47 protein-coding genes and 2 pseudogenes (2 of these 49 only partly in view) are annotated in these 57,671 nt (G+C 50.5%); 12 read left to right on the plus strand and 37 right to left on the minus strand.

Annotated elements, in window-relative coordinates:
* Together iprA and ACLJZ5_RS06805 are read right to left on the minus strand one after the other, a co-directional pair.
* On the minus strand, window positions 1-233 hold the beginning of the coding sequence (gene iprA, locus ACLJZ5_RS06800) for a hydrogen peroxide resistance inhibitor IprA (RefSeq protein WP_000950242.1). 391 nt of this gene lie to the left of the window's left edge; the window shows 233 of its 624 coding nt (coding positions 1-233); the start codon lies at window positions 231-233; its stop codon lies off the left edge, out of view.
* 85 nt (window positions 234-318) lie between these two features.
* Window positions 319-3,291 (minus strand): autotransporter outer membrane beta-barrel domain-containing protein, encoded by a 2,973-nt coding sequence (locus ACLJZ5_RS06805; protein WP_024797708.1) that lies wholly within the window; start codon window positions 3,289-3,291, stop codon window positions 319-321.
* 512 nt (window positions 3,292-3,803) lie between these two features.
* On the opposite strand from ACLJZ5_RS06805, the gene hemB reads away from it, so the two are divergent.
* Complete coding sequence (gene hemB, locus ACLJZ5_RS06810; RefSeq protein WP_000130724.1) at window positions 3,804-4,778, plus strand: porphobilinogen synthase; 975 nt, start codon at window positions 3,804-3,806, stop codon at window positions 4,776-4,778.
* 103 nt (window positions 4,779-4,881) lie between these two features.
* Here hemB and prpE read toward each other — a convergent pair whose 3' ends face one another.
* The 4 genes from prpE to prpB form a co-directional block, all read right to left on the minus strand.
* Complete coding sequence (gene prpE, locus ACLJZ5_RS06815; RefSeq protein ID WP_001632564.1) at window positions 4,882-6,768, minus strand: propionate--CoA ligase; 1,887 nt, start codon at window positions 6,766-6,768, stop codon at window positions 4,882-4,884.
* Between the two features lie 40 nt (window positions 6,769-6,808).
* The gene (locus tag ACLJZ5_RS06820) at window positions 6,809-8,260 is read right to left on the minus strand and encodes a bifunctional 2-methylcitrate dehydratase/aconitate hydratase (RefSeq protein WP_024798450.1); all 1,452 of its coding nucleotides are present in this window, start codon (window positions 8,258-8,260) and stop codon (window positions 6,809-6,811) included.
* 39 nt (window positions 8,261-8,299) lie between these two features.
* Window positions 8,300-9,469: a 2-methylcitrate synthase gene (gene prpC, locus ACLJZ5_RS06825; RefSeq protein WP_001285878.1), complete on the minus strand. Its 1,170-nt coding sequence runs from the start codon at window positions 9,467-9,469 to the stop codon at window positions 8,300-8,302.
* A gap of 110 nt (window positions 9,470-9,579) precedes the next feature.
* Window positions 9,580-10,467 carry a methylisocitrate lyase gene (gene prpB / locus ACLJZ5_RS06830; protein WP_000052223.1) on the minus strand — a complete coding sequence of 296 codons (888 nt, stop codon included), beginning with the start codon at window positions 10,465-10,467 and terminating at the stop codon, window positions 9,580-9,582.
* A gap of 265 nt (window positions 10,468-10,732) precedes the next feature.
* Between prpB and prpR the strand changes: the two genes are divergently transcribed.
* Window positions 10,733-12,358 carry a propionate catabolism operon regulatory protein PrpR gene (gene prpR / locus ACLJZ5_RS06835; protein WP_024798451.1) on the plus strand — a complete coding sequence of 542 codons (1,626 nt, stop codon included), beginning with the start codon at window positions 10,733-10,735 and terminating at the stop codon, window positions 12,356-12,358.
* Window positions 12,359-12,493: 135 nt separating this feature from the next.
* Here the strand turns inward: prpR and yahO are convergent, their stop codons facing one another.
* Entirely contained in the window at window positions 12,494-12,769 is a 276-nt protein-coding gene (yahO, locus tag ACLJZ5_RS06840) for a DUF1471 family periplasmic protein YahO (protein ID WP_024798169.1), read from the minus strand.
* Window positions 12,770-13,000: 231 nt separating this feature from the next.
* Here yahO and ACLJZ5_RS06845 point away from each other — a divergent pair, with 231 nt between their 5' ends.
* On the plus strand, window positions 13,001-13,633 hold the full coding sequence (locus tag ACLJZ5_RS06845) for a LysE family transporter (protein ID WP_024798170.1): 633 nt from the start codon (window positions 13,001-13,003) through the stop codon (window positions 13,631-13,633).
* A 40-nt stretch (window positions 13,634-13,673) separates the two neighbouring features.
* On the opposite strand, the gene foxA is transcribed toward ACLJZ5_RS06845, so the two are convergent.
* From foxA to golT, 13 genes and pseudogenes are all read right to left on the minus strand, one after another.
* Window positions 13,674-15,782 carry a ferrioxamine B receptor FoxA gene (gene foxA, locus ACLJZ5_RS06850; RefSeq protein ID WP_116526378.1) on the minus strand — a complete coding sequence of 703 codons (2,109 nt, stop codon included), beginning with the start codon at window positions 15,780-15,782 and terminating at the stop codon, window positions 13,674-13,676.
* 145 nt (window positions 15,783-15,927) lie between these two features.
* The gene (gene foxR / locus ACLJZ5_RS06855) at window positions 15,928-16,932 is read right to left on the minus strand and encodes a ferrioxamine uptake transcriptional regulator FoxR (RefSeq protein WP_000074601.1); all 1,005 of its coding nucleotides are present in this window, start codon (window positions 16,930-16,932) and stop codon (window positions 15,928-15,930) included.
* Between the two features lie 95 nt (window positions 16,933-17,027).
* Window positions 17,028-17,220 (minus strand): annotated as a pseudogene (locus ACLJZ5_RS06860) (hypothetical protein).
* On the minus strand, window positions 17,139-17,324 hold the full coding sequence (locus ACLJZ5_RS06865; RefSeq protein WP_305954967.1) for a DUF2474 domain-containing protein: 186 nt from the start codon (window positions 17,322-17,324) through the stop codon (window positions 17,139-17,141). The pseudogene ACLJZ5_RS06860 and the gene ACLJZ5_RS06865 overlap by 82 nt, the downstream one beginning before the upstream one ends.
* Window positions 17,270-18,280 carry a cytochrome d ubiquinol oxidase subunit II gene (gene cydB, locus ACLJZ5_RS06870; protein ID WP_024798172.1) on the minus strand — a complete coding sequence of 337 codons (1,011 nt, stop codon included), beginning with the start codon at window positions 18,278-18,280 and terminating at the stop codon, window positions 17,270-17,272. The genes ACLJZ5_RS06865 and cydB overlap by 55 nt, the downstream gene beginning before the upstream one ends.
* Window positions 18,277-19,680, minus strand: a complete 1,404-nt coding sequence (locus ACLJZ5_RS06875; protein ID WP_001749091.1) for a cytochrome ubiquinol oxidase subunit I — start codon at window positions 19,678-19,680, stop codon at window positions 18,277-18,279. The genes cydB and ACLJZ5_RS06875 overlap by 4 nt, the downstream gene beginning before the upstream one ends.
* Before the next feature lie 115 nt (window positions 19,681-19,795).
* Complete coding sequence (gene ssaA / locus ACLJZ5_RS06880; RefSeq protein WP_000934834.1) at window positions 19,796-19,897, minus strand: small effector SsaA; 102 nt, start codon at window positions 19,895-19,897, stop codon at window positions 19,796-19,798.
* Window positions 19,898-20,173: 276 nt separating this feature from the next.
* Window positions 20,174-23,146, minus strand: coding sequence for a type III restriction-modification system endonuclease (locus tag ACLJZ5_RS06885; protein ID WP_077914072.1), 2,973 nt, complete (start codon window positions 23,144-23,146; stop codon window positions 20,174-20,176).
* A 9-nt stretch (window positions 23,147-23,155) separates the two neighbouring features.
* Window positions 23,156-25,114: a site-specific DNA-methyltransferase gene (locus tag ACLJZ5_RS06890; RefSeq protein WP_023202224.1), complete on the minus strand. Its 1,959-nt coding sequence runs from the start codon at window positions 25,112-25,114 to the stop codon at window positions 23,156-23,158.
* Between the two features lie 188 nt (window positions 25,115-25,302).
* Window positions 25,303-26,556, minus strand: coding sequence for an MFS transporter (locus ACLJZ5_RS06895; protein ID WP_000288502.1), 1,254 nt, complete (start codon window positions 26,554-26,556; stop codon window positions 25,303-25,305).
* Between the two features lie 291 nt (window positions 26,557-26,847).
* Window positions 26,848-27,042: a gold resistance metallochaperone GolB gene (gene golB, locus ACLJZ5_RS06900; RefSeq protein ID WP_001159470.1), complete on the minus strand. Its 195-nt coding sequence runs from the start codon at window positions 27,040-27,042 to the stop codon at window positions 26,848-26,850.
* A 77-nt stretch (window positions 27,043-27,119) separates the two neighbouring features.
* Window positions 27,120-27,584 carry an Au(I) sensor transcriptional regulator GolS gene (gene golS / locus ACLJZ5_RS06905; protein WP_001020583.1) on the minus strand — a complete coding sequence of 155 codons (465 nt, stop codon included), beginning with the start codon at window positions 27,582-27,584 and terminating at the stop codon, window positions 27,120-27,122.
* Between the two features lie 11 nt (window positions 27,585-27,595).
* Window positions 27,596-29,884 (minus strand): gold/copper-translocating P-type ATPase GolT, encoded by a 2,289-nt coding sequence (golT, locus tag ACLJZ5_RS06910; protein ID WP_000083309.1) that lies wholly within the window; start codon window positions 29,882-29,884, stop codon window positions 27,596-27,598.
* Between the two features lie 276 nt (window positions 29,885-30,160).
* Here golT and mdsA point away from each other — a divergent pair, with 276 nt between their 5' ends.
* The 3 genes from mdsA to mdsC are packed head-to-tail and all read left to right on the plus strand — an operon-like array spanning window position 30,161 to window position 36,025.
* Complete coding sequence (gene mdsA / locus ACLJZ5_RS06915; protein WP_001254848.1) at window positions 30,161-31,387, plus strand: multidrug efflux RND transporter periplasmic adaptor subunit MdsA; 1,227 nt, start codon at window positions 30,161-30,163, stop codon at window positions 31,385-31,387.
* The gene (gene mdsB / locus ACLJZ5_RS06920) at window positions 31,384-34,551 is read left to right on the plus strand and encodes a multidrug efflux RND transporter permease subunit MdsB (RefSeq protein WP_024798174.1); all 3,168 of its coding nucleotides are present in this window, start codon (window positions 31,384-31,386) and stop codon (window positions 34,549-34,551) included. The genes mdsA and mdsB overlap by 4 nt, the downstream gene beginning before the upstream one ends.
* Window positions 34,552-34,567: 16 nt before the next feature.
* Window positions 34,568-36,025, plus strand: coding sequence for a multidrug efflux transporter outer membrane subunit MdsC (gene mdsC, locus ACLJZ5_RS06925; RefSeq protein WP_024798559.1), 1,458 nt, complete (start codon window positions 34,568-34,570; stop codon window positions 36,023-36,025).
* Between the two features lie 69 nt (window positions 36,026-36,094).
* On the opposite strand, the gene ACLJZ5_RS06930 is transcribed toward mdsC, so the two are convergent.
* The 9 genes and pseudogenes from ACLJZ5_RS06930 to ACLJZ5_RS06970 form a co-directional block, all read right to left on the minus strand.
* A complete protein-coding gene (locus ACLJZ5_RS06930; protein ID WP_000722978.1) occupies window positions 36,095-36,454 on the minus strand; it encodes a DUF4156 domain-containing protein in 360 nt (119 codons plus the stop codon).
* A 57-nt stretch (window positions 36,455-36,511) separates the two neighbouring features.
* Window positions 36,512-36,736 (minus strand): membrane protein, encoded by a 225-nt coding sequence (locus ACLJZ5_RS06935; RefSeq protein ID WP_000737127.1) that lies wholly within the window; start codon window positions 36,734-36,736, stop codon window positions 36,512-36,514.
* A gap of 10 nt (window positions 36,737-36,746) precedes the next feature.
* The gene (locus ACLJZ5_RS06940) at window positions 36,747-37,388 is read right to left on the minus strand and encodes a helix-turn-helix transcriptional regulator (protein ID WP_000610824.1); all 642 of its coding nucleotides are present in this window, start codon (window positions 37,386-37,388) and stop codon (window positions 36,747-36,749) included.
* A 143-nt stretch (window positions 37,389-37,531) separates the two neighbouring features.
* Window positions 37,532-38,056 (minus strand): Ail/Lom family outer membrane beta-barrel protein, encoded by a 525-nt coding sequence (locus ACLJZ5_RS06945; RefSeq protein WP_024798016.1) that lies wholly within the window; start codon window positions 38,054-38,056, stop codon window positions 37,532-37,534.
* A 401-nt stretch (window positions 38,057-38,457) separates the two neighbouring features.
* Complete coding sequence (locus tag ACLJZ5_RS06950; RefSeq protein ID WP_000545419.1) at window positions 38,458-38,946, minus strand: hypothetical protein; 489 nt, start codon at window positions 38,944-38,946, stop codon at window positions 38,458-38,460.
* Window positions 38,919-39,662 carry a transcriptional regulator gene (locus ACLJZ5_RS06955; protein ID WP_024798017.1) on the minus strand — a complete coding sequence of 248 codons (744 nt, stop codon included), beginning with the start codon at window positions 39,660-39,662 and terminating at the stop codon, window positions 38,919-38,921. The genes ACLJZ5_RS06950 and ACLJZ5_RS06955 overlap by 28 nt, the downstream gene beginning before the upstream one ends.
* 99 nt (window positions 39,663-39,761) lie before the next feature.
* Window positions 39,762-41,336, minus strand: a complete 1,575-nt coding sequence (locus tag ACLJZ5_RS06960) for an EAL domain-containing protein (protein ID WP_077914070.1) — start codon at window positions 41,334-41,336, stop codon at window positions 39,762-39,764.
* 501 nt (window positions 41,337-41,837) lie between these two features.
* Window positions 41,838-42,138: pseudogene (locus tag ACLJZ5_RS06965) on the minus strand (hypothetical protein).
* Window positions 42,111-42,845, minus strand: coding sequence for a transcriptional regulator (locus ACLJZ5_RS06970; protein WP_001005866.1), 735 nt, complete (start codon window positions 42,843-42,845; stop codon window positions 42,111-42,113). Before ACLJZ5_RS06970 ends, ACLJZ5_RS06965 begins: the two are co-directional and overlap by 28 nt.
* A 663-nt stretch (window positions 42,846-43,508) precedes the next feature.
* Between ACLJZ5_RS06970 and ACLJZ5_RS06975 the strand changes: the two genes are divergently transcribed.
* From ACLJZ5_RS06975 to stbE, 5 genes are all read left to right on the plus strand, one after another.
* Window positions 43,509-44,045 carry a fimbrial protein gene (locus tag ACLJZ5_RS06975; protein ID WP_000062033.1) on the plus strand — a complete coding sequence of 179 codons (537 nt, stop codon included), beginning with the start codon at window positions 43,509-43,511 and terminating at the stop codon, window positions 44,043-44,045.
* 61 nt (window positions 44,046-44,106) lie between these two features.
* On the plus strand, window positions 44,107-44,868 hold the full coding sequence (stbB, locus tag ACLJZ5_RS06980; protein ID WP_000781492.1) for a fimbrial biogenesis chaperone StbB: 762 nt from the start codon (window positions 44,107-44,109) through the stop codon (window positions 44,866-44,868).
* The gene (locus ACLJZ5_RS06985) at window positions 44,852-47,413 is read left to right on the plus strand and encodes a fimbrial outer membrane usher protein (RefSeq protein WP_024798020.1); all 2,562 of its coding nucleotides are present in this window, start codon (window positions 44,852-44,854) and stop codon (window positions 47,411-47,413) included. Before stbB ends, ACLJZ5_RS06985 begins: the two co-directional genes overlap by 17 nt.
* Before the next feature lie 4 nt (window positions 47,414-47,417).
* Window positions 47,418-48,743: a fimbrial usher protein StbD gene (gene stbD, locus ACLJZ5_RS06990; RefSeq protein WP_000899100.1), complete on the plus strand. Its 1,326-nt coding sequence runs from the start codon at window positions 47,418-47,420 to the stop codon at window positions 48,741-48,743.
* Window positions 48,709-49,467: a fimbrial biogenesis chaperone StbE gene (gene stbE / locus ACLJZ5_RS06995; protein WP_024798021.1), complete on the plus strand. Its 759-nt coding sequence runs from the start codon at window positions 48,709-48,711 to the stop codon at window positions 49,465-49,467. Before stbD ends, stbE begins: the two co-directional genes overlap by 35 nt.
* A 47-nt stretch (window positions 49,468-49,514) precedes the next feature.
* Here stbE and ACLJZ5_RS07000 read toward each other — a convergent pair whose 3' ends face one another.
* Window positions 49,515-49,913: a hypothetical protein gene (locus ACLJZ5_RS07000; protein WP_024798022.1), complete on the minus strand. Its 399-nt coding sequence runs from the start codon at window positions 49,911-49,913 to the stop codon at window positions 49,515-49,517.
* A gap of 723 nt (window positions 49,914-50,636) precedes the next feature.
* Between ACLJZ5_RS07000 and ACLJZ5_RS07005 the strand changes: the two genes are divergently transcribed.
* Window positions 50,637-50,909: a hypothetical protein gene (locus tag ACLJZ5_RS07005; RefSeq protein WP_001675688.1), complete on the plus strand. Its 273-nt coding sequence runs from the start codon at window positions 50,637-50,639 to the stop codon at window positions 50,907-50,909.
* Here ACLJZ5_RS07005 and ACLJZ5_RS07010 read toward each other — a convergent pair.
* The 7 genes from ACLJZ5_RS07010 to ACLJZ5_RS07040 form a co-directional block, all read right to left on the minus strand.
* The gene (locus ACLJZ5_RS07010; protein WP_000859020.1) at window positions 50,854-51,819 is read right to left on the minus strand and encodes a LysR family transcriptional regulator; all 966 of its coding nucleotides are present in this window, start codon (window positions 51,817-51,819) and stop codon (window positions 50,854-50,856) included. The two genes, ACLJZ5_RS07005 and ACLJZ5_RS07010, sit on opposite strands and share 56 nt — an antisense overlap.
* Before the next feature lie 33 nt (window positions 51,820-51,852).
* Window positions 51,853-52,767 (minus strand): alpha/beta fold hydrolase, encoded by a 915-nt coding sequence (locus ACLJZ5_RS07015; protein WP_000105592.1) that lies wholly within the window; start codon window positions 52,765-52,767, stop codon window positions 51,853-51,855.
* The gene (locus tag ACLJZ5_RS07020) at window positions 52,767-53,645 is read right to left on the minus strand and encodes a fumarylacetoacetate hydrolase family protein (RefSeq protein ID WP_000780210.1); all 879 of its coding nucleotides are present in this window, start codon (window positions 53,643-53,645) and stop codon (window positions 52,767-52,769) included. Before ACLJZ5_RS07020 ends, ACLJZ5_RS07015 begins: the two co-directional genes overlap by 1 nt.
* 14 nt (window positions 53,646-53,659) lie before the next feature.
* Window positions 53,660-54,286: a 3-isopropylmalate dehydratase small subunit gene (leuD, locus tag ACLJZ5_RS07025; RefSeq protein WP_000379343.1), complete on the minus strand. Its 627-nt coding sequence runs from the start codon at window positions 54,284-54,286 to the stop codon at window positions 53,660-53,662.
* Window position 54,287: 1 nt separating this feature from the next.
* On the minus strand, window positions 54,288-55,709 hold the full coding sequence (gene leuC / locus ACLJZ5_RS07030; RefSeq protein WP_024798023.1) for a 3-isopropylmalate dehydratase large subunit: 1,422 nt from the start codon (window positions 55,707-55,709) through the stop codon (window positions 54,288-54,290).
* A gap of 131 nt (window positions 55,710-55,840) precedes the next feature.
* Complete coding sequence (locus tag ACLJZ5_RS07035) at window positions 55,841-57,079, minus strand: MFS transporter (RefSeq protein ID WP_077914073.1); 1,239 nt, start codon at window positions 57,077-57,079, stop codon at window positions 55,841-55,843.
* 340 nt (window positions 57,080-57,419) lie between these two features.
* On the minus strand, window positions 57,420-57,671 hold the 3' portion of the coding sequence (locus tag ACLJZ5_RS07040) for a DUF1889 family protein (RefSeq protein ID WP_001573898.1). The gene runs 72 nt beyond the window's last position; 252 of the gene's 324 nt are visible here — the last part of the coding sequence; its start codon lies off the right edge, out of view; it ends in the stop codon at window positions 57,420-57,422.

The raw sequence follows: 57,671 nt of genomic DNA on the forward strand, positions 1-57,671 counted from the left end.
GCCACACCATCGGCTAAGCCGAAAATAAAGGGGGCCTGCACAATACCAATAAGAACTTTATCACCGCGAACTAACGAAACAACCCCCTCTAAAATAACAAAGGTATGGGTATTACTTTCATCAGGTGAACAGATAATCTCTTTATCATTAACAAACTCGAAACGCGTACCATGCTTAGAAAGGCATTTATCGAGTCTGTAGAATTCCTGTAGTGGCTTGCTTAAAGATAACATATGCATTCCTTGCAATAATGCCCGTCAAGTCCTTGACGGGCATTTTTCAGTTTAAATTACCTTTATTTCTCCTGAGAGAAAATGATTACCAGGTATATTTAACACCAACGTTTGCAGACCAGTCTTGATCAACATCACCGCCGCCGAGGTAGTTAGCATCGGTGTAGGCGCTGAAGTTCTTCGTGAAGCTGAACTGAGTACCCAGACCAACACGTACCGCAGAACCTTCTACGCCGTTGTCGATAGAGTCGCCGTTTACGTCAGCATCGTTGTTGGAGTCGTCGTAAACGTAAGCCAGTTTGAAGTACGGGGTCAGCGCCTGATCTTCGCTGTAAGTGAAGGTATAACCCGCATCTACACCGAGTTCATAACGCATGCTGTCGTAAGACTGACCGTCAACTTTCATGTCGTTGCTCAGCTGGTAGTCGTCGCCAGACTGGAACAGACCGGATACGCTGCCGTAAGGCGTTACGTAGCCTGCATCACCCAGCTTCAGATCATAACCCAGTTTCAAGCCGAAGCCCCAGGCATCAGAAGAGGTGTTGCCGTCAACGTAAGTACCGTCGCTCATGTTAGCAGACAAATCGTTGTTGAAGTGAGAGTAGCTCAAGTTACCGTCAACAAAGATGTTGTTTGCGAAACGAGCGGAAGAGTAGATGTAGGCAGACTGGCTGTCCTGATCCACCTGACCGGTACGATCGCTCAGATCGCCTTTCGCGAAGCCTGCTGCCGCACCAACGATCCACTTAGCGTTGTTACCATCAACTTTGGTATCAACACCGACCATGATGCCATTAACATCCTGATCGTAGTTAATGGTGCCGTTGTCGCCGTTGAAGTTACCGCCGAAGTAGCTTACCCATGCGCCGCCGTTATCCGCCAGGCCATGACGAGCGTTGGTCAGACGAGTACCAACGGTGTCTTGTTCCAGGTTCCAGATATTGGTGTTCGCAGAAGGAATGCTCAGCGCCATGTTAGCGTAGTCGGTCAGTTCCATCTGTTCCAGCACGACAGTGTTGCCTTCCTGCTTAGCCTGATAGGTGTAAGCACCCAGGTCAGCTTTGTTTGCTGCAGAGAAGGTTGCGTCGGTGTTTACGTCATTGACATAAATCAGCTCGTTGCCTTTGTAATCTGCAACAGAACCGGCACCAGTAGCGTTGTCGATGCGAACTTTATAGTTACCGGTAGCCGCTACAACATTGTCAACAGAGCTGTTATCCAGTTCGTCGCCGTTGTTGATATCGCCATTACCGTTGATGGTCAGGTGACCGTCAGAGTTCATCGCGATAGTACCGTAACCATAGTTAGCCTGAGTGGTATCCCAGGTACGGTCGTTCACCAGGTCAGCGTTCAGAACATAATCGCTGCTATGGATATTGAACACACCAGAAACAACATTACCGTTGTGATCAGCAGTATTGCCGCTGGTCAGTTCCAGTTTATCAGTGCTGAATACACCATTATCAAACTGATCAACGTTAACATCCAACATACCACCATTAGTTACAGTGATAGTATTGGCATACAGTGAATAATCACCATAATGAGTCACATCATCATTCAGCGCAACAGTACTGTAGCTATCGATAGTCAGATGATCAGTTGCTACCTGACCATCTTCACCGATATTCATACTAGAACCGTTGGTCAATCCAATGGTGTCTGATACCAGGGTAGAGTCTGTAACATTTACCTGAGAGCCATTATTTACAGCTAAGGTATCAATAACGGAAGTGTTGACAGTATCCCACTCAGAACCATTGTTTAATGCAACGTTAAATACTCCACTTTGGAATACTTTGTTGTCAATAACACGATCCCAATCGTTATCTTCAATAACCGCACCAGGGGTAAGGCTATTATATGCAACATCGTACATATTAACCGGAGCAATAGCATCGGCAGTAATATTAGCCGAACCAATCCATTTACTACCATTATCCAGAGTAATATTTAGCTCATCAACATTCTGACTGTCATCAATCCAGCCGCCGTTGGTATCCTTAACACCATCGCCGTTGCTGTCATAGCCTGTTGAATAGAAGAATTCACCATCATTATTCCAGTGGCTAGAAAACTCTACATCGCCCAATAAGGTAGAATGGTCGAAGTAAACATTGTTCTTCATGGAGTAATTAGAATCAGCGTTGTCAGAGAAAGACAGTGCTACATCATTTACACTACCATCACCATTATAGTCACTAGGTTCAGCAGAGTTACCAAAGAAGTATTTTGCTCCGTCATAGTCATCTTCCAACGGAATTTCTGAACCAGAAGTCACAGTAGAGTTGGAGACGCTAATATTATTGTCCCACTGATGGTACTCGGATGTATACGCAGTATTGGTTGTATCCCCCTGAGACAAAGCAATACCCGCAACACGAGAATTATTAGCAATATTGATATTGCTCTCTACGTTCAGATCTACTGCAACCCCTAAAGCCGTATAGAACGACTCATTAGTCGTTTTAGTTGTAGTACCATCATCACCGCTCAAATAAGTGTCAGTGAAATAAAGCGCTTCATAATCATCATCAATAGTAGAGTTTGAAATATTCAGCGTAAATACATCACCGTCGTACCAATTTGTATCAGTAATGGTAGTACCATTGTCGTAGGTATAACCGTTATACCTACGAGGGGTAACAGCTTCAGTTACAGGGTCAATAGAAGCTGGTGTAATACTCCAGTAGCCGAAAGGCAGCTTTGAAGTAATTGAACCATGTATATTCGAATTCGTAATGTTCAGAGTGTTATCTGAATCAGTGGCATAGTCATGGTTCAGATAATAGGTAGAAATCGTACCATTAACAGTGTCACCGTTGAACGTCTGATCGAAATCACCATTGGCGTTGTTGTAGTAGACAAAGCCGCTATAGTTTACATAGTTACCATCGACTGTACCTGGATTATCCATATTGGCCCAGTCAAGAGCCGTAGTAGGGTTATTAATGTAAGTCCAGGTATCGTAAGTAGTAGCATTCGCCTGAGAAGTGATTGCCAGAGTGCAAGCCAATGCTAATTGTGAGACTACAAGTTTCTTTTTCCAGGAGTGCATTTGTCATCCCTCCTCAGGGACGTAATATAGTTGATCCATCAATTATCAATGCATAAAAACATATAGATGTTTAGCAAGGAGGATTATGCGGCGTCATTGCTAAAAGGTTCAATTATTCTTTATCCTCAGTCCGGATTCGGACATGAATTAAAAAGACGTAATAAAAGGAAAATAGATAATTAAAAATCATTCTTTTTCATGAGGTTACAAGAAAATAAAAAAATAAAATACATATGAGATAAATATGGATTAAAGAAAAATAAAATAAATATGAATAATGTTAAAACCCACATTTACTTAAATGACGATGAAATAAAACTAAAAACAACGTAAAACTAATTCTTATTTAAAATGATATAGTGCCTGAGGTATTAATCTCCGGTATATAAAAGAAGCGCCATGTTCTGCCGCCGCCGGGGCTGCGCCTGCTACGTTAAGGACCGTTTTCGTAAAACATCTGCCTACAGATTCAGGTATACTGGGCCTTCGATTCCACAAACATCAGGCAGACCATGACAGACCTTATCCATCGCCCTCGCCGCCTGCGCAAATCCGCTGCGCTGCGCGCTATGTTTGAAGAGACAACACTTAGCCTGAACGACCTGGTGTTGCCGATCTTTGTTGAAGAAGAACTCGACGATTACAAAGCTATTGATGCCATGCCCGGCGTAATGCGTATCCCGGAAAAGCAGCTGGCGCGAGAGATTGAACGTATCGCAAATGCTGGTATTCGTTCCGTTATGACCTTCGGCATTTCTCACCATACTGATGACACCGGCAGCGATACCTGGAAAGAAGACGGCCTGGTGGCAAGAATGTCCCGCATCTGTAAGCAAACCGTGCCGGAGATGATCGTCATGTCCGACACCTGCTTCTGCGAATACACCTCGCACGGCCACTGCGGCGTGTTGTGCGAACACGGTGTGGATAACGATGCGACGCTGGCCAACCTCGGCAAGCAGGCCGTTATCGCGGCGGCGGCTGGAGCAGATTTTATTGCGCCCTCCGCGGCCATGGATGGACAAGTCCAGGCTATCCGCCAGGCGCTGGATGCCGCCGGTTTTACCGATACGGCAATAATGTCCTACTCCACCAAGTTCGCCTCTTCTTTCTACGGCCCCTTCCGTGAAGCTGCGGGTACCGCGTTAAAAGGCGACCGCAAGACGTATCAAATGAATCCGATGAACCGCCGTGAAGCGATTCGCGAATCACTGCTCGACGAAGCCCAGGGCGCGGATTGCTTAATGGTGAAACCGGCCGGCGCGTATCTGGACGTGCTGCGTGAAATCCGCGAACGCACAGAGTTGCCGCTTGGCGCTTACCAGGTGAGCGGTGAATACGCCATGATTAAATTTGCTGCTATGGCTGGCGCCATTGATGAAGAAAAGGTCGTGCTGGAAAGTCTGGGCTCGATTAAACGCGCCGGCGCCGATTTGATTTTCAGTTACTTCGCGCTGGATCTGGCTGAGAAAAATATTCTGCGTTAATTCTGTTACAGGGCGGCGCGCTGCCGCCCTTTCCCAACTTTACACCCCACTATTCAGTCGCTGACGCTAACCCGTTGCCGGACGCGGCTTATCCGGCTTACGGCTATTCCTCGATCGCCTGGCGAATTTGCTGCAACGACGCGGGATCGTCAATAGTTGTCAGATCGCCCGGATCGCGGCCTTCACAGATCGCCTGGATCGTGCGGCGAAGCATCTTTCCGGAACGCGTTTTGGGGAGCTGCGAGACAAACCAGACATGCGCCGGACGACCAAAGTGACCGATCTGGTTGTCCACCAGCGCCATAATCGCTTTTTCCTCGTCGCGCGCCGCCTCGCGATCCGCCAGCGTATCGCTCTGCTTCGGAATGACAAACGCCACCGCCACCTGCCCTTTCAGAGCGTCCTTTATCCCCACCACCGCCACTTCCGCTACGTTCGGGTAACCGGAGATACTTTCTTCTATTTCTCGCGTCCCCAGCCGATGGCCCGCAATATTAATCACATCATCGGTACGGCCCAGAATAAAGTAATACCCCTCGGCGTCGCGGATTCCCCAGTCGAAGGTGGCATAAACCTGACGGCTAAACAGCGACCAGTAAGTCTTCACAAAACGCGCATCGTCGCCCCAAATAGTCTGAATACAGCCCGGCGGCAGCGGCCCTTCAATCACCAGCATGCCTTTTTCATTTATGCCGCAGGGGTCGCCGGTGACTTCATTGAGTAGCTGGACGTTATAACCGTACATCGGCACGCCGGGACTTCCCAGACGCGACGGCCTGTCGTCCAGCGCGCGGGCCAGCGCCATGATCGGCCAGCCGGACTCCGTCTGCCAATAATTGTCGATAACCGGTACGCCCAGCGTCTCCGTTACCCAACTGGCCGTCGGCTCGTCCAGCGGCTCACCGGCCAGATAAAGCGCCTCCAGCGAGGAGAGATCGTGATTACGGATTTGCGCCGTCGGGAATTTTTTCAGCACGCGAATCGCGGTCGGGGCGGAAAACATCCGGTTAACCTGGTATTTCTCGACAATTTTCCACCAGACCCCGCAGTCCGGGTACGTCGGCAGTCCTTCGTAAACAATAGTCGCCATGCCTGCCAGCAACGGCGCGTAAACGATATAGGAGTGGCCGACGACCCAGCCGATATCCGATGCGCAAAAGAATACGCCGCCCGCCTTGCCGCCAAAAATGGTGTCCATCGAGGTTGCCAGCGCCACCGCATAACCGCCGACGTCGCGCTGGACGCCTTTCGGTTTGCCGGTAGTGCCGGAGGTGTAAAGAATGCATGAGGTTTCATTGGATTCCAGCCACGCCACCGGCACGCTCGCACCGAGATGCTGCTGGCGCAACGTGGCAAAATCCAGATCGCGCCCATCCACCCACGCCATTTTCGCCAGCCCTCTGTCCACCAGCAGAACGTGTTTCGGCTGATGCTGCGCCTGCGCAATAGCGTCATCGAGCAGCTTTTTATATGGCAGGATTTTACCGCCCCGCGCTCCGGCATCCGCCGACACAATCAGCGCCGGTCTGGCATCGTCAATGCGCGCCGCCACGCTGTGCGAGGCAAAACCGCCAAAGACCACCGAATGGATCGCACCAATGCGCGCGCAGGCCAGCAGGGTTATCTGCGCTTCGGCAATCATCGGCATATAGACCAATACGCGATCGCCACGCTGCACGCCCAGCGACAGCAACATGGCGGCCACAGCGTTGACTTCATCATGCAACTGGCTGAAGGTAAATGTGCGCTCTTCATCGGTCTCTGATGAGACGGCAATCAGCGCCAGCGCCTCCGGCTGTTTATCCAGCCAGCGGTCAACGGCGTTATGACATAAGTTAGTGGTGCCGCCGCAAAACCAGCGGGCAAACGGTGGACGGCTATGATCCAGCGTCTGCGTAAACGGCTGTCGCCAGTCGATACGCCGGGCCTGCTCGGCCCAGAACGCCTCCGGTTCGTTAATGGAACGCTGATAAAATTCGCTAAAAGACATCACGCTCTCCTGTTGAACTTACGCCTTACTGCTGGCTGGCTCAGATGACATATAAATCGAGGTATTCGTTAACCGGCATCTGCTCCAGGCGGGCTCTGTCCAGGGAGACATCCAGAATGCGTTGCTGCTGGCGAGTCGGGAACTGACGCGCCAGGTTTATTTTAAATTTTTCGATAAGCTTCGGAATACCGTCGGCGCGGCGACGCGCATGACCAATCGGATACTCCACGACAACCTCGCCAAAGCGTGAGCCATCAGTAAACTCCACGGTGATCGCATTGCCGATAGCACGTTTTTCCGGGTCGTGATAGTCGGCGGTAAAAGCCGGGTCCTCATAACACACGATTTTCTCGCGCAGGGCGTCAACACGCTTGTCCTGCGCCACCTCGTCTTCATAATCCGCCGCGGTTAACCGTCCGAACAGCAACGGCACGGCGACCATATACTGGATACAGTGATCGCGGTCCGCCGGGTTATTGAGCGGGCCTTTTTTATCGATAATGCGGAGACAGGCTTCGTGGGTGCGGATGGTCACTTTCTCGATATCCGCTGCCGTTTTACCCGCGGCCTGCATCTGCTCATACAGCGTCATCGCCGCTTCGACGGCGGTTTGCGAGTGGAACTCTGCCGGGAAAGAAATTTTGAATAGCACGTTTTCCATCACGTAGGAGCCGTAAGGGCGCTGGAAACGGAACGTTTCACCTTTGAATGAAACGTCGTAGAAGCCCCAGGTTTTGGCGGTGAGCGCCGAGGGATAGCCCATCTCGCCGGTTTTCGCCATCAGCGCCAGACGTACCGCGCGCGAAGTCGCATCGCCCGCCGCCCAGGATTTGCGCGTACCGGTATTCGGCGCATGACGATAAGTGCGCAACGACTGCCCATCCACCCACGCCAGCGATACCGCGTTGAGGATCTCATCGCGCGTCAGCCCCAGCATTTCAGCGACCACCGCAGTCGAGGCCACTTTGACCAGCAACACATGGTCAAGTCCGACACGGTTGAAGGCGTTTTCCAGCGCGATGCAGCCCTGAATTTCGTGGGCTTTGATCATCCCGTTCAATACCTGTTTCATGGTCAGCGGCGCTTTGCCGGCGGCGACGGCGTTGCGTGACAGCCAGTCAGCCGTCGCCAGAATACCGCCGAGGTTATCAGAAGGATGGCCCCACTCGGCGGCAAGCCAGGTATCGTTAAAATCGAGCCAGCGGATCATCGCGCCAATGTTAAAAGCTGCCTGTACCGGATCGAGCTGGAACTGGGTGCCCGGCACGCGTGCGCCGTTGGGCACCACCGTGCCTGGCACGATCGGCCCAAGCAATTTTTTACAGGCCGGGTATTCCAGCGCTTCCAGACCACAACCGAGCGTGTCGAGCAGGCAATAATGCGCGGTGTCGTACGCCACCTTTGAGGTGATGTCGTAGTTCATCACGTAATCCACGATATCGACGATTTCGCGGTCAAATTCCGGGCGGATGTTCAGTTCTTGGGTAGACATAGGGTACGTTTCCTGCGTTTTATTTTTAATAAGAGTGAGTTAGCAACGATCGTCTATCGAGACAAACGGACGATCTTCCGGCCCGGTATAGTTGGCAGAGGGGCGAATAATTTTGTTGTCCTGACGCTGTTCAATAATGTGCGCCGCCCAGCCGGTAACGCGGGCGATGACAAACAGCGGGGTGAACATTTCGGTAGGGACGCCCATCATGTTGTAAGAGACCGCCGAAAACCAGTCGAGATTCGGGAACATCTTTTTGGTCTCCCACATCACCGTTTCCAGACGGTCGGCGATGTGGTACATCTTCAGCGAGCCGCCTTCTTCTGAAAGCTGTTTCGCCACCCGTTTAATCACCTGATGGCGCGGGTCGGCGATGGTGTAAACCGGATGTCCAAAGCCAATCACCACCTCTTTGTTTTCCACGCGTTTACGGATATCCGCCTCTGCCTCGTCCGGCGTTTCATAACGCTGTTGAATTTCCAGCGACACCTCATTCGCCCCGCCGTGTTTCGGGCCGCGCAGCGCGCCAATCGCGCCGATAATCGCGGAGTAGACATCCGAGCCGGTCCCGGCAATCACCCGGCTGGTAAACGTCGAGGCGTTGAACTCATGCTCGGCATACAGCACCAGCGAAATATGCATCGCCTTTTCCCAGCTTTGGGTTGGCTTTTCACCATGCAGCAGATGCAGAAAATGGCCGCCGATGGAATCATCGTCGGTTTCCGGCTGAATACGTTCGCCGTTGTGGCTGTAGTGATACCAGTAAAGAAGGATAGAGCTGAGCGAGGCCAACAGCTTATCGGCAATATCGCGCGCGCCGGAGACGGTATGTCCCTCTTTTTCCGGCAGGGTGCAGCCCAGCGCGGAAACGCCGGTACGCATCACGTCCATCGGGTGCGAGGCCGCCGGTAACGCTTCCAGAACGGTACGGACATTGGCGGGTAATCCGCGCAGCGCTTTTAACTTGCTTTTATACGCGTTCAGCTCGTCGCGGGTCGGTAATTTTCCGTGGATCAGTAAATGCGCGACTTCTTCAAATTCGCAATGCTCCGCCAGATCGAGAATGTCGTAACCGCGATAGTGCAGATCGTTACCGCTTTTTCCCACGGTACACAGAGCGGTATTTCCGGCAGGTACGCCGGAAAGCGCGACGGATTTTTTGGGCTTAATGACATGGTTATTATTTTGCAGGATCGTGGTGTCGCTCATAGTGTCCTCGTCATTTTTTTAATGTGTAGGATATTGAGGCGTGTAGGCCGGATAAACGTAGTGCCATCCGGCATTGCCTGATGGCGGCTTCGCCTTATCAGGCCTACAGGCTACGATTTTTTATTCCTGTACAGCGCGTCCAGCTTCTCTTCGAACTGGTAGTAATTGATGCTTTCGTACAGCTCGTTGCGGGTCTGCATGATGTCGATCACGTTCTTTTGCGTCCCTTCCTGGCGCAGCACGGTATAGACTTTTTCTGCGGCGCGGTTCATGGCGCGAAACGCCGACAGCGGATAGAGCGCCATCGCCACGTTTGCGCTGCGCAACTCGTCGGTCGTAAACAGCGGCGTCGCGCCAAACTCAGTGATGTTGGCGAGGATCGGCACCTGCGCCACGTCGGCGAACTGGCGGTACATCGACAGTTCGGTGATCGCCTCCGGGAACAGCATGTCAGCCCCCGCGTCCACGTAAGCCTGCGCGCGATCGAGAGCCGCCTCCAGCCCTTCCACCGCCAGCGCATCGGTACGCGCCATGATCACAAAGTTCGGATCGGTGCGCGCATCCACTGCCGCCCGAATTCTGTCTACCATCTCCTCTTTCGAGACGATCGCTTTGTTTGGACGGTGTCCACAGCGCTTAGCGCCAACCTGGTCTTCAATATGCAGCGCGGCGGCGCCCGCTTTGGCTATGGACTTTACCGTCCGCGCGACATTAAACGCGGAGGAACCAAAGCCAATATCCGCATCCACCAACAGCGGCAGCGGGCAAACATCCGTGATGCGCCGGATATCGGTTAACACATCATCCAGCGTAGAAATCCCCAGATCCGGCAGTCCGAGCGAGCCCGCCGCTACGCCGCCACCAGAAAGATAGATAGCCTGATACCCGGCCCGTTGGGCCAACAGAGCATGGTTAGCATTGATCGCGCCGACAATTTGTAATGGATTCTCTTTAGCGAGCGCGGCGCGGAATGCCTGCCCCGGCGAATGTAAAGACATAATTCGTCCTCATGTTAGTAAATTGTTATTCAAGATGTATTCACCAAAGCAAAGGCTATGCCAGGCAAAGAGGCAGCGAGAAAATTAAATACAATGAGATTTAAAAACAGGTAATTACAGTCATTCTTGTTATGAATAAGCGCGATTAAGGGAAAAGAAAAACGTGTCAGCTAACGTTTCATGAAACGAATCGCTCTGTTTCATTGCAACATTTATGAAACACGTTTAAAACAAAAAATCGCCCCTTAAAGATGAACCTACTGCGATGACGACTGCCCACAGCGCTCCGCGCGATAATAGCGATAAACCGGTGATCTGGACGGTCTCCGTAACGCGTCTGTTCGAACTGTTTCGGGATATCAGCCTGGAATTCGATCATCTGGCGACCATCACGCCTATTCAACTCGGCTTTGAAAAGGCGGTGACCTACATTCGCAAAAAACTGGCGACCGAGCGCTGCGACGCGATTATCGCGGCGGGTTCGAATGGGGCCTATTTAAAAAGTCGCCTGTCAATACCGGTGATCCTCATCAAGCCCAGCGGATTCGATGTATTACAGGCACTGGCGAAAGCAGGAAAGCTCACCTCGTCTATCGGTATCGTGACCTATCAGGAGACCATTCCGGCTTTACTTGCCTTTCAGAAAACGTTTCACCTCCGTCTTGAACAGCGAAGCTATGTAACCGAAGAGGACGCGCGCGGGCAAATTAACGAACTTAAGGCCAACGGTATTGAGGCCGTCGTCGGCGCGGGATTAATTACCGATCTGGCGGAAGAAGCGGGAATGACCGCCATCTTTATTTATTCCGCGGCGACCGTTCGTCAGGCTTTCCATGATGCGCTGGATATGACCCGTCTGACACGGCGCCAGCGCGTGGATTACCCATCCGGCAAGGGATTACAAACCCGGTATGAACTGGGCGATATACGCGGCCAGTCGCCGCAAATGGAGCAGCTCCGCCAGACGATTACGCTCTATGCCCGCTCCCGTGCGGCAGTGCTGATTCAGGGGGAAACAGGGACCGGAAAAGAGCTGGCGGCGCAGGCGATTCACCAGACGTTTTTTCACCGCCAGCCTCACCGTCAGAATAAGCCATCCCCTCCCTTTGTCGCCGTCAATTGCGGCGCGATTACCGAGTCGTTGCTGGAAGCGGAATTGTTTGGTTATGAAGAGGGCGCGTTTACCGGTTCACGACGAGGAGGCCGGGCGGGGCTGTTTGAAATCGCACACGGCGGCACGCTGTTTCTGGATGAAATCGGCGAAATGCCCTTGCCGTTACAAACCCGACTCTTGCGCGTACTGGAGGAAAAAGCCGTCACTCGCGTCGGCGGACACCAGCCGGTCCCGGTGGATGTCCGGGTGATCAGCGCTACGCATTGCGATCTGGATCGGGAGATAATGCAAGGACGTTTTCGCTCCGATCTCTTTTATCGCCTGAGTATTCTGCGTCTGACGCTTCCTCCTTTACGCAAGCGGCAGGCTGATATTTTGCCGCTGGCGGAAAGCTTTTTAAAACAGTCGCTGGCGGCGATGGAAATTCCGTTTACCGAATCGATACGTCATGGATTGATACAGTGTCAGCCGCTTTTGCTGACCTGGCGCTGGCCCGGTAATATTCGCGAACTGCGTAATATGATGGAGCGCCTGGCGCTTTTTTTAAGCGTCGATCCCGCGCCAACGCTGGACAGGCAATTTATGCGGCAGTTATTACCTGAGCTTATGGTGAACACAGCAGAGCTGACGCCTTCAACCGTGGATGCGCACACGTTACAGGATGTACTGGCGCGCTTTAAGGGCGATAAGAGCGCGGCGGCGCGTTATCTGGGGATTAGCCGCACCACTCTGTGGCGTCGTTTAAAAGCTGGTGCCAAAGACCAGTCGGATAATTAAGACAAATGACCGCGTCCTGAATGCCTGATGGCGCTACGTTTACTGCAGGCCGTCATCCGGCAAAACGGATGCCGGTTGCCAGGAATAAAAATACCCGCCGGAAACCCAGGCGGGTATTTTTATGATGCAACGCTTTTATTTCTTTTTATAAATATCAGCCGTACCATGAATTTTATTTTCTGTCTGCCCGGACGTCAGCACCACCACATCCGCCCCTTTTTCATCCGCCTTTTTGATTAAATCTTCTCTGGCGTCCAGCGGCGACATTTCCCCAGTGGTGGAAATCGTGCCAATTTTCGTGTATTCGGAGGCGACTTTATCAAAGTCCGTTTTTTTCATGATTTCTGCGGCATAAACGTTTGTCACGACAAACGCTAATGCGCCAAACATAACCTTGTAGCCAGTTTTCATAGCAAAACCCTCGTTTTATTATTACGCCATCATCGCTTTATCAGAACAAAAAGGCCGTTCGGACTGATTAAATAAGTAGTGTAGATTGCTGGAAAAATCCAGTCAGCCCCCGTTCTGTCGGCGTAACAACGCGGCTTAAAACGCCCCTGCTTTGTGATCTCACTCGCAATCATCTGGTTTGACTATTAATAAGATGAACGTTATTTCTTGAGGCTAAGAGAAGAGTTGCCTATGGAGCCGTTTCATGCCGTTGTGCTTACCGTCAGTCTGTTTGTGTTAACCTTTTTTAATCCCGGCGCGAATCTGTTTGTGGTGGTGCAAACCAGCCTCGCATCAGGACGCCGGGCGGGAGTCATCACCGGCCTGGGCGTCGCCACGGGAGACGCCTTTTATTCCGGGCTGGGGCTTTTCGGTCTGGCGACGCTCATTACGCAATGCGAAGCGGTATTTTCTCTTATCAAAATTGTCGGCGGCGCCTATTTATTATGGTTCGCCTGGTACAGTATTCGCCACCAGGCGACGCCGCAAATGAGCACGCTCCAGACGCCGATTGCCGCCCCGTGGACAATTTTCTTTCGCCGGGGATTAATGACCGATTTATCCAATCCGCAAACCGTACTGTTTTTTATCAGTATTTTTTCCGTAACGCTTAGCGCAGAAACGCCCACATGGGCAAGGTTAATGGCCTGGGCCGGAATTGTGCTGTCATCCGTTATCTGGCGTATTTTTCTCAGCCAGGCCTTTTCGCTCCCCGCAGTCCGCCGCGCTTATGGACGAATACAGCGCATTGCCAGCCGTGTTATCGGCGCCATTATCGGGATGTTTGCGCTCAGACTTCTCTATGAAGGCGTGACGCACCGCTAATGTTTGCCCGGTAGCCTTTGCTACCGGACGATAAGCGTTATCAAAACGCCCATGAAACGCTGCCTACAATGCTACGCTCGGCACCAAAATAACAATAAGAGAGCGAATTACAGGCAGCGACATAGCGTTTGTCCGTCAGGTTATTTACGTTGAGCTGGGCGCCCAAGCCATTTAACCCAATGCTGGATAAATCATACCCAACCACCATATCGACCAGTGTATAGGACGGCAAGGTGTGGGTATTCAGGCGATCGCTGGTCACGCCGTTGACGTACCGGATGCCGGAGCCCAAAGTCAGCCCCTCTAACAGACCGCTTTTCACATCGTAGCTTAGCCAGGCGCTGGCCTGGTTCCGTGGAGCATAAACCGCGCGCTTACCCTGCTCTTGCGGGCTACTTTTCTTATAACGGATATCAGTATAGGTATACGCCGCCTGCAAACGGACGCTATCCGACAAATGGCTAATGGCCTCCAGTTCAACCCCTTTAGACTCAATTTCACCAATCGAGCGGTACGGATCGGTAGGTTCTTCTTTGGTCGCGATATTTGTCTGGTTAATACGATACACGGCGGCGCTAAACTGGCTATTCCCCCCCAGCGGTTCGTATTTTACCCCCGCCTCCCACTGCTTGCCTTTCATCGGTTCCAGCACATTGCCGTTTTCGTCGGCGAAGCTGGTCGGCGTAAACGCGGTAGAATAACTGAGATAGGGGGCGACGCCATTGTCGAACAGATAAAGCAACGCAGCACGGGTGCTGACGTTGTTTTTATCGAGATCGCTGCGTGAATCATGAAGTTTGTCGATGTTAGACACGCTGACCCGATCGTAACGACCGCCCAACGTAAAGCGCCAGCGATCCCATGACATCTGATCCTGTAAATAGTATCCGGTCTGCCGCAGCTTATGTTTTTCACGGCTATACAACGTAATGTAATCCGGCTGAGCGCCATAAACAGGGTTGAAAGCGTCAATCGGCGGAAACGCGCCATAATAGCCAGTAGTATGATTACTGCGATCCTGATAATCGATCCCCACCAGCAGACGATGATTAATCGCCCCGGTATCCACGCTGCCGTCGAGCTGATTATCCAGCGCGATAGCCGACATTTTCTCCCCGGAGCCGGAATAGCCGCGATTCAGCGCCGTTTCATTCAACCAACCTGCGGCATAGACCTGATTCAACGTCACTTTGGTATGCAAATAACGCAATTTTTGCCGTACCGACCAGCCGTTATCGAACAGATGCTCAATGTTATAACCCACCATATTTTCACGGCGATCGTATTTGTCGTAGTCATCTTCACCTTCAAAGAAAGTGTTAGAAATTTTTCCGCCGTTATAAGGTACAACCGTGCCTTGATAAGGCAGTCCGGAGTGGCTACCGCCTTCCGGATCACGGTGCAGATAGGCCATAAGATCAAGACGCGTCCGATCGGTAATTCGCCAGGTCAGGCTCGGCATCAGCGCATAACGTTCCTCTTTCAAGGGGGTAAACTGCGAATCGGCGTAACGTGTCATGCCGCTAAGACGCGCCGCCACACGTTCATTGTCATCCAGTGGGCCGGTCACATCAAAAGCCGCCCCGCGCTGGTTGTGATTGCCGGCAAACAGCTTCACCTCTCCCCCGGCATCAAACGCCGGTTTTCGCGACGTCAGCGCGACAATGCCGCCTGGCGATGAACGTCCATACAGAACGGACGCCGGGCCGCGTACCACCTCGATATCTTCCAGAAACCAGGGGTCAACCACCAACGAACTGTGCGAATTGGTGTCGCCCATCATTTTTAACCCGTCGAGATAGACGTTATCCAGACTACCGTCCGAAAAACCACGCAATACGATGTAATCAAAGCGGTTAGAGGCGCCTATCTGATTACTGTATACGCCTGGGGTGTAGCTGACCGCCTGACGCACGCTGGTTGCGCCCTGCTCTTCAAACTGCTGGCGGGTAATAATGGATACCGACTGCGGCGTTTCAATATCTGGCGTCGCCAGCTTAGTCGCGCCACTCTGAACGGGCGAGGTGACAATGACCGTATCATTTTTTGTGGTTTCCTGGGCAAAAAGAGGAAAAGTCGCGCCGCCGATAGCTCCGCCTATCAATAGCGCCATACGCGTTGTCGCAAACATGAACATCTCCAAAGGCATCTTTATTGTAAATAAGAATTATTACCTTTTAGAGATGACGGACCACTATGCGTAACGCCAGATTGCCTATGCGCAATGATAAAAAATCACCCAAAACGGCAGAAAACCGGGTTAGTAGCGGATATTACCGCTCTGGCGGAGCGCGTTACGCACAGTGTCGGGACGCCGTCAGAGACGCGTCACGCAGCTCGCCGGGCGAGCAGCCATAACGCCGACGAAATGCCGTCGCAAAGTTAGTGGCATGTTGATAGCCTGACATCCAGGCGGCCTGCTGCACGCTGTATCCCTCCATCAGATAACGACGCGCGCGCGCCAGGCGGCAATCGCGCAGATAATCAAACACGGTACACCCATAGGCATGGCGAAACTTGCACCGCAGGCTACTTGGACTCATTGCCGCCCGACGCGCCAGTTCGTTCAGCGTGTAGGCTTTTTCCGGCGTCTGCTCCAGTAAACGCCGAATGAGCTCCAGCCGCTGGTATTCACCGGTGACGGGAAGCCCGCGTTTTTGCGTTGCGGGCTGACATAGATTTAGCGCATAGCCCAGCAATTGCAGCATGATGCCTTCCAGCATTAACTGGCGTGACGCCGCATGAGGTCCGGGCTGCTGCGCATAGCGTAGCCCTGAAAGCAGAAACTCCGGCACCTGCCAGACCCTCGCCGAGGCTGCGCTATTTTCCCACTCGTCTGCCAGCGAGACAGGCAAACGCTCCCGCCATCCGCCGTCCGGGTACATTCCCAGCGACAAGGTGCGCAATTTACTGTCTGCGCCGTGATGGGCGCGTATCGTCTGCTGCTCACTCAGTTGCGAGCAAAACGCCATCCCCGCGCTCAACAAAAAGGTCTGCTCATTGACAGCCAGCGCGACGTTACCTTCCAGCACCACCAGCATATACAGCGGGCTGCTATGGCGAGAGGTGGTTTCATAAGGTTGTAACACGTGAACATCCGAGCGTGTAATGCAAATCCCGCCGGGAAGCGCTATCTCTTCGATATCGCCATGAAGTACGGGACTACTCTGCGTATACTGCGGTAACGCAGGGAAGCGGTAATCAATGCCATAACGCTCGCCAAACGCGATGAAGTCGCTGACGGAAAAGATCTTTTTCATCGCCGGGGCGGCGGAAGAGTGACAGGAGATCGGAGACATTATCAATACCGTTTATCTGCGTTATACCAGAGCGTTAGCCACTGTGTAACCATATCACTGCGGCCCGGGAACGACAATAAAGATGAGAATAATTATCAACCGCTGTTGAGGGGAGAGATAAGGCGAGCAAAGGTGATCGATAAACGCCGATCTGTCGATAAAAACGCGCTTTCGCGAGAGACGAAAGCGCGTCCGGGGAGTATCAGTCAGGAGCGAAATCCTGCGGAGGTCATGAGCAGTCTGAATAACATTCCGACGCCCGCCAGCAGAAGCACGCTGGCGCACCATATCGCGACCATCCATACGACTCGCCGCGACCATTTTTTCACTTTAACCATCAGTGATATCCCTCTCCATGTCGCACTTTTCCACGGAAGACGTAGTAGCTCCAGAAGGTATAAGCCAGAATAATCGGGATGATTATCAGCGCCCCAACCAGCATAAAGCTTTGACTTTGCGGCGGCGCGGCGGCGGCATACAGCGAAATATCCGGTGGAATAATATTCGGCCAAATACTGATGCCTAACCCGCTGAACCCCAGAAAAATCAGCCCTAGCGTGAGAATAAATGGACGCGCATGGGATTCTGGTTTTTTCACGCTGCGCCATAGCCAGATGCTAAAAGCCAGCACCAGCACAGGCACCGGCAGGAAGTAGTATAAATTGGGCAGCGTGAACCAGCGCTCGGCGATGTCGTCGTGGGTGAGCGGCGTCCACACGCTGACGCCTCCCATCACCAACAACAAGACGATCAACAACGGGCGCGACAGCGCGCACATCCGGCTATGCAGCGGATCTTCGCTTTTCATAATCAGCCAGGTAGCGCCCAGCAGCGCGTAGGTGACGACCAGACCGACGCCGCAGAACAGGTTAAACGGCGTCAGCCAGTCAAGCTGCGAACCGCTAAAGGTTCGCCCTTCCACCTGAAAACCGCTCACCACCGCCCCCACCACAACCCCCTGGGCAAAGGTCGCCAGGATTGACCCGACGATAAAGGATTTATCCCAGAACGCGCGATGCGACTCGGTGGCTTTAAAACGGAATTCAAAAGCGACGCCGCGAAAGATAAGACCAAGCAGCATAACCACCAGCGGGATAGTCAGCGCGTCGCTGATGACGGCGTAAGCCAACGGGAACGCGCCAAAAAGCCCGGCCCCGCCCAACACCAGCCAGGTTTCGTTCCCGTCCCATACCGGCGCGACCGAGTTCACCATAACATCGCGATCGTGTTTATCACGAATAAACGGAAACAGGATACCGACGCCCAGATCGAAACCATCCATCACGATATACATCAGCGTGGCGAACACGATAATAGCAAACCAGATAACCGGAAGATCGATGGTCATTCGCGTTTCTCCTGCTCAAGCGATTCTCCCACGGCAGAGATAGGACGCGCGGGTCTGCCATCGGTTTCAGCGGTCGGTGTCTCCGCCGGCTGCGGCCCTTTCTGGATAAGGCGAATCATATAAATATAGCCAACCCCAAAGACCAGGGAATAGACCACAAAGAAGGCCAGCAAACTGATGCTCATCTGCAAGGTGCTGTGCGCGGAAACCGCATCACGCGTTCGCAGCAGGCCATAGACCACCCACGGCTGACGTCCTACTTCAGTCGTCACCCATCCGGCAAGGATGGCGATAAGCCCGGACGGCCCCATCCACAGCGCAAAGTGCATAAAGGGCCGCGAATGATACAGTCGGCGTCGGTAGCGTAGCCACAGGCTGGCCAGCCCCAGGAAGATCATCAGTACGCCCATGCCCACCATCAGACGGAAAGACCAGAACACCACGGTAGAGTTGGGGCGATCCTCTTTGGGATAATCTTTTAGCGCAGGCACCTGTTTGTCCAGGCTATGCGTCAGGATCAGACTGCCCAACGCCGGGATCTCAAGCGCATAGCGGGTCCGTTCCGCCTCCATATCCGGCCAGCCTACCAGCGTAAGTGGCGTTGGCTCGCCGGGCGTATTTTCCCAGTGCCCCTCAATCGCGGCAATTTTGACCGGCTGATACTTCAGGGTGTTAAGGCCGTGCATATCGCCAATCAATGCCTGAACGGGCGCCACTACGACCGCCATCCATAACGCCATCGAGAACATACGGCGGATAGCCGGCGTATCGTTACCTTTCAGTAAATGCCAGGCTGCGGACGCGCCGACAAACATCGCGCTACTTAAAAACGCCGCAACGGACATATGCAACAGGCGATACGGGAACGACGGGTTGAAAATCACCGCGAACCAGTCCACCGGGACCACCTGACCGTTATGAATTTCAAATCCCTGCGGGGTATGCATCCAGCTGTTAGACGCCAGAATCCAGAACGTCGACATTAACGTGCCCAGCGCCACCATACAGGTAGACAAGAAATGCAGGCCCGGCCCGACTTTGTTCCAGCCAAAAAGCATCACGCCTAAGAATCCCGCTTCCAGGAAGAATGCGGTGAGCACTTCATAGGTTAATAAAGGCCCGGTGATACTGCCGGCGAACTGGGAGAAACCGCTCCAGTTCGTTCCGAACTGGTAAGCCATGACCAGACCGGAGACCACGCCCATCCCGAAGTTGACGGCAAAAATTTTGAGCCAGAACTGATAGAGCGAGCGCCAGACAGGATTACGCGTTTTTAGCCATAAACCTTCCAGTACCACCAGGTAACTGGCTAAGCCAATCGTAATCGCGGGGAAAATAATATGAAAAGAGACGGTAAAGGCAAACTGGAGTCTCGCTAAAAAGAAGGCATCAAACTCCATGTTCCCTCCCGTTTATATATAGTCACTTCGTGTAAAATATTCACTGTTCGCAACCAGGTTGAAACGAAACGGTTATTTCCCCAAACGTAAAAACGTCGGGGAATATCCAGATAAATTACGATTTTTTTTGCGGCTGGCTGTCAGGCTTATCGCCCGACTCTGGCGCTTCGGAGGGGTCGTCTTTTTCGACTGCGAAACGGTAGTATCTATTTAGCATAACATGTCTCCCTTAGTTACATTCAATTGGCAATATCTACCTGGCCGTTATAAAAATAACGGCAAAACAAAAAAACAGAGTCCTCAAGACTATTTGCAATTTCAGCAAAATACGCTTAGCTGAAAGTTAAGAATAGACGTAAAACGATAACCTTCAAGTCAACGCGGTTTACGGGACGGGGGATTAGTACAGGGAGAATGACCGCAACGCTCGCTGCGCGGCGGCCATTTTATATGGTCTATCAAAAAGATAACCGTTAAGGTCCATTCAAACCCGTTAGTTTGCCTTCCCCTCAATCAAGCCATTGATCGTAGAAAATACCGCCGGCGCGCTGGTCGCTTCCGCAAACTCGACATTGATATTTTGCCGACGCAGCATATCGAAGAATTTACGTTGCGCATCAAGAATAACCTGATCGCCTACGCGCATATTTTCTGCTTTAGTTTCAACCAGTAAATAAACGCTGTCGGCGTCCTGACGCTCAATACGGTACACAAAATCCGGCGTAGTAGAGCCACCCGTATATTTGGGGATCTGAATGGCCCGCTTAGGCAGTTTACCAAACACAGAAACCTGTTGCGGATAATCGTATTTTAATAGCGGCAATTCTGGATCGACGCTGTCATAACGCAACGGCGGTATTTGATAGAGAGAACGAGGATCGTCTATCGCATTCTCATCCACATTTTTCCCCACAATTTCAGCGCTAATCTCCTCTCTGAACTGCCGTGCCGTGGAATCAAATACCGACGTTGAAGCCTGAAAATCGAGAGGCAGATAATCGTGGCGCTGCGCAAAATGCGCATTAATCCGCGTCTGTAATGCGCGGGTCATATTGTCCAACGAGATCTCGCTTAAATAGCGTGAATCTCCGTGCAAAACATCACGCAGCATCGCCATTAACACCGGATGCAGGACGTTAACCGGCAGACTGGTGCGTAATGCCAGTTGCTTAAGAAAATGGCCATATTTCATGCCCGCCATAAATTCGCTGGCGGCTAATTCGCCTTCCCGCTGCGCCACTTCAAAACGGCCATTATCTTCATTCGATACCAGCCGTTGTTGCACCTGGCTTGGCTTCTGGCGTATATACAGCGCCGGATCGCGCAGCACCTCGGCGGCAATCTGTTCCAGAGAAGCGCTGCTACGCTCGAATTGCAGCATATAACGGCGGGAAAACTGCTCCCAGATACTGCTAAGTTGTTCCCAATTCTCTTTGCGTAACCTGACTCGCAGTCGGGAAGCGGGCTTATTGTCACGAATGCGATCCGCTCGCACCCGCGCCTGCGTCAGCTCAGGGTAGAACTCCAGTAGCCACGCAAAACCACTTTTGGTTTCCCCGTTAAGCGTGACGCTGGGTTTAAACTCATTACTCCGGTTGATCAGTTTTTTATCATCCAGATCTTCCAGCAAACGAAGCTCCGTAAACGCAGGATCGACTTTTTGTCGCTCGGTGACGATGAGTGTGATCATCGCCTCATCCAGTTTCTGCTCGTTAAGCTGAACTTTGCTGTCGCGATTAATCTCATCAACCAGCATACTGGCAAACGCTTTTTCATCATAACCAATCAGAAACGACAGTCGGGACGGCCACTCTTCCTGATGAACGCGATGGCCGTTTTCATCTACCGGTAGCCGCAGGCCGCGCCCCACTTCCTGAATTTTGCTCGACTCGCTACCGGAAGAACGTAATTTAGCAATGACAAAAACATTCGGGTTATCCCAGCCTTCGCGAAGCGTCCATTTTGAAAACAGAAAGCGGCGCGTTTCCCAGTTGCCGTGATGGTCTGAAAAACTGAGCAACTTCTCTTTATTTTTCAGAATATCATCTACCTCAGCCTGGATCGCCTCATCGCCGCTTCCGCGGTCTTCGCCAAAGTAACCAGCGTGGACGTTTTGGTTATCCGAGTGCAGGCTGGCGAGCGTGGCCTGCAGAAACGACAGATACTCCACTTCTCGCGGCAGGGTCTTGCGCTGATAATCGTCAATCAGTTGCGTCAGTTTCTTTTTCAGCAAACGCTCAAAAGTGACTTTCAACCAGCCTTCGTCATCACGATAGCTTTTAATACTGTCAATAAAGAAAAGGCTTAAGGTCTTAATACGCGGGGCATTATTTTCTGGCTCATTGCTGCGTAAGAAATTTGCCTGCTCGGTATCAAAATGCTTATCAATGGCTTCCTGAATAATCAGTTCCTGGTAGCTCGCGCCAAAGGTTCCTGGCACCAGCGCCATCCCTGCCTCCAGCTCCAGATCGTTCGACAACATTTTACTGCCGGCATATTCGATACTGCCTTCAAATCCTGCATCGACATCGGCGAGATTTTCGCCCACTCCAACCTCGGCAATTTTGCTCCCCCGTCGGAGGATTAATTTCTTTGCCGTGACGCTGTCAACGATATAACGATTGTTGGCCTGTTCTTCGGGGAGATTCGGGTAATAAATATCAATACCTTTCACCAAACCATCGTTAAAACTGTCCACCGCGTTGAGATCAAACTGCGGTTGCCGGCGATAGTAATCTTTACGTACACATTTATTTTTACCCTTACCTTCGACAATATCCGGGAAGGTAGCGCCAAAGCGGACGATCATTTGCGGCTGAATAGCCTGAATCGCTCGATAAAATTTGTTATCTCGCGCAAAACGATGCGGTTCATCAATAATGACCACCGGTCGCGTCATTTGCAGCCCTTTAACAGGCGACGTCAGCCCGCCCAGTAGCGTTTGATCGTAATCGTCTCGCGTCATACTGGCGGAATTGAGCATTTGCGCATTGATCAGCAAAACCTGAATCGTATGGCTATCACGACGGCTGGCATCAGTAAAACTTAATAGCTGGGCCGGAAAATTTTTACGCCCCGACTTTACTTTAAAATCACCGGCGTTAATGGTGCAAAGTTCCATCCGCGTATTTTCGTAGAACTGTGAAAAATGCTGTCTGGCGTAATCGCTGGTGATAAAGTTCCGCGCGCCTTCTTTAATGGCTGGCGTCGGCACCACCAGCACAAATTTGAAGAGGCCGTAGTTCTGATGCAGTTCATACATCAACCGGGTATAGACATAGGTTTTGCCCGTCCCGGTCTCCATTTTAACGTCAATATTGGCCTTATCGTCGTAACGTTCCTTAATCAGCGGATTAGCATAGTGATTATGATCGGCCTGCGCGTGATCGATACCGGTGAAACTCGCCAGAATCGCCGCTAACGCCTGTTCCTGATGGGGAAGTTCTTCCAGTAAAATATTCATCATCATCCCCTCTTAATAACGCTTCACCAGGTTCACTTTTTGATCAAGCTGTTTTAAGCCGATTTCCAGTTCACGAATGGATTCAAGGTCGAAAGAGTAGCCGTAAATGACAATAGTCTGAACCGGAAGCTGATGCGTACCAATGTGGTTGAGAAGATCGCGGGTCTGCTCTGTTCCCCATCGTTCATCAATCAGATACAGGCGCGTATTATCAACATACCTGGCGCAATAGCCGGAAAAATCAACGGTCTGTACGTCAATATCCATTTTATAACCATCGGCGACCAGCCATGTCGTTAATAAGGTCTCTTCGCCGCTTGCGCCGCCCGGCACGCCCAATCCTCTGGCGGAAAAAGGATTGATCATGTCGGTAAATCCTGACTCGGTGAAAGCGGCCAGTTGACCGCTGGTATTGATAAAATGGCCGGTAGCAATATCGAAGCTATCCAGATCGTCCAGCGTCTGCTGTGTCGGAGTGGCAAAACGATAATGTTTAAAACCGAGGTCGCTATTGGCCGCGGGATTGTTGGCGCGGATCTTCGCCGCAACGCGTGTAATTCGCTCGCGGCTGATTTCATCAATAGTGTTATAACCTGCTTTTTTCGCGATAGTGTTATTGCTTAATGCCTGATCGATAGTACACAGAATAAACGTGCGCTGCCCCCCATCTTCTTCATTCAGCGCCATTACCGCATGGGCCGTAGTGCCGGAACCGGCAAAAAAGTCCAGAACGACGCCGTCTTTATCGATAGCGAGCTTGATGATTTTCTTCAATAATGCGGTCGGTTTCGGCGTATCAAAAACGTTGTCGCCGAAGAGATCCAGAATCTCCTTTTTCCCCTCTTTATTCGACGCTACGTTATCCCAGTAATTGGTCGTTGGCTGCCCCTTACTGTGATGCGCGTACATGACTCGCTGGGGAATACCGCCGTTATCTTTGCCAAAATAGACCAGATTATCGGCCACCAGTTTTTGATAACTGGCTTCAGGATAAGCCCATAGTCTTTCGTGTACCGTACCGTTCGGCGTGGTAATTTTATAGGTATAGCCGCCGCCGCTCAGCCCTTTTGACACCGTTAACGGCACCGGTCGCCATTTCCCTTCTGGAAACTGTTCGGTCGGTTCTTTATAGGATTTCTGAATATACTCTTTAGAAAGCGGTTCTAAACGTAAAGCGCCCTGACCGGTTTTGGCGTAAACAAGAATGTATTCCCCCTGGATGGAAACGTTATCAGAGTCGTTAGAAATCTCTTTTTTGCGCTTCCACATCACATTGGTGACAAATCCGCCTTCGCCAAAAATCTCATCCATCATTAATTTAAGATTGGCGTACTCATTATCGTCGATAGAGATAAAAATAAATCCGGTATCTTTCAGGAGCTTCCTGGCCAGGAAAAGACGCGGATACATGAAAGATAACCACGCGGAGTGCGTCGATTTACCCTGAATGGATTTTAAACGTGCCAGTTCAGTATCATTAAGACCAAACATATCCTGCAACGCCCGATCGCTATATTCAAAATGATCGGGGTAGACAAACCCGTCCGATCCGGTGTTATAAGGGGGATCGATATAGATCATATCGACGGTATCGGCGTAATTATTTTGCAGATGGCGTAACACATCCAGATTATCTCCGGTCAGAAAAAGATTATGGCTGTTTTTATTTTCTGCCAGAGTATTGTGTTCCACGTCAGGAACGATAACGGTAACGGATTTTTCACCCGCCTGTTTTTTTGCGTAATCTTTACCAATAAAATCAATCTGATAACCGCTAGTCAGCTCATCAATATTACGCGCTTTCAGCGCGCGCTCAAATTTGGCGAGATCAAATCCGCCTTTCGCGATCAGTTCGCCCTGCTCGTTATAGCGATCGGCGGTAAAAAATTCCGGTAATGCACGTTGTAACTCAGACAGAAAGGCGCTATTCGGGGCAACAGACTCGTTGTGTTTTTGGTTATCTTTCAACATGATATCTTCGCTCCGTTGACAATTTTAAGGTCCAACAATCAATTTCTTATAAAGAAAAAAGTAAGCGATGATTGTAATGGTCACGAAAGGCAGATGCCATCATTAACCTTTGTTGTTCGTTGAAAGGACGTGAAAACCACGGGAGGAAGGCGTACTCCCGGCGACAGTATGCGCCAGGAGCGTAGTGTTTACGTGCGATGACCGATGGCCGACTCCGGGAGGGCGTCGCTATCTGTACCGGAGATGACGACTCCCCGGGTCTCGCGACCAAATGCCACAAATACACAGATTAAAATAGCCACCGCGCCAGCCACGATCGCCATTGCCAACCCGTAATTTCCACCATGCGTTTCCGCGATGCGGGCCTGTAACGTCGCATTAACCGACGCCAGTAAATTACCCAGTTGGTAAACAAACCCTGGCAGTACGGCGCGCGCATTCGCCGGAACCAACTCGTTCAGCCAGGTCGGCACGACACCCCAGGCGCCCTGCACCATAAACTGCATCAGGAACGCGCCCAGGCCAATCGTGAATGATCCGCTGGAAAATGCCCATAGCGGGAGTACCGGGAGCGCAAGAAAGGCGGCGATCATGATCGCTTTTTTACGCCCAATACGTTCCGATAGCGTACCGTAGAAAATACCGCCGAGCATCGCGGCAATGTTATAAAAAATCGCAATGATACTGATCAGATGCGGATCAAAACCATGCTGCATCTTCAGGAAGGTAGGATACAGATCCTGCGTGCCGTGACTGAAAAAGTTAAAGAACGCCATGACCAGCACCAGATACAGACACAACTTCCACTGTTTGCGCAGAACAGGAAGCAGCGCGGTATTCTCTTTACGCGCTCTGGCCGCCAGCCAGACGGGGGATTCCGGCACTTTAAACCAGATATAAGGCAGCAAGACAACAGGCAGGGCGCCAATCAGGAACATGCCGCGCCAGCCTACCATACTGTAGAAGAGGCCAAAAATAACCGAGGCGAACAGATAGCCGCAGGGATAGCCCGCCTGAAAAATGCCCGACATCAGGCCACGCGAACGATCGGGAATGGTTTCCATCGCCAGTGATGACGCGACGCCCCATATCCCGCCCATCGCCACGCCGTACATGACCCGAAAAATCAGAAATGCCATGAAGGTGGGCGACCAGGCGGAAAGCAGTTCAAACACCGTAAAGAACAGAATATTGAGCATCAGTATCGGTCGACGTCCGTACTTTTCCGCCATTCGACCAAATAGCAGCGCGCCAATGGGACGTACCGCCAGGGTCAGCATAATCGCAATGGAAACGTCCGATACGGAAGCGTGAAACCATTCGGCGAGATCGCTAAGTACAAAGACAAGGATAAAGAAATCAAACGCATCCAGCATCCAACTGGTAAAGCTGGCAAACGCCACATGTCGTTGTGTCGTCGTCCAGTTCAGGGGGGTGTACATAGGTAGTGTCCTGCATCAAAAAATAACATCAAGCTTTGAAGCGGCGAAACGCTGGAGCGCTCCCGTCGTCAAAGCGACGTAACAAGGTAGCGTTGCGCTACTTATTTGTTATCTTTTTGTATATAGCAGGTAAAATGTTAGCAAAAATAGACAAATCATTACATATTATTAACAAGGCTTACTGGCACATGATTTGTCACAGTTTTTATGGGGATTATCTCATGCAAAGAAAAGCGAAGCGTGGCTAGCGTATCGCGACCGGCCTGTCGCCAGACCGATCGCCATTGACGATTACCTTTCGCGCGGCGGGAAACCGGCCTTTTGCAGGGCGGCGGCAATCTGCTCCGCGGATAGCGACGTTTCAACGTCAACCAGACGCGTCGCCGGGTCAGTTCTCACCGTCGCATTAGCATCGAGAGTCAGAATCGTCTTTTTTACCGTACTGGCGCAGCCGCCGCAGGTCATGTCATCAATATGGAACTGCATGGTGAACTCCTTTTGTGTGGGAACTGTTGCCAGTCTGGGCCTTGCCAGTGTTGGAAGGTCAAGCGTAATCTCAGGACTTACAGACGCTTTGCCAGTCCATGGCGACGAGGACGGCGCAATACCGCTCCGGTACGCGCCTCCGGCTCGCTATCGTCAGGTTGTCCAAGCGTATGCAGAATGGGGCAATCTGGCAGCGCGTCGCCGGCGCAGCAGTGAATCAGCGCTTTGAGGGTTTGCGCCATGTGCTGCATGTTCTGGATACGTCTGTCCAGTTCATCAATGTGCGTCTGCGCCAGGCGTTTGACGTCAGCGCTTTGCCGCGACTGGTTATTCCAAAGATTCAGTAAGTCGCTGATTTCAGCAACTGAAAAGCCGAGATCGCGCGCGCGGCGTATAAAATGCAATTGATTAACATCAGCCTGGGTATAGGCCCGATAGCCGGAATCCGTCCGACTTGCCGCGGGAATCAGACCAATCTGTTCATAGTAGCGAATCATTTTGGCCGAAACTTTCGATGCTTTAGCTGCTTTACCGATGTTCATGACGCTCCTCCTCATGTCGTGGATGTGTCGGATGGGGTTGCCATCGGCGCCCGGAAACGGCGCAGCCGCAAAGCGTTGCCCAGCACGAACACGCTCGACATCGCCATCGCCCCTGCGGCGAATACCGGGGACAATAATATGCCCCAGACCGGAAATAGCGCGCCTGCCGCGACAGGAATCAGCGCCGTATTGTAAGCAAAGGCCCAGAACAGATTCTGGTGGATATTGCGGATGGTCGCTTTAGACAGCGCGATAGCATTCGGCACGCCTTGCAGGTTGCCGGACATTAGTACGACGTCGGCGGATTCCACCGCCACATCGGTGCCGGTGCCAATCGCCAGCCCCACGTCGGACTCCGCCAGCGCTGGCGCATCGTTGATGCCATCGCCGACAAACGCCACCTGCCCATACGCCGCTTTCAGGCGCCGTATCGCCTCGACTTTCCCTTCTGGCAATACCTCGGCGACCACGTCATCAATTCCTAACTGTCTGGCGATAGCCTGTGCCGTGCGGGCATTATCGCCAGTGATCATGGCGACCTTAATCCCGAGCTGATGTAAAGCGTTAATTGCGGCGGGTGTGCTGGGTTTGATCGGATCGGCCACGGCGATAATCGCCGCCAGTTGACCGTCAATAGCCGCATAGAGCGGCGATTTCCCTTCCTGCCCTAACCGTTCGGCGGTGGTGGCGAAGCCGCTAATATCCACGCCAATTTCGCGCATATAGCGATCGGCCCCCACGTCAACACGCGTACCGTCAACGGTAGCGTATACGCCCATCCCGGTCACCGATTCGAAGCCGTTCATGCCTGGTAGCGCGATCCCTTCCTCTTCTGCCGACACGACAATCGCACGGGCAATCGGATGCTCTGAACGCGATTCTACCGCCGCGACTTTCGCCAGCACCTCACGGCGCTCAAAGCCGCTGGCCACGTCGAGATCGGTCAGTACCGGGCGGCCTTCGGTAAGCGTCCCGGTTTTGTCTACGGCCACCACCTTAGCGTCTTTGAGTAGCTGTAACGCCTCCCCCTTACGGAAAAGCACGCCCATTTCCGCCCCACGACCGGTTCCCACCATAATAGAGGTCGGCGTCGCCAGGCCCATCGCGCAAGGACAGGCGATAATCAGAACCGCAACGCCATTGATTAGAGCGAAAGTCAGCGCTGGCGACGGCCCAAACGCCAGCCATACCACAAAGGTCAGCGCAGCAATAAGCATCACCATCGGGACAAACCACAGCGTCACTTTATCCACGACGGCCTGAATCGGCAGTTTTGAACCCTGCGCCTGTTCCACCAAACGAATGATTTGCGCCAGCATGGTCTGTCCGCCGACGGCGGTCGCCCGCAGCGTGAGCGCGCCTTTTTGGTTTACGGTACCGCCCACCACCGCGCTTCCTGCGGATTTCTCTACCGGTATCGGTTCGCCGGTAATCATCGACTCGTCAACGAAGCTGCGGCCTTCGGTCACTTCGCCGTCAACCGGTATCCGCTCGCCTGGCCGAACCTCCACACAGTCTCCCAGCACAACCTCGTCGACAGGGATATCCACGATGCGGCCCTCGCGTAACACATGCGCGACCCGCGCCTGTAGCCCCACCAGACGTTTAATCGCTTCGGAAGTCCGCCCCTTCGCCCTTGCCTCCAGAAAGCGCCCCAGCAGAATAAGCGCGACAATCACTGCGGCGGCCTCGTAATAGACGTTTACCGTCCCTTCAGGCAGCAGGTCGGGCGTAAAGGTCGCCACCAGCGAGTAGCCGAACGCCGCTGCGGTTCCTACGGCGACCAGCGAGTTCATGTCCGGCGCCAGACGCGCCAGCGCCGGGAACCCTTTAAGGTAAAAACGGCGACCGGGGATCGTCAGCACCAACAGGGTCAGTGCAAATTGCCAGTACCAGCTTTGTTGCAGGCCAATCGTTTTTATCACCCACTCGTGCATACCAGGAATAAGGTGCGAGCCCATTTCGAGCACAAAAACGGGGAGCGCCAGCACGCTGGCGAGAATCAGATCGCGCTTCAGCCTGACGCGCTCGGCCTCTTTTTTCTCTTCAGAGTCGTCTTCGCCCTGCCCCGCCGTCTCTACCGGTCGCGCCTCATACCCCGTTTTTTCAATCGCCGCGATCACCGCCTCCGCCGACGCCGTCCCGCGGACGGTGGCGCGCTCCGTCGCCAGATTCACCGTAGCGTCCGTTACGCCAGGCACAGCCTTAATACCTTTTTCAACGCGAGCGACGCACGACGCGCAGGTCATACCTTCAATAAGTAAGCTTATCGTGTCGTGACGATTTTCTGACTGACTCATGACGACTTCCCCATCCTGACTATTCGGTATCAGAAAGCCTAAAGCTTGCCATTGTGGGAAGGTCAAGCGTATTCAGGCTGCACGGTTCGGCGAGAATGTGAGATGGCTCATAAAAGAGGATGATGCGAGACATTTACGCCACGATGCCGACCTACGTCCCGTAAAAACCCGCCAGGAACGCTTGACCTTTCCTTCGTTGTAACGCCTAGCCTTTGCCAAAAATTCTGCGGCAGCGTTGCGGAATGGCCGACACGCTGCGGTAAAGAGGGAAACGACATGCGTAGAACATTCAAAATTATGTTGATAGCCGGCGTCATCGCCGCCATCGGGGGCGTGATTTACATGGCCGGCGAAGCACTATGGGATAAAGACAACGCCGTCGGACCACCGGCCAGCGCGCCGCCTCCGCCGTCGGTACCGGTTGCTAAAGCCCTTAGCCGTACACTCGCGCCTACGGCGGAATTCACCGGTTTTCTGGCCGCGCCGGAGACCGTGGAACTGCGTTCGCGCGTGGGAGGAACCCTTGACGCCGTCAGCGTTCCGGAAGGACGTCTGGTAAGCCGCGGACAACTGCTGTTCCAGATCGATCCGCGCCCGTTCGAGGTCGCCCTCGACACCGCCGTCGCGCAATTACGTCAGGCTGAAGTACTGGCCCGCCAGGCGCAGGCGGATTTCGATCGCATTCAACGACTGGTCGCCAGCGGCGCCGTATCACGTAAAAACGCTGACGATGTCACCGCCACGCGTAATGCGCGACAGGCGCAGATGCAATCGGCCAAAGCCGCCGTCGCCGCAGCGCGCCTTGAACTCTCCTGGACCCGTATTACCGCGCCCATTGCCGGACGCGTTGACCGCATACTGGTGACCCGGGGCAATCTGGTCAGCGGCGGCGTAGCGGGTAACGCCACGCTTCTGACGACTATCGTGTCTCACAATCCCATGTATGTGTATTTCGATATTGACGAAGCCACCTGGCTGAAGGCGTTACGGCATACCCGCTCCGACAAAAATCCACCGGTAGTCAACATGGGGTTAACCACCGATAACGGGCTGCCTTATCAGGGCGTACTCGACTTTATGGGCAATCAGATGAACCGCAGCACCGGCACTATCCGGGCACGCGCCGTGATTCCTGACCCCGACGGAATGCTTTCTCCCGGCCTGTTTGCCCGAATCAGTTTGCCCATCGGCGAGCCGCGGGAAACCGTGCTAATTGACGATCTGGCGGTGAGTGCCGATCAGGGCAAAAACTATGTGCTGATCGTCGGCAAGGAGAATCAGGTGGAGTATCGTCCGGTTGAGCTGGGACAAATGGTCGATGGACTCCGCGTCGTTACACAGGGAGTACTGCCGGGAGAAAAAATCATCCTCAAGGGGCTGGTGCGTCCTGGCATGACCGTTGCGCCGCGTCTGGTGCCGATGCGGCAGAATGTGACCGACAAACAGACCGCGACATTGACTAAAGCGGACGGCGACAGTGCGCCGAAGGCGGTGCGCCAATGAAATTCACCCACTTTTTCATTGCACGCCCCATCTTCGCCATCGTCCTGTCGCTGTTAATGCTGCTGGCTGGCGCTATCGCCTTTTTAAAACTGCCGCTGAGTGAATATCCGGCCGTTACGCCGCCCACGGTACAGGTTAGCGCCAGCTACCCCGGCGCTAACCCGCAAGTGATTGCCGATACGGTAGCCGCGCCGCTGGAACAGGTGATCAACGGCGTTGACGGCATGTTGTATATGAATACCCAGATGGCCATTGATGGCCGCATGGTTATCTCTATCGCCTTCGAACAGGGAACCGATCCTGATATGGCGCAAATTCAGGTGCAAAACCGGGTATCCCGCGCGCTGCCTCGCCTGCCCGAAGAAGTCCAGCGAATTGGCGTTGTAACGGAGAAAACGTCACCCGATATGTTGATGGTGGTCCATCTTGTCTCGCCGCAAAAACGCTATGACTCGCTTTACCTGTCTAACTTCGCCATCCGGCAGGTTCGCGACGAGCTGGCCCGTTTACCCGGCGTCGGCGATGTTCTCGTCTGGGGCGCGGGCGAGTACGCCATGCGCATCTGGCTGGACCCGGCGAAAATCGCCAACCGCGGTCTTACCGCCAGTGATATCGTTACGGCGTTGCGGGAACAAAACGTACAGGTCGCCGCCGGTTCCGTCGGGCAACAGCCGGAGGCCTCCGCCGCTTTTCAGATGACGGTGAACACGCTGGGCCGCCTGACCAGCGAAGAACAGTTCGGCGAGATTGTGGTAAAAATCGGCGCTGACGGCGAGGTGACGCGTCTGCGTGATGTCGCCCGCGTCACGCTGGGCGCAGATGCCTATACGCTGCGCAGTTTACTGAATGGCGAAGCGGCGCCAGCGTTACAGATTATTCAAAGTCCGGGCGCTAATGCGATTGACGTTTCTAACGCGATTCGCGGCAAAATGGATGAGTTGCAGCGAAACTTCCCGCAGGATATCGAATACCGAATTGCCTATGATCCTACGGTCTTCGTGCGCGCATCGCTACAATCGGTGGCGATTACGTTGCTGGAAGCCCTCGTGCTGGTCGTCCTTGTCGTGGTGCTGTTCCTGCAAACCTGGCGGGCGTCCATTATTCCTCTGGTGGCGGTTCCCGTTTCGCTGGTCGGCACCTTTGCCTTGATGCACCTGTTTGGCTTTTCGCTGAATACGCTTTCGCTGTTTGGTTTGGTCCTGTCGATAGGTATTGTTGTCGATGACGCCATCGTTGTGGTCGAAAACGTGGAACGGCATATCTCGCAGGGCAAAAGTCCCGGAGAAGCGGCAAAGAAGGCGATGGATGAAGTCACTGGTCCCATTCTTTCTATTACCTCGGTGCTAACGGCGGTCTTTATCCCTTCCGCATTCCTGGCGGGCCTGCAGGGTGAGTTTTATCGTCAGTTCGCGTTGACCATCGCTATTTCGACCATCCTTTCGGCCATTAACTCACTGACGCTCTCCCCTGCGCTGGCCGCCATTTTGCTAAGACCGCACCACGATACTGCGAAGGCTGACTGGCTAACGCGGTTGATGGGCACGTTCACTGGCGGTTTTTTCCATCGCTTTAACCGTTTCTTCGACAGCGCGTCGAACCGCTATGTTAGCGCCGTCCGTCGGGCCGTGCGCGGCAGCGTCATTGTGATGGTGCTCTATGCTGGCTTTGTAGGACTGACCTGGCTTGGCTTCCATCAGGTGCCGAACGGGTTTGTGCCTGCGCAGGATAAGTACTATCTCGTCGGCATCGCCCAGCTCCCAAGCGGCGCATCGTTGGATCGCACAGAGGCGGTCGTAAAACAGATGTCCGCTATCGCGCTGGCGGAACCCGGCGTTGAAAGCGTCGTCGTCTTCCCCGGTCTGTCGGTTAACGGCCCGGTAAATGTGCCAAATTCGGCGCTGATGTTCGCCATGCTGAAACCCTTTGACGAGCGTGAAGATCCTTCGCTTTCCGCTAACGCTATCGCCGGAAAGCTAATGCACAAATTTAGCCACATTCCCGACGGGTTTATTGGCATCTTCCCGCCGCCGCCGGTTCCAGGGCTTGGCGCGACGGGCGGCTTTAAATTGCAGATTGAAGATCGTGCGGAACTGGGATTTGAAGCGATGACAAAGGTGCAAAGCGAGATTATGTCTAAGGCGATGCAGACGCCCGAACTGGCCAATATGCTGGCCAGTTTCCAGACGAACGCCCCGCAATTACAGGTGGATATCGACCGGGTAAAGGCGAAATCAATGGGGGTATCGCTCACCGACATCTTTGAAACGTTGCAAATTAACCTCGGCTCGCTTTACGTCAACGATTTCAACCGATTTGGCCGCACCTGGCGGGTGATGGCGCAGGCCGATGCGCCATTCCGTATGCAGCAAGAGGATATCGGCCTGCTTAAAGTCCGCAATGCGAAGGGCGAGATGATCCCGCTTAGCGCTTTCGTCACGATTATGCGCCAGTCGGGGCCGGACAGAATCATCCATTACAACGGCTTCCCCTCGGTAGATATTAGCGGTGGACCGGCTCCGGGTTTCTCCTCCGGACAGGCGACGGACGCGATTGAAAAGATCGTGCGTGAAACGTTACCGGAAGGGATGGTCTTCGAATGGACCGATCTGGTTTATCAGGAAAAACAGGCCGGCAATTCTGCGCTTGCTATCTTTGCGCTGGCGGTGCTGTTGGCCTTCCTGATCCTGGCGGCGCAGTACAACAGTTGGTCGCTGCCCTTCGCCGTCCTGCTTATTGCGCCTATGTCATTACTCTCAGCCATTGTCGGCGTGTGGGTATCTGGCGGAGATAACAATATCTTTACGCAGATTGGTTTCGTGGTGCTGGTCGGCCTGGCGGCCAAGAACGCCATTTTGATTGTCGAGTTTGCCCGCGCCAAAGAACACGACGGCGCAGACCCGCTGACCGCCGTGCTGGACGCGTCCCGCCTGCGTCTGCGTCCTATCCTGATGACCTCATTCGCCTTTATCGCAGGTGTAGTACCGCTGGTACTCGCGACGGGTGCCGGCGCGGAAATGCGACATGCGATGGGCATCGCCGTGTTTGCCGGCATGTTGGGCGTCACGCTCTTCGGCCTGTTATTGACGCCTGTATTTTACGTGGTGGTTCGCAGGATGGCATTAAAGCGTGAGAACCGCGTTGATTCACATGATCAACAAGCATAATGATGGGAATGGCATAATGAAGATCACTTTTACAGGCTATCGGCAGACCGCCACGCTGGCGACGCTTGCTTTCGTCACCACGCTTGCTGGCTGTACGATGGCGCCGAAGCACGAACGCCCCACATCGCCGACTGCGATGGTCTATCCCTACGCAACGTCAACCGTTTCTGGCGCGCCGGATGCCGCTGACATTGGCTGGCGTGATTTCTTCCACGATCCGCTTCTACAGGAACTGATCGCGATCGCGTTACGCAATAATCGGGATTTACGCAAGGCAGGGCTCAATGTTGAAGCCGCCCGGGCGTTATACCGTATTCAGCGCGCGGAGATGCTGCCGACGCTCGGCATCGCCACCGCCATGGACGCCGGTCGCACTCCCGCCGATCTCAGCGTCACGGACGAGCCTGAGATTAACCGACGCTACGAGATGGCTGGGGCGACGACGGCCTGGGAACTGGATCTCTGGGGGCGAGTGCGAAGCCTTAGCGACCAGGCATTAGCCGCCTATATGGCGCTTGATGAGACGTACATTGCGGCGCGAATGAGCCTGGTTTCCGAAGTCGCCAGCGCCTGGCTGACGCTACGGGCTGACCGGGAGCTGCTGCGCTTAACCGAAGATACGCTGGCCGCGCAAAAAAGTTCATACACATTGACAACCCAGCTTGCCCGGACAGGCAACGCCACACAGCTCGATCTGCGTATGGCGGAGATCGCGCTGCGTTCTGCGGAAATCAATCGCGCGGCGTATACGCGACAGTTGGCGCGGGATCGTAACGCGCTTGAATTGCTGTTGGGCCAGCCGCTCACGCCTGAACTGTCGCGTCGACTAAACGAGGCGGTCACGCTTACGGAAGGCGCGATCCCGACCACTCTGCCAGGCGGATTACCGTCAGATCTGCTGGTACGCCGCCCGGATATTCGCGCCGCCGAGTACAGGCTGCGTGGCGCAAACGCCCGGATAGGCGCAGCGCGCGCCGCCTTCTTCCCGACCATCAGCCTGACAGGCGCGGCGGGAACGGCCAGCGCGTCTCTTAGCGGACTCTTTGAACCGGGATCGGGAAGCTGGCGTTTTCTACCGCAAATCACCTTGCCTCTCTTTCACGGCGGCGCATTACGCGCTGACCTGGATAGGGCGCATGTCCAAAAACAGATTGAAATCGCCAGGTATGAAAACGTTATTCAGCAAGCCTTTCGCGACGTGGCGGATGGTCTGGCGGGACAGCGTACGCTGAATGACCAGGTGCAATCAGAACAACGCGCAGTTGAAGCCAGCCAAATCGCCTATGAACTGGCCGGACTCCGTTTTCAGGAAGGCGTCGATGACTACCTTACGCTGCTTGATACCCATCGTATGCTTTATGGCGCGCAACAGCGCCTGGTGCGCACACGGCTCATGCAACAGCTGAATATCATTAATCTGTATAAAGCATTAGGCGGCGGTTGGCGAGAATACAGCGAGAAAAAGCAAGGTTAGCCCAAATAGCGCGCGCGTCGCCAGTGCGGCGCGCGCGCTAAACAGGCATATATTGCCTGCAAAATAAGGTTAACGAGGGCAACGATAAACGTTCCCGCTTAACGTGACATTGGTTTGTTTGCTTGAGCCCGAACCGTGCCATGAACTTCCTGTCTGGCCTGCACGCTGGGTTAACAGGACTACCGTATTTCCGCCCATTTTATAAGCTTTATTTTTCAGATCGTTACGGGCACCCGTTTCCAGGTTACTGTTGGAAGTCCAGCCACCGGTAAAGAAATTCCCCTGGCTGCCCGTGATATCCCCTAAGTAGCTGCATTCCTTACCTGGCTCGCTGGTCATCACCCGTACCTGTTCAGCGCCATAATTCAACGAATTAGCGCTACATGCGGTTAAAGCCAAGCCGACGAAACATACTAAGATCTTTTTCATACTAATACCTGGTCTATTAATCATTAAATAATAACGCGTTCTTGCTTCTGAACGCCGTCAAGGAACTATATTTAAGATGTAACGAATGTCTTTCATTTGCTGAAGAAAAGTCTCTGTCATGATGCTATCATGTATGCTTGAGGCTATTTCTTGTTCAGTTTTTTCAATATGCTCTCTGAGCCTTATTTTTGTTTTTTCGTCAAGCGCCGAGATAAGTATCTTAATGGCAAGCAGCATAGTAGGATTGATGCTTTCACACTCTCTCATCGTTAACTTTTTCATCTTGTTTGCTTCAAGCCTGATCGGCGTTTTTGTCTACACGGCAAATTTTAGATGCGAAGATATGGCGACTTCTTTGGTAAATAAATAGCAAATGGAAAAAGCGTTTGAAGCCATATTTACGACAGATACGCAATCTATGAATGTACAAAGTCTTACGACTCATGCCATAGCTACTGGCGATCTGACTCATCGACTTTTTATATAAAAAGTGCCATAACAACTCCTCCTCCTTTTTTGTCAACGGCGCAAGTTCACCGACCGCTACATCGTTTGCACAAGCGTATTTAATGAAATGCTCAATAAAAACAGGCTTTGCCAAATCGGGATCGATATCAGGATCTCTATCGCAGCCATGTGGATAAAGTTTTCCAATATCTCTGCGCGTGAGCCAGATTCGACGAGCATGTGGATAATGCTGCATGAGCGCCTTAAAACCTTTCCAGACCCCCTGAATCAAAACTCGTCCATCAATAATAATTATGATATCTTCGCTAGCTGATATCTGACACGAATTATATTCTCCATTGAGTGGGAACATAAAGCACTTCCCATCCTCAAAGAGTGAAGCGATGCCTAAATAAGTATAATAATCATCCGTTAAAACTATACCTATCGTTTTTAACGGAAGTTGTTCCGATAGTGAATTTATCATAATTTCATCAATAGAATAACGCTACGGTGAGTGTTTTATCTTCCTCTTAAGATTACCTGAGCGCTCATAACCATCCCTATTCTGTAGCAGCACCATATTATTTTTAATTCCTTGCCATAAACGTAACGCTTATACTTTTAATATCAGAAGCGATAACCTACGCTGACACCAAATGTATTGGCATCCACAGCGAAGAAACGGCTTGCTTCCCATGATGCATCGATAGATATACTCTTAACTGGATTAAATATTACGCCAGCGCCGTAGGCAAAGGAGTCTTCTTTTGAGTGTTTATTAAATTTCATCGTCGCTATACCCGCATTGCCGTACAGGCTCACATAGTCATTAAAACGATATGTTGGTCCAAACATCAAAGAACCATAGTCCACAGAATCGGAACCATTTTTATGCAATTTCCCCTCTTTCCAGGTGTAGTTCTCCATTTCATTGCGCGTCGCGGTGAATGAGCCTAACATCCCCCAGGTCTCATTAAACTCGTAACGATATTTAAAATTAAAGCCTCGCAGATCTTTGCTATCGCTATTTTTCAATGAACTGAGATGAGTTTGTGCATAACCAAACGATACGGTGTGCTGATCGTTAGCCAAAGCTAAAGGTGACGCTAATAATAAACCTAAAAAAACAAGGAACGAAGACCGTCTTTTCATTAAAACCACTCCATTTTTGATATATAATTAAGGCGGTACCGGAACTTATGGCACACAAATAGCATTTAGATTAAGAGCACCTAATGCGCTTATTACCAGTCATGCCAACTGCGGAGGTAATATAACCTGATATATTCGATAATGGATATGAAATCAGTCTTACAGAGTTCTTACTTTTTTATTAATGGCGGATTCATAGTTGCTTCAGACCCGATCCTGGCATCACATCCGTCAGGCGGACAGCGAGAGATTATCAGCGAGTATCAGTTACCTCCCTGACGAGTAAAAAATTCATAACTCATTGTTTTGCATGTATTTTAATTGATTATTGAGTTAACCTTTACCCTTGCGGAGGGCAATTTCGCAACTCGCTTTCTGACACATTCAGACAACATTCAGATCTACTGCGCGGTACAAACGTTATAAAGCTGCCGATTAAGAGAATAAAAAAAGGTTTTCTCACCCACTTTAGATATTCGAATCTCATTAGCCGCTTCCGGATGCAGAACCCGTAAATATGATAACAGATCGCCAGCCGTGTCCGTGGCAAAGACTTTTACCTGGGATACTTCGAACGTATAAACGCCAGGCGCTGTTCGATGTAAATTTTTCATATACACGTCCCGGTATAATATTTTTACACCGTTATCTTTTGTTTTTATTTCATATTGAAGCGTAATTCTCTTCATCTTAAAATCAAGAACAAGACTGCCATCGGCATGGATATCTTTAGGTTGTATCGTCGTTACCGTTCTTGTCGTACATAAAAATTCATTAGTATTAATAGAACTATGGTTACTGTTTCGTACCCAAACTACCATCAGTACGACTGAAACAGCCAACATTCCAAGCGTCGCCACGCTTAATAACGTTCTTTTATGGAAATGCATTTCGGCTCCGCTATATCAAGTTGGTTAAGACACTGGACAAAAATATTTGTATTAGGAACGCGAATGTAATAAATGATTTTTCCGTTTTGTTTATGTATTTCATTACTCATCTCAGAGTACGCTTCAACGATATCCGTCAGATGGGTTTTATCATGCCCGACACTATAAAAAGTGTATCCATCATACGAACCCTGGAGGGTAAAGTAATCAATATTTTCACCCTTAACTTTATACATCATAAAAAACATCAGAAGCGCGGCCAGGCAAAAGTAGAGCCAATCTTTTTTATTCACAGCGCCCGGTATTGGGGGGATAATAGTGTCATCGCGTCGCACTTCAACCGTCGATACTTCTGTTTCAGCAACAGCAGGCAACGGCGTATTTTGCGCCTCATCATTCAACGGTTCAATGGAAACTGAGAGTAAAACACCCACGCGAGGACGAGTCACAACAGACGCCCCCTTAAGACCAATTTTATCAAATGACCCTCGTAGCTGGTTAATCAATTTATAATAACTGGCATCAGAGACCACGACACCTTTGCGCCCCCAGACATAGTTAATTAAATCATCTTTTTTAAAAAGGCCTTCATGAAAAGCGATAAGCAAACTGCGTTCCGATTCAGATATCGTTATCGACTCTCCGGCGCAGGAAAGCGTCATTCGTTCACAATCAAGAATAACTCTTTTGTCAATCAGATAATTGTTCTGACTCATAAAAATATCCGCCCCAGTGCTATCACGTTTCTTCACGGCATAAACATATTACCAGGATATATCGCGCTATTGAATTTTTTTCCGTAGCGAGCTCCTGTATTATTCAGCCACCAGGCCGCTCGCAGATTCGTTTTCCCCCTTGAGCAAACCATTTTGCCTCTGGGCCGACTTGCCAAGCCAGCTCATAAAGTCATTAGCCCCCATCGGCCTGGCATAAAGAAATCCCTGAACGAATCCTACCCCGTGGCTTAAGATATAACGCAATTGGTGCTGGGTACTGACCCCTTCGGCAACCACATTGAGCCCCAGTCGCTGACTCAGCGTAATGATAGTATCCAGGACAGGAACATCATTGCTGCTGGTATCAATGGTATCGATAAACGTTCTGTCTATTTTAAGAGAGTCTACAGGTAATTGCTGGAGATAGGAGAGTGAGCAATAGCCGGTTCCAAAATCATCAATCGCTATTAACACGCCTTTTTCACGGAGCGTTGAAAGTTTTTCTGCGACCTGTGAAGGTTCTACAATCAGACTACGTTCGGTGAGCTCCAACATAAGCGTTATCGTTCCCAAACGAGTCCTGAGCGCCTCTATATCTTGTATAAAACCGTCATCCATAAGATGCGCAGGCGATATATTTACGCTGATATAGAAATCATCCGTTACAGTCCAGTTTATCACGTCATGAGCAATCAGTTCGAACAGATGACGAGAGAGTGGAATAATCATGCCTTCATTTTCTGCGGCGGTAATAAAAATATCGGGAGTTATAAAACGGCCATCCGGTTGCGGCCAGCGCATTAGCGCCTCCACGCCGCCGCAACTACCGTGTTTAACGTTAAAAACAGGTTGATAATGTACCGTAAACTCATTGTGCGTTATTCCCCTGGCAATCTCCCGGGCCAGAGATAAACGTTTTAAATACCAGCGCCTGTAGAACAACATCATCCCTACAGAAAGACACAATGACAGCGGAACAAAAATAAAAAGGTTTTGTAACCAGTATGCCGATAACGTTGAGAAAGGGGTTCGCACCATCAGCTGGATAGTGTGATCGGTTGAGGTGAAGCGCTGCGTTAAAAACGCCTTACCGCGCAACGTCGCAGCGCTGGTAATCGCCTCCCCTGCGCCGAATGTCAGGCTAAAGGCTGATGCTCTCTCTGCTGCCAATATCTCTATGAGCTCCTGGACATACTGCGAATCCACAATGACGAAGGCCGCTTTATTCGCTGCTACTTTTTTCACATAAACCACAACAAGGCGATCGGGTCCTTCGGCCATACTACCGATAGATCGCAACCACCGTTCCGGATAAGAAGCAGGTAAGGAAAGCCCTGCCAGCCGGGAAAAATGATAGCGTTCGGTTCCTGTGACAAAGGAGCAAGTGATATCACCATTTTCCAGAAACCCAATGTCACGTACATAAGGAGTGAAGGCCCGCGTTCTGGACAGTTCTTTCAGCGTATCAGTGCAGGAACTCTCAGCCAATCTGGCGGCTTTTCCGGCGACTTGCCAGGAGGCGGCAGATATATCCGCGCTAAACCGCAGCAGCGTATTGGCGCTGACGGCGATATCTCGTTTTAGCTGGAAGATACCCGCGAGTAACCCCACCAATATCATTACGATCAGTGGAACGGCAATAAACAACATCAGAAATAGCTTTCTTACTTTCAAATCATTGCCCTCTTACCGGCCTTCCTTTTGCCACTGTACGCTTTTATAGGATAACTAAAGTAACATTAATATAGAAAAGCAATATTGAGAGATAGGTTATACGTTCTTAATGATAGCAAGATGGCACTCCCTGTGCCGAAAATAGACAAGAAAATATCAATACCCAACAGGTGCAGGATACTATCGTTAAAATAAGCGATAGCAGATATCTAAATTCAATATGTTAGCCAGATGCCAGGTTCGCTGCCTGATGAGGCATAACCATCACGGAACGAATTCCCATCAATACAGGGATTATTGGCTACAACTCAACGTTACTACTGGTGGTACACACATTATACAAATGTCGATTAAGCGAAAACATGTAGGTATTTTTCCCAATTTTGACCATCTTTAACTCATTAATCGTACCAGGCTGTAACAGTCTCAACCAGGAAAACAAATCGCCAGCAGTATCAGACTCAAAAGTCTTAACTGAATTGACTTTAAAAGTAAATGTTTTTATACCCGTTCTGCGCAGTTTGCTGATGCAGATATCACGAAAAAAAAGCCGTTTCTCTTTCGTATCGGTAGTAACATCGTAGTGTAGGGTAATCCTGCCGGATTTAAGATCCAGCACAAGTCCACCATCCATGTACAATTTTCGTGGTTCAATATACGCTTCTGATTTTGTCGTGCATATAAGATTATTGGTTCTATAAGAGTCACGATTTACCCACTCAAGCGCTATTACCGATCCGATTGCGACAATGGCGATAAATATTACAAATATAATCAGTAACGTTCTTTTACTGTAATACATTTTGGCACCGCCATTTCAACAGGATTTAAGCATTGCAGAAAAATATTCATGTTAGGCTCCCTGATATAATAAAGATGGCGTCCATTTTGCCGGTAAATTTTAATTTTTAGAGAGTTAAAAGCAAAAACTACTTCACTTAATGTGACCTTATCCTCTTTTGTTTTATAGATTGCATAATCGTTATATTCGCCAAGATATGTAAAAAAACTATCAGGGCTGTTACGAACAGGCGCTTTATATATAGTAAATACACCATAGAGCAATGCCAGAAGAATGGCTCCTGTTAATACCACAAATACGCTGTGACGTTTAATTTTGTAAAATATGTTCTCCCGAGTCGGGGTGCCTTTAACGTTTTCATCACTCACCTTTAGGGAGGTGATTTTTTTTATAGGTTCAATAGCAACAGACAGCGATACCCCCACCCGAGGGCGAGTTACGATGTCAGATGACTGTAGACCGATGCTACTAAAATCATTTCTCATTTGATTAATGAGTTTATAGTAACTTGATTCTGAGACGCAGCCTCCACGATTTTCCCAAACAAAATGAATAATATCTTCTTTTTTGTAAAGACCATGCCAAAAAGCAAGAAGCAGATGGGTCTCAGCTTCTGATATTCTGATTATCTCATTACCATGCGATAAGGTCATCTTCGTACTATCAAATACAACACGCTTATCAAGTAAAAATATGCTTTCATTCATGACAATCCTAAAGGTAACTGCATCCATCATTCAGACGACATATTATCATGCTCAAAAAAGAATTCAGCCCCCTAATTAACCTGAGTTTAACTTATAAGTCTCACTTATAGTAAACAATAATTGACACAAGTATTACCTGCACATTACAAATCAAACAGTTATAGGTAAATCCGAACACTTTTCTTTACCTTAACGCAAACTCAGGAAACTTCTGAAAGGCCAAAAGTAAGAAAAAAGTAAGACTAATTATACTGTTTCAGAAGCACATTTCAGAAAATTTACCTTAATCTCACCATCGTATTATCCATCGGGAGGTTTAACTGATACGGATTTTACATAGCAAAAATGTGCAGGTTTGTATTGCAACATAGTCTATCTATTCAGACGCGGAGAGAATTGTTATCGGATTACACTCAATCAAATGATAACACTATCAGTTGTACTAATGAGATGTATGGACGAAAGCGCTTATCGCTCTATTTCATGATAAGAGAAATAAGTCTGTTTGTTTTATATCGCATTATCAATAGTCAGGAGGGTATAGCTCACATCCAAAAATAGAGTTAATGATCGTTATTTTTACCACTCCTCCATAAGCACGAAACATTCGGGCGAATTGCACTCGTCCTGAAAAAGTAAAGATTAATACAGGAACATTATCATATGTCTATGAAAAAATATTTAGCAATGATCACAGGCTCACTTCTTGTCTCCAGCAGTGCGATGGCTGTTTCTGATAACACCATCACCTTTCAAGGGGAAGTCTCTGATGAAACATGCTCTGTCGTGATTAATGGTAATCAGGCTAAACCCGTCGTGTTATTACCAACAGTAAGTACTAAAGATTTATCAGAACAAGGGAAAACTGCGGGGCCAATAACGTTTGATATTGGGCTGTCCGGGTGTACCGGCTCTAAGGACAAAACAACAAAAATTTCCACTGTCTTTGTCGGTAATCAGGTCACCAGTAACGGTAACCTGGGTAATACTGGCAGCGCGAAAAATGTTGAAGTCCAATTACTCGACACTTCAGGGGAGCCAATCAATCTGACCGGCGGCTTTACTGGCGACGGCGACCTACAGCTGGAACCAAATGCTTCTGAAGCGAGCGCGACTTATACCGCGCGGTATTACTCTACCGGGAAAGCAGAGGCTGGGACAGTCGCTGCCACCCTACAATACGCCGTTTCGTATAAATAATTGTCGCTACGGTCTGGCGTTGAAACGCCAGACCATTTTCAATCGCCAGGGAGTTGTTGAGATGAAAATGGATACCCGACATTCCGCATTATATTACTTAATAGTTTTTCTATTGCTGGCCCTACCCGCCACAGCATCGTGGGCGAGCGTTACTATTTTGGGTAGCCGAATAATTTACCCATCAACAGCCTCCTCCGTAGATGTGCAGTTAAAAAATAATGATGCAATACCTTATATCGTACAAACCTGGTTTGACGATGGCGATATGAATACCAGCCCGGAAAATAGCAGCGCGATGCCATTCATTGCCACGCCGCCGGTATTTCGTATTCAACCCAAAGCAGGCCAGGTGGTACGTGTAATTTATAACAACACGAAAAAATTGCCGCAGGATCGTGAGTCAGTATTCTGGTTTAACGTATTACAGGTACCACCAACGAATATTGGCAGCGACAGTGGGCAAAATAAAATGTTGGTGATGCTGCGCTCAAGAATAAAACTTTTCTATCGTCCTGACGGGCTAGGTAAACCTGATAATCTGGCGAAAAAACTACAGATTAAAACGGTAAATAAGGGTTCCGGAAAAAGCGGTATTGTTATTGTTAATCCGCAGCCCTGGTTTGCCTCTTTAAGTAACCTGAATGTAAAAGTGAACGGCGCTTCGTATAACCTGGATGCTGACATGATTGCTCCTTTCTCCAGTCAAACCTGGTGGCTGCCGGGCAAACGGTCACTCAAATCCTTCTCCGGTACAGTCACCGTTACTTTGGTTAACGACCTGGGCGCAAGGATAAGCGAGAGCTACGATGTCCCCCACCATTAATTTGAACCGCAAAAGCCTTGCGCTATTGATCGCCATAGTTTGCTCAGGCTCCGCGCAAGGTGAAGAGTATTATTTTGATCCTGCGCTACTTCAGGGGGCCACTTACGGACAAAATATTGCCCGTTTTAATGAACGGCAAACGCCTTCCGGAGACTATCTTGCCGACGTTTACGTTAATGGCACGCTGGTAGCCTCGAGCACTAATATTCGATTTAATGCTGTAAAAGAGGGTCAACAGGCTGAACCCTGCCTGCCCTTATCGGTGATGAAAGCAGCACAGATAAAATCACTCCCCGCGACCGACGCTGCGACCGAGTGTCGCCCGCTCAGGGAGTGGGTGCCTCATGCCGGTTGGCAATTTGATAGCGCCACGCTTCGCCTGTTGCTGACGATTCCAATGACCGAACTTACGCACAAACCGCGCGGTTATATCTCCCCTTCAGAGTGGGATAGCGGCGCGCTGGCGCTGTTTTTACGCCATAACACAAACTGGACCCGCACCGAAAATACCGACAGCCATTATCGCTACCAATACTTATGGAGCGGTTTAAACATGGGCGTTAACCTCGGACTTTGGCAGGTCCGTCATCAAAGTAATCTGCGCTATGCCAATAGCAACCAGAGCGGAAGCGCCTGGCGCTATAATAGCGTTCGAACCTGGGTGCAAAGACCTGTCGCGTCTATTAACAGTAGACTGTCGCTGGGCGATAGCTATACGGACTCCAGCTTATTCGGCAGTCTGTCTTTTAACGGAGCTAAACTAGTCACCGACGAGCGGATGCGCCCGCAGGGCAAACGCGGTTATGCGCCGGAAGTTCGGGGCGTAGCGGCCAGTAGCGCGCACGTGGTAGTAAAACAACTGGGGAAAGTGATTTATGAAACCAACGTTCCGCCGGGCCCATTTTATATTGACGATCTGTACAACACCCGTTATCAAGGCGATCTGGAGGTAGAGGTTATCGAGGCCAGCGGTAAAACCTCACGTTTCACCGTGCCTTATTCTTCCGTGCCGGATTCGGTACGTCCCGGTAACTGGCACTATTCGCTGGCCTTCGGCAGGGTTCGTCAGTACTACGATATTGAAAATCGTTTCTTTGAGGGAACGTTCCAGCACGGCGTTAATAACACCATTACCCTCAACCTCGGTTCACGAATTGCGCAGCGTTACCAGGCATGGCTGGCGGGCGGCGTCTGGGCCACCGGTATGGGCGCGTTCGGCCTTAACGCCACCTGGTCGAATGCGCGCGCAGAGCATAACGATCGCCAGCAAGGCTGGCGCGCGGAACTCAGTTACAGCAAAACGTTTACCACCGGCACTAACCTGGTACTGGCGGCTTATCGTTATTCAACCAACGGCTTTCGCGATCTTCAGGACGTGCTCGGCGTACGCCGGGAAGCAAAAACGGGGATTGATTACTACTCCGACACGCTGCATCAGCGCAATCGCCTGTCCGCGACGGTAAGCCAGCCGTTAGGACGGCTGGGCACGCTTAACCTCAGCGCCAGCACCGCAGACTACTACAATAACCAATCGCGTATAACACAGCTACAAATGGGGTATAGCAACCAGTGGCGGAATATAAGCTACGGGGTGAATATCGCACGACAGCGCACCACCTGGGATTACGATCGCTTTTATCACGGCGTTAACGAACCACTGGACGTGAGTAGCCGACAAAAATATACCGAAACCACAATGTCGTTTAATGTCTCTATACCGCTGGATTGGGGCGAAAACAGAACGTCTGTCGCCATGAATTATAACCAGTCCAGTCAAAGCCGTTCCTCAACCGTATCCATGACCGGCAGTAGCGGTGAAAACAGCGACCTGTCATGGTCGGTTTATGGCGGCTACGAGCGTTATCGCAATAGTAATAGCGATAGCAGCGCGCCAACGACGTTTGGCGGTAATCTACAACAAAACACCCGGTTTGGCGCACTTCGCGCCAACTATGACCAGGGTGATAACTATCGTCAGGAAGGACTGGGCGCGTCCGGCACCCTGGTACTCCACCCTGGCGGTCTGACGGCTGGACCCTATACCAGCGATACCTTTGCGCTTATTCATGCCGATGGCGCGCAGGGCGCGATCGTACAAAATGGCCAGGGCGCTGTGGTTGATCGCTTTGGTTACGCCATTCTGCCTTCGTTATCTCCTTACCGCGTCAATAACGTTACGCTCGATACCCGTAAGATGCGCAGCGATGCCGAACTGACGGGAGGAAGTCAGCAGATTGTGCCCTATGCCGGCGCCATCGTGCGTGTCAATTTCGCCACTATCAGCGGCAAAGCGGTGCTGATCTCCGTGAAGATGCCGGATGGCGGCATACCGCCAATGGGCGCTGATGTTTTCAACGGTGAAGGCACAAACATCGGCATGGTCGGCCAGAGTGGGCAGATTTATGCCCGTATCGCCCATCCGTCGGGTTCTCTACTGGTGCGCTGGGGAACAGGGGCAAACCAGCGTTGCCGGGTTGCCTACCAACTCGATCTTCACACCAAAGAACCGTTTCTCTATCTGAACAAAATCTGCGAGAAGGAATAGCACAATGCTTTTTAGTTTCCGAACGCTATTGTTTATCACCAGCCTGTTCGTCAGCGCCGGAACATGGTCGTCATGTATCAAAGTCACCGATAAGAGCGCGCTCTCTGACGCGGCGATAAAAGCGGGCTACACGGCGCAAAACTGGATCGGCGCAACTGACACAAATACCGGTAATATCGGTTTGCCAACGGTGATTAGCGTCAGTAATAGTGAAACATTTCAACCCTCCGGCACACTATTGGCCAGTGGGATCGGTAACTTCCTGACGGCCGCCACCGGCACGCCCTATTCCAGTAAACAGGTACTTTACCGCTGCGATACCGCCGATGCCGGGAAGCTCTATGAGATGTATTCGACAAATGGCGATAGCGCTTTTGCGGGGGCATTTTTTACTCCCGAAGTAGAAGGCGCCTATTATGATGTGGAGCGTAATGTTGCTGTCCGTATGACAAACCTCAGTACCGGCGAATATTACAGCCGTTTCTGGAAAGAACGCCAACTTACCGCAGACAGTTGGTTTCAGGATGACAAATATATTTATATTCCTGCCAGCGCGTTTAGCAACGTGTTATATGAGATGTTTAAAATTGACTCAAGAAAATATTTTGCCTACCAGAATCCAATGGACCGAGATACCTGGACGCAGCCTCGGGGTTATATCGCGTTTAAAGGCCCAGGCTTGATTACCGAGCGGATCAAAGCGGGACTGGATCATGCCAGCGATTATTATGGCTGGCCCAGCTATTGGCCCGGGGCATGGAGTACATATAATAGCGTCACCTATGTTCGCGGCGCGTTATGTAAAATCACAGATTATCCTGCGATCGTGAAAATTCCCCCTGTCGCCGTCGGCATATTAGCCGCCGGAGGCAATAGCCAGGCGCCTTTCCACGTCAGCCTGGAATGTGAGTCCGGCGCCGTGTCCAGTGCCCTCCCGTCCACCAGCGCCGCTAATGTCGCAATGGGGTTTGTCGTTAATCAACCCACCGCCGTGGCGGCGGCGCGTCGTCTGGGGCTAACCACATCCGCAGGCGGTCTGTCGTGGCTACTGGACACCCATTATGGCGAACCTGGCGTAGCTTCCGGAGTGGGTATCCGCATCTATAACGATGCCGGTACGCCAATTAACCTGTTACCCGATCGGATCAAGACAGGCACTGGCAACGCCCGAGGCTGGTATGGCTATAAAGATTTAACCACACGGGTATCATCCGGTTCAGTAGAAACCTATAGCGGTGATTTTACTGCCTCGCTTGAGGCGATCGGCGGACAAACAGTAACGGCAGGAAGCGTGAATGCGCAATTACAGGCAGTGGTTAGTTTTCAGTAAAGTCATATTAACGCTACTTGGGTTGACGGGATGGTATGGCCCGGCACAAGCTGCCGTTAATATTGACAGAACCCGAATTATTTTTGCTTCAGATGAGGTCGCTCAATCGTTGACATTATCCAACGATAATACAACGCCGATGCTGTTACAGGTATGGACCGACGCCGGAAACATTGACGCCTCTCCGGATAATAGCAAAACGCCGCTGGTGGCGCTGCCGCCGGTATTTAAAATGCAGCCAGGAGAACTGAGAACGCTTCGCCTGCTCCTGAGCTCCCGCCAGCAGCTTGCAACGGACCGGGAGAGTCTCTTCTGGCTAAACATTTATCAGATACCGCCAGTCACCCAGGACATTAAAAACCACCCGCGAAAACTGGTATTACCGCTTCGTTTGCGGCTAAAAATTTTAATTCGCCCGACCGGATTAAAAGCGCCAACGGAAGCGGAGGAGAAAAAATTACGCTTTATTGCTAAAGAGAATACTATACGGATAGTTAACCCCACCTCGTGGTATATGAGTTTAACGTTAACGATGGATAACAAGAAAAGTATCGGCGATATCATGGTTGCGCCGAAAACAGCACTTGATGTGCCGCTAACACGCTCGCCAACGCCGGGAGCATCGATAAATTATGCAGTAATCAATGATTCCGGGAACTGGCGACAATATACCGCCATGCTGGAAAAATATATTAGTAAGAGTAATTTTATTGCTGAGTTTTGATGGGAAATATTCAGGGATACGATCGTATCCCTGAGACAGGCCAGAATTCAGCATGTACCATTGTCAAAAATAGCATTAAGCTGATATTTTACTTTTTGCACGGCATCTTTGTTCTGTTGAGTTCCCTTCTCCTCAACAGACATATTCCATACATTTTCATTATCTGATTCAATTAATGTGTAGAACGTATTATTATTACGCATCATATAACCGCGAAAATTATTTTCGATGCCCGTTGTCACAGGCTTAGCAGCCCCTGAAATAACAGACTCCGTCTCTTTATTGAAAAGGTGATATTGAATATTTGCGCAGTTTAAATCACAGGGGGAACATTTAAGATTTAAAACAAGCAGTATCGTGTTATTTTCAAAAACAAGGGCATAATGATTGCTGGCAGATGAACATAACGGGAATAGCGCGAGAAGGAGAATTATTATCAATTTCATATTGTTATATAGACTCCATCAAAGAAAACTTTCATTTCACTTGTTCTTCTGTTAACTCACCCTTTCATTTCACGCCCCTGAGAATAGCGAAAGGCATACCATGCAGAACGAATGCTTTCCGAACTGACGTCCTCATAGACATTTATACCATGCTCAGCAAGTATGCGAGAAAGAAAATGAGAAGATTGTTATGACAGAAAAGGTTGTAACGATAACAGGAACAATACCTATTTCATATTCATTTAATTAATAATATTAATTTTCTATTTCATCTTTGGTGATACCCCCAATGGATTTTCCGCCTATAATGCTGCACAGGTAGCTACTTCTCTTTTGCTGTGAGAAAACATTACATTGGTATAACTAATGAGAATGAGCAGAGGCATTAAGTCACGTAATATTGCGTTTCCTCTGTTAAGGCTTTTGTGTGAAAAGAGCATTACTTTTAGTCAGTTAGGTAGCATTACATAAGCATAACTAAATTTGAGAAAACCTCGAAAAATCAGCATATTGAATTGATGGATGGTATTGTTTTTTAAAGAATTTTAATTACCAACCTGCGATAATACGCTTAAGATGAACACATATCTATTGAGCTAAAGTAGTCGCTCAATCAATCTGATTGTTATGGAGTGAGTGTGTGATACTTACAATGCCATCCAGCCGATACCAATAGAATTCTCAACCTCCGATAATCGTTACCCAAAAATCAGGAGATAAAATATGACGTTAAAACCAGGTGAGAAATCCGGTAATAATGGAGGTATCTATGTGGAGGTTGGGCCTCGTGGTGGGATAAAAGATAACTTCGCCACGATAGCGGAAACAAAACCGCGCCACCAACGCAACGCCCTAAAAGCTACTGGGTGCTGGCAAAAAGAACACCTAACAGTAAACGTAAGTCAGAGCATCTGGCGCCACGACAGTTGGCGCCGACTGATCACAGTACGCCCGGTGCTTTACCGCCTGGCAAGCATTGTGCAAGATGCTCCGTGAGGAAATCGATGCAGATTTTGATACGATCAGAACTTGATGAACGCCGGGTATATACAGCCCAGATATTCGCTTCCTGATACCACTGAGGCAACACGCGAACCAGCTCACCTCGTTCAATATACTGCGCAACATCCCATTCCGACCGCAATGTAATGCCATGGCCTTTCAGGGCCCAAATAAGCACCACACTGCCGCTGTTGGAAGAATGAAAACCGTTTAGTCGGCAATGTGTCTGCTGCTTACCGTCCGTTAATATCCAATTGCCAAATGCCGAGTTTTTTTCCTGAATCATTAGGCAATCGTGCTGCACAAGCGCACTAACAGACTCTGGCTTGCCGTGGCGTTCGAGGTATTCAGGGGAAGCACACAGGATCCGTCGATTAGTGGCTAACTGCCGTGCGATATACAATTCGTTGATATCATCCCCAACGCGAATTTCAATATCGATCCCCTCTTCCACCAGATCCACTTCACGATCCGTTAGCGTGAGTTTTACCGTAATATCAGGATAGGCGATCATAAATGACGACAGCGCCTCTGCGACATATTTATGCCCAAAACCAAATGAGCAGTTGATGGTGATATTACCAGCCAACACACCACGTTGATTATCCAAACGACTGACAAAGCCATCCATTTCACTGACGACCTGCATAGCCCCACACAGCGCATTTTCGCCTTCCGGTGTGAGACGCATCACTCTGTTATTTCGAAAAAAAAGCCGGGCGTTGAGACATTTTTCAAGGATAGCGATACGTTTGCTGATATAGGAGGGAGATAACCCCAGCTCCAGCGCTGCCCGGGCAAATCCACCGTTGCGAGCAACGGTGACAAAAACGAAAAGATCTTCAACAGAAGGCCAGCCCTCAAGGGGCTGGCGATGTTTTTTTCCTACAGGTGTCGTTTTCATAGCATCAGTGCGAAGTTGCAAAGGATGACCGAGTTATAACACTGAATGTAAAAAGGACTGAAGTTTCTGGATAAAGTACTCAGGACACTCTTCCTGCGGGGAGTGTCCGCAAGGCAATGCTTCCCCCTGAACGTTTAGCGCCTTTTCTTTCCAGGTACCAACCACATCATATAGTTGCCCTACCGTTCCCAGCCCTCCCCACAGCAACTGTAACGGACACCGGATACGCGCCGACGTATCTGCGGCATCATCGTCCAAATCAATGGTCGCAGCAGCCCGGTAGTCCTCACAGATCGCGTGGATCATCTCAGGGTTCTGGTAACAGCGCAGGTATTCATTGAATGCTTCCTGCGAGGTCGCGCCCTCTATTTTTAGCTGGCCAGAAATATGCTTACGCAGAAAAAATGCCGGATCGTGCGCAATCATCGTTTCGGGTAACGGGAAAGGTTGAATCAGGAAAAACCACCAAAAGTAACGCGTAGCAAAGGATTTATCGGTCAAGGCGTACATCGTCGCGGTTGGAGCAATGTCGATAAAAGTACAACAGGTCACACGATCCGGATAATCCAGCGCGAGCCTGTGTCCTACGCGTCCGCCACGATCGTGCCCTACGAAGGCAAAACGGGAAAAGCCGAGCGCATCCATTAACATGACGATATCCTGCGCCATGGTGCGCTTTGAATAGGTACGGTGCGCCGGATCGCTCGTTGGTTTATCGCTGTCGCCATAGCCACGCAAATCCGGCAAAATGACTGTATGATTTTGCGCCAATGTCGGTGCAACTTTCCGCCATGTTGTATGATTCTGCGGATGCCCATGTAGCAGTACCAAAGGTGAACCGCTGCCTCCGATAGCCACTCTTACCGTCAGACCATTTTCCAGACGAACATCCTTGAGCGCAAACCCCGGAATAAACGGAGAGGCGCCGCATTCAATCAGTGTACTCATCACTTTCTCCCGTCATGCCAGCTAACAGATGATGTTAAATAACGGCTATCCCGGACGACATTGCGCAGGGTTCCAATATGTTCAATCTCAACTTCAATAACATCACCATCGTGTAAAAACAGCGGTGGAACGCGTTTTTTGCCCACTCCACCAGGCGACCCTGTGAGGATCGTGTCGCCAGGGGAAAGCAGAGTAAATGTACTTATATAAGCAATGAGTGAAGCGATAGGATGGATCATATTTGCCGTAGATTCGTTCTGCACCTCCCGCCCGTTTAGTCGTGTCAGTAAACGTAGCATCTGGGGATCGGGAATGTCGTCTGTGGTCACCAGACACGGACCGAATGATCCTGTCGAAGGCCAGTTTTTTCCAGCCGTAAACCAGCTATGCTGCCAGTCCCTCACTGAACCATCCATATAGCAGCTGTATCCGGCGACATAATCTAAAGCATCCTCAGCGCTGACCCGGGAGCATCGCCGCCCAATCACTACGGCTAATTCACCTTCGTAGTCGAACTCATTGGTATTTTCAGGCTTCAGCAGCAGGCCATTATGCCCGGTCTGAGAATCCGCAAAGCGGACAAAAAGGGTTGGGGCCGGGTTGGTTTCATTAAACTCAATACGCTTATCGGCGTAATTCATTCCGACACAGATGATCTTCTGCGGATCGTCAATCACCGGCAGAAAAGTGACTTCCTGGTAGTAATAATCCGCCGGCTCATCACACCATAACGCCGCATCCGTCAGCGCATTAGCGCACAGTAGAGATTTCAAAGTGGGATATTTGTCACCAAGCCGCTGCGAGAGATCAATTATTCCGGTTTCCTGCATAATGCCGTAGCGTTTGCCACCGTTCACAAGATATTGAACCAGTTTCATTGCAGTCTTCTTCCTTAACCGCGCGGGGATGCAGGGCGTTTTAACCACGGCCGCCGTGAATAATGCGCAACCTCAAAATTTTCAATCTCCGGCAAGTATTGCAATGTCCAGGCTATCGCATCTTCGCCTGCGGCCAGCATCGCCCGTTTGAGTTCACTGATCACAAAGGAGATCGTTTCCTCTGCCGTCGTAATTTCGCAGCGATCGAGTGAAACAGTGATAGAATTGGTATCAGCACTCGCGGCAAGCTGCGCCAGGCGCGCCAAAGCAGGTTCATCTAATGAGACCGTGAGGATCCCGTTGCGTTGGCAGTTATCATCGAAAATTCCTGCAAAGGTGCTACCTATCAGCCCCCGTACTCCCAGTTGTTTTAATCCCCATACGGCGTGTTCACGACTCGATCCACAGCCAAAATTGGGGCCAACCAGCAGGAATGTCGCGCTCTGCCAGCCCGGCATGTTCAGAATAAAATCAGGATTTGGTTGGCCGCCAGCCATAAAGCGACGATCGAAAAACACCCCTTTATCCAGCCCCTGGCGATCGATCCCTTTCAGGAACTGTTTTGGCATAATCACATCAGTGTCGATATTCGGTTCCAGCATCGGCGCAATTCGCCCGCTGATTTGCTTAAACGTATCCATCTTATTCCCCTGCCTGAAGTAATGACCGAACATCGACCAGATGCCCCGCTACCGCCGCCGCCGCAACCATCGCCGGGCTCATCAAATGCGTTCTTGCTCCAGCGCCCTGTCGTCCAGGGAAATTACGGTTCGTACCTGATGCACAGCGATCGCCGGGCGACAACACATCTTCATTCATCGCAAGGCACATTGAGCAACCCGACTGCCGCCATTCAAAACCGGCAGCAATAAAGATTTTCGCCAGTCCTTCTTCTTCCGCCTGGCGTCTTACCATTGTTGAACCAGGCACAATGATCCCGCGAACATGGCTGGCGATTTTGCGCCCTTCAAGCACCTTCGCAACGGCACGCAAATCCTCAATGCGACCATTTGTGCATGAACCAATAAAAGCGTGAGAGATACGAATATCTTTCAGCAACATGCCAGCCGTTAATCCCATGTAATGAAGGGCCTTCTCAAGCGCCAGGCGCTTAAGCGGATTGGTTTCCTGTTCCGGGAAAGGGACACGTCCGGTGATGGAACCTGTTTGATCCGGACTGATTCCCCAGGTGACTTTAGGCTCAAGATCATGGCAGTTGATCGCCACCGTCTTATCAAATACCGCATCAGCATCGCTGCTCAACTGTGACCATTCCAGCAATGCCTGCTGCCAGAGTTCACCTACAGGCATTTGCGGTTTACCGTAGATATAGTCAAAAACCTTTTTATCCGGCGCAATAATGGCACCACGCGCCCCCGCTTCTACCGCCATGTTGCAGAGCGTCATTCGTCCTTCAACGCTCAACGCGCTGATGGCCTCACCCACAAATTCAATGGCATATCCGGTCGCGCCATCAGCGCCAATACGTTCAAGCAATTCAAGAACAATATCTTTTGCGGAACAGGCGAAAGGTAGCTCTCCCTGAACACTTACGCGCATGGTTTTGAGCTTGCGGTAAACCAGCGTCTGCGTGGCCAGCAGATGTTCAATTTCCGACGTCCCGATACCAAAGCCCAGCGCGCCAAATGCACCGTAGGTTGTCGTGTGACTATCCCCGGCGGCGATCACCATGCCAGGCATCACTAGCCCTTGTTCATGAGCAACCACGTGTTCAATCCCCTGACGCGGATCCAGCACATCAAATAATGTGATGCCAAAGTCAGCGGCATTTTCCCGAAAGTAATCAACCTGTAGCTGTCCTCCCGGATCGGTCATTAAGTCATCCCGTTGCGACCGCGTGGGATTAACATGGTCAATATTCAATAAAAACGTGTCGGGGTGCCGAACGGTGCGGCCGCGTTCTCTTAACCCGCTAAATGCCTGCGGGCTGGTATATTCATTCAGTATTGAACGATCAATATAAAGTAAAACATGTCCTTCGTTATCAAGTTCACGAATGGTATGTGACTCAACTAATTTTTCATACAGCATTTTAGCAGACATATATATTCCTGGAGCAACGAATATCCGGGTAGCCAAATATTCACAGTTTAAGCTTTTAGCTATAGTGACACATTAATGAAAAAATGATGATTCCATTATGGAAAGTATAAAAACACACTTCGTGTCTATAATCAGAAACTCTCCTGAACTGACTGTTTTTTGATTTGCGGTTGTTTCTCATATTTTGCGAAAATAAACCGGCAGATAAATAATCCTATCCCCAGCATCATCAGACATGATGCCGCAATAGCATTCCATCCCTGCCAGGAGAAAAGATACCCGTTTAAATACCCCATTACTGCACCGCCAGAGTAGTAGCAAAGCAGATAAAACGATGTCGCCTGTCCTTTTGCGTTTGGACTCCGTGAACTGACCCAGGCTAATACGGTGGAATGAGCAGAGAAAAATGCGACTGACAGTAAAACGATACCTGAAATGAAAACCCACAGAGAAGGGGCGATTAGCGTGAGAAATGCACCGACCATCATACAGATGATCAGCATACTGAGCGCATTCATCGACCCAATATTCAACGCGACACGGGCAGCATATGGCGCAAGAAAAAAAGTTAATGAGAAGCTAACTGGAATCAAACCTATCCAGGTGTAGCTCAGCTCATAAGGCGGTCGATGCAGGTAAAACGCCAGAAAATTAAAGATGGACGTAAAAGAGCCGAAAAGAATAAATCCAATGACAAAACATAATGATACGCGGATATTCTTAAAATGTTCCAACCCGCCTTTCAACACTGCACCAAGCTGTAGTGAAGGTGTAGGAACAAACTGTCGGGATGTCGGGAGAAACAACTTCACCGCGAGTGCCATAGCAATCAGAACACCACCGAAGATAAAGAAAATCGTATCTATAGATACATGCTCCATCATCAAAGTTGCAAACACACGACCAGACATACTCCCTAGCGAATTGCCAAAAATAAAATATCCAGTAACAATCCCTGCCAAAGCAGAAGAGACTTCTTCACTGATATAGACTGTAACGGCCGCCGTAATACCACTTACTGCAATGCCGAGCAAAGCGCGGTATACCACCAGCATCGGCCATGATGATGCAGTTGCGCACAATAGAGTTAAAATACCTCCTGCCAGCAGCGAATAAAAAATGATTGGCTTTCGCCCAAAACGGTCAGATAACGTGCCGCTAAATAACATGGCTAATGCCAGAAACCCCACCTCAGCAGACAAAATCATCCCTACCTGATTCAATGGGATATTATAAACCTCACTTAACTTTGGTAATAAAGCCTGGATTGAATATAAAGAAGCTAACTCTGCCAAACCCGCCAGAGGTAATATCATTAAAATAGGCAAGTACTTACCTATTGTCTCTTCAATATTATTTTTCATACACAATGTTCCGTAAAAGATCCTGATTTCCATCTGCCTGTTTGCCAACAAACATCCGTGTATACAATATTTATCTTTTACGTTTACAGAATTGACAGCGTTCACATTTTATTTTTCTTAATAGAGACGAAATGGAATCAAGTGTTTTATGAAATGTAGATCATCTAAGAATGACGCGGTAATGGCAACGTAGTAAGTTATGAACTATATATTTATTCAATAAATATATAGACATTAATTTGACGAAAAGAAATGAATCGGCAGTCCAAAACTGTCACTGGCAACCCTTCTGGACGCCGCCATCCTTAGATGGAAACGTCCGTTAGCGTTTTATTCGATAGTCAGCTCACACGAGTTCTTTGAGCTGCTCCTGCATATAGGTCGAAAAATACTCTGGGTTTTTGATAAGGATGCGGTTACCGGAGGCGACTTTTTCTGCCCATCCGGCCACTTTTTTCGTGAACTCAGGATTCCATCCCTCCTGCTCACCCCTTGCCATCACAACTTCCGGACTCGCTGGCACACCTAAGTCATGCAAATACTTTAGAATTCCCTTAGCGGTGCTTTCATCCATTGAATGGGGTACTGACGCCGAAGT

Source organism: Salmonella sp. 5800 (genome assembly GCF_046558195.1).
Classification (GTDB): Bacteria; Pseudomonadota; Gammaproteobacteria; order Enterobacterales; family Enterobacteriaceae; genus Salmonella; species Salmonella enterica.

Coding starts and splice junctions, on each gene's coding strand:
- ACLJZ5_RS06805 (WP_024797708.1), bottom strand. CDS start 3,291: ATGCACTCCTGGAAAAAGAAACTTGTAGTCTCACAATTAGCATTGGCT.
- hemB (WP_000130724.1), top strand. CDS start 3,804: ATGACAGACCTTATCCATCGCCCTCGCCGCCTGCGCAAATCCGCTGCG.
- prpE (WP_001632564.1), bottom strand. CDS start 6,768: ATGTCTTTTAGCGAATTTTATCAGCGTTCCATTAACGAACCGGAGGCG.
- ACLJZ5_RS06820 (WP_024798450.1), bottom strand. CDS start 8,260: ATGTCTACCCAAGAACTGAACATCCGCCCGGAATTTGACCGCGAAATC.
- prpC (WP_001285878.1), bottom strand. CDS start 9,469: ATGAGCGACACCACGATCCTGCAAAATAATAACCATGTCATTAAGCCC.
- prpB (WP_000052223.1), bottom strand. CDS start 10,467: ATGTCTTTACATTCGCCGGGGCAGGCATTCCGCGCCGCGCTCGCTAAA.
- prpR (WP_024798451.1), top strand. CDS start 10,733: ATGACGACTGCCCACAGCGCTCCGCGCGATAATAGCGATAAACCGGTG.
- yahO (WP_024798169.1), bottom strand. CDS start 12,769: ATGAAAACTGGCTACAAGGTTATGTTTGGCGCATTAGCGTTTGTCGTG.
- ACLJZ5_RS06845 (WP_024798170.1), top strand. CDS start 13,001: ATGGAGCCGTTTCATGCCGTTGTGCTTACCGTCAGTCTGTTTGTGTTA.
- foxA (WP_116526378.1), bottom strand. CDS start 15,782: ATGCCTTTGGAGATGTTCATGTTTGCGACAACGCGTATGGCGCTATTG.
- foxR (WP_000074601.1), bottom strand. CDS start 16,932: ATGTCTCCGATCTCCTGTCACTCTTCCGCCGCCCCGGCGATGAAAAAG.
- cydB (WP_024798172.1), bottom strand. CDS start 18,280: ATGACCATCGATCTTCCGGTTATCTGGTTTGCTATTATCGTGTTCGCC.
- ACLJZ5_RS06875 (WP_001749091.1), bottom strand. CDS start 19,680: ATGGAGTTTGATGCCTTCTTTTTAGCGAGACTCCAGTTTGCCTTTACC.
- ssaA (WP_000934834.1), bottom strand. CDS start 19,897: ATGCTAAATAGATACTACCGTTTCGCAGTCGAAAAAGACGACCCCTCC.
- ACLJZ5_RS06885 (WP_077914072.1), bottom strand. CDS start 23,146: ATGATGAATATTTTACTGGAAGAACTTCCCCATCAGGAACAGGCGTTA.
- ACLJZ5_RS06890 (WP_023202224.1), bottom strand. CDS start 25,114: ATGTTGAAAGATAACCAAAAACACAACGAGTCTGTTGCCCCGAATAGC.
- ACLJZ5_RS06895 (WP_000288502.1), bottom strand. CDS start 26,556: ATGTACACCCCCCTGAACTGGACGACGACACAACGACATGTGGCGTTT.
- golB (WP_001159470.1), bottom strand. CDS start 27,042: ATGCAGTTCCATATTGATGACATGACCTGCGGCGGCTGCGCCAGTACG.
- golS (WP_001020583.1), bottom strand. CDS start 27,584: ATGAACATCGGTAAAGCAGCTAAAGCATCGAAAGTTTCGGCCAAAATG.
- golT (WP_000083309.1), bottom strand. CDS start 29,884: ATGAGTCAGTCAGAAAATCGTCACGACACGATAAGCTTACTTATTGAA.
- mdsA (WP_001254848.1), top strand. CDS start 30,161: ATGCGTAGAACATTCAAAATTATGTTGATAGCCGGCGTCATCGCCGCC.
- mdsB (WP_024798174.1), top strand. CDS start 31,384: ATGAAATTCACCCACTTTTTCATTGCACGCCCCATCTTCGCCATCGTC.
- mdsC (WP_024798559.1), top strand. CDS start 34,568: ATGAAGATCACTTTTACAGGCTATCGGCAGACCGCCACGCTGGCGACG.
- ACLJZ5_RS06930 (WP_000722978.1), bottom strand. CDS start 36,454: ATGAAAAAGATCTTAGTATGTTTCGTCGGCTTGGCTTTAACCGCATGT.
- ACLJZ5_RS06935 (WP_000737127.1), bottom strand. CDS start 36,736: ATGAAAAAGTTAACGATGAGAGAGTGTGAAAGCATCAATCCTACTATG.
- ACLJZ5_RS06940 (WP_000610824.1), bottom strand. CDS start 37,388: ATGATAAATTCACTATCGGAACAACTTCCGTTAAAAACGATAGGTATA.
- ACLJZ5_RS06945 (WP_024798016.1), bottom strand. CDS start 38,056: ATGAAAAGACGGTCTTCGTTCCTTGTTTTTTTAGGTTTATTATTAGCG.
- ACLJZ5_RS06950 (WP_000545419.1), bottom strand. CDS start 38,946: ATGCATTTCCATAAAAGAACGTTATTAAGCGTGGCGACGCTTGGAATG.
- ACLJZ5_RS06955 (WP_024798017.1), bottom strand. CDS start 39,662: ATGAGTCAGAACAATTATCTGATTGACAAAAGAGTTATTCTTGATTGT.
- ACLJZ5_RS06970 (WP_001005866.1), bottom strand. CDS start 42,845: ATGAATGAAAGCATATTTTTACTTGATAAGCGTGTTGTATTTGATAGT.
- ACLJZ5_RS06975 (WP_000062033.1), top strand. CDS start 43,509: ATGTCTATGAAAAAATATTTAGCAATGATCACAGGCTCACTTCTTGTC.
- stbB (WP_000781492.1), top strand. CDS start 44,107: ATGAAAATGGATACCCGACATTCCGCATTATATTACTTAATAGTTTTT.
- ACLJZ5_RS06985 (WP_024798020.1), top strand. CDS start 44,852: ATGTCCCCCACCATTAATTTGAACCGCAAAAGCCTTGCGCTATTGATC.
- stbD (WP_000899100.1), top strand. CDS start 47,418: ATGCTTTTTAGTTTCCGAACGCTATTGTTTATCACCAGCCTGTTCGTC.
- stbE (WP_024798021.1), top strand. CDS start 48,709: ATGCGCAATTACAGGCAGTGGTTAGTTTTCAGTAAAGTCATATTAACG.
- ACLJZ5_RS07000 (WP_024798022.1), bottom strand. CDS start 49,913: ATGAAATTGATAATAATTCTCCTTCTCGCGCTATTCCCGTTATGTTCA.
- ACLJZ5_RS07005 (WP_001675688.1), top strand. CDS start 50,637: ATGACGTTAAAACCAGGTGAGAAATCCGGTAATAATGGAGGTATCTAT.
- ACLJZ5_RS07010 (WP_000859020.1), bottom strand. CDS start 51,819: ATGAAAACGACACCTGTAGGAAAAAAACATCGCCAGCCCCTTGAGGGC.
- ACLJZ5_RS07015 (WP_000105592.1), bottom strand. CDS start 52,767: ATGAGTACACTGATTGAATGCGGCGCCTCTCCGTTTATTCCGGGGTTT.
- ACLJZ5_RS07020 (WP_000780210.1), bottom strand. CDS start 53,645: ATGAAACTGGTTCAATATCTTGTGAACGGTGGCAAACGCTACGGCATT.
- leuD (WP_000379343.1), bottom strand. CDS start 54,286: ATGGATACGTTTAAGCAAATCAGCGGGCGAATTGCGCCGATGCTGGAA.
- leuC (WP_024798023.1), bottom strand. CDS start 55,709: ATGTCTGCTAAAATGCTGTATGAAAAATTAGTTGAGTCACATACCATT.